We start from the raw sequence: 54580 nt of genomic DNA on the forward strand, positions 1-54580 counted from the left end.
CTGATGCGGATGGTGGCGCCTTCGCCGAGCCGCATGAAGTCGACGTGGATCGGGAAATCCTTGACCGGATCGAGGTGGTAGTCGCGCGGAATCACGCGGTGCTTGTTGCCTTCGAGGTCGATGTCGACCAGCGTGGTCAGGAACCGGCCGGCGAGGATGCGCGAGCGCAGTTCGCGATCGTCAACCGAGATGGTCAGCGGGGGCTGGTTGTTGCCGTAGATCACTCCGGGCACTCTCCCGGCGCGACGCTCAGCCCGGGCGGCCCCCTTGCCGCTCTTCGGACGTGCGGTCGCCTTCAATTCCTTGACGGTCGCCATAACGTTAAGTCCTTGTTTTTGCAAAAGTTAATGGGCCGCAACGCGGCCCATGGCATACGCCGCAGCAAGCCTCCAGGGGTGCGGGGGCTGCGGACGTGGCGGGCTTTTACCCGGAAGACGCGGAAATGACAAGGAGAATGGGCTGCCGGGCGGAACCGGATCGCCCGGATGGACCCTGCGGAGTTAGCCGCCCAGCTTGGCCTCCAGCGCCGCGATGCGCGCCTTCAGAGCCTCGTTCTCCTCTCGCGCCAGGCGCGCCATATCCTTGACCGCCTCGAACTCCTCGCGCTTGACCAGGTCCATGTCGCGCAGGAATTTTTCGGCCTGGGTGCGCATCACCGTGTCGAACTCGCGCTTGACGCCCTGCGCGGCACCGGCGGCGTCGTTCATCAGGCGGCCGATCTCGTCGAAAAACCGGTTGTTGGTTTGGGTCATGTCGGTCTCCTGGCGGCTTTCGATGAACTCTGCGCGACGCGCGGGAAGACAATGGCAATCCGTTTGGGCCGGTTCAAGGGCCGATCGGCGGTATCCTTGTCATGCCCCGGTTTCCTTGCAATCGTATTCAACGTCCCTGCATAAGAAGAATCACAAAAGGCGCTCGAGATGATCGACCAGCAGATCGCGATCCCCACCAAGGACGGTCACACCGCAACCTTCATCAGCCATCCCGAACGCGGCGGGCCGTTTCCGGTCATCCTGTTCTACATGGATGCGCCGGCGATCCGCGAGGAGCTGCGCGACATGGCGCGCCGGCTCGCGACGTCGGGCTATTACGTGATGCTGCCGAACCTCTATTACCGCTCCGGCGTGATGGAGCTCGGCGCGCTGCCGGCCGATCCGAACGCCCCGGAACGCAAGCGCATGTTCGCGCTGATGGGATCGCTCACGATCCCCATGATCATGGACGACACGCGCGCGTTGCTCACCTATGCCGAGGGCCAGGCGGCCGCGAACACCAAATTGATCGGCACTGTCGGCTACTGCATGAGCGGCCGCTACGCCGTCAATGCCGCCACGCATTTTCCCGATCGCGTCAAGGCCGCCGCCTCGGTCTACGGCACCCAGCTCGCAACCGACCAGGACGACAGCCCGCATCTCGCGGCAGCCAAGACCAAGGCCGAGCTCTACTTCGCCTGCGCCGAGACAGACATCTACGCACCGGCCGAGATCATCGAGAAGGTGAAGCAGGGCATGAGCGGCGCCAAAGCCGAAGTCGAGATCTATCCCGGCACCCATCACGGCTTCGCCTTCCCCAAGCGTCCGGTCTACGACCGCGACGCCGCCGAGCGGCATTGGGAGCGTCTGCTGGCGCTCTATCGCCGCAATCTCGTCTAGATATAGAAGACGCGATGCCCTTTCTGCTCATCGACTTTCCCGCCTTCAAGCCGATCGCGATCGAGATCGGTCCGTTCGCGATCCGCTGGTATGCGCTGGCCTATATCTGCGGCATCGTGTTCGGCTGGCTCTATGCGCGCTCGCTCCTGAAGAAGGAGCGGCTGTGGGGCGGTCCGGCGCCGATGTCGCTGCTGCAGATCGACGACTTCATCCTGTGGGTCACGCTCGGCATCATCCTCGGCGGCCGCACCGGCTATGTGCTGTTCTACAATCTGCCCTTCTTCATCGACCATCCCGCCGCGATCTTCAGGCTGTGGGAAGGCGGCATGTCCTTCCACGGCGGCTTCCTCGGCTGCGTCGTCGCGGTGATGTGGTTCGCCTATCGCAACCGCATTTCGATCCTGTCGCTCGGCGACATCACCACCGCCGTCGCCCCGGTCGGATTGCTGCTCGGCCGCATCGCCAATTTCATTAATGGCGAATTGTGGGGCCGCGCCACCGACCCGGAGCTGCCCTGGGCGATGATCTTCCCCAATGATCCCACCCAGCTGCCGCGCCATCCGAGCCAGCTCTACGAGGCCGGCATGGAGGGCATTTTGCTGTTCACTGTGCTCGCGATCATGATCCGATTTGGTGCCCTGAAACGGCCCGGCATGATCCTCGGCGCCTTCATCCTGATCTATGGTCTGAGCCGGATCGCCGGCGAGCATTTCCGCGAACCGGACGTCCAGCTCGGCTTCCTCTGGGGCGGATTAACCATGGGCATGCTGTTGTCGATCCCGATGCTTATTGTCGGCCTCATACTTATTGTATTGGCAGTGAGGCGCGGTGCGCCGAAGCCCGTAGGGGCTATTCGTTAATTCCTTTTGAGAAGATAGACCGTGACCGACCAGCCGTTACTCGACGAGATCAAGGCGCTGATCAAATCCTCAGGCCCCATGCCGGTCTGGCGGTACATGGAACTGTGCCTGATGCATCCGCGCTATGGCTATTACGTCTCGCGCGATCCGTTGGGACGAGAAGGCGACTTCACCACCGCGCCCGAGGTCAGCCAGATGTTCGGCGAGCTGTTGGGCCTGTGGACCGCGTCGGTGTGGAAGCAGATGGGCTCGCCGCAATTCCTGCGGCTGATCGAGCTCGGCCCCGGTCGCGGCACCATGATGGCCGATGCGCTACGTGCGCTCCGCGTGCTGCCGCCGCTCTACCAGGCACTCCACATCCACATGGTCGAGGTCAATCCGGTCCTGCGCGAGCGGCAGAATGCGACGCTGTCGGGCGTGCGCAACATCGCCTGGCACGACAGCATCTATGACGTGCCTGAGGGACCGAGCATCATCCTCGCCAACGAATATTTCGACGTGCTGCCGATCCACCAGATGGTCCGTCACGAGAACGGCTGGCACGAGCGCGTGATCGAGGTCGACGCCAACGGAAAACTTCAATTCGGCGCGGCGGCCGAGCCGACGCCGCGCTTCGAGGTGCTGCTGCCGCCTCTGGTACGCGCCGCGCCCGTCGGGGCCGTGTTCGAATGGCGGCCCGATGCGGAGATCATGAAGCTCGCCAGCCGCGTGCGCGACCAGGACGGCGCGGCGCTGATCATCGATTACGGCCACCTGCGCAGCGATGCCGGCGACACCTTCCAGGCGATCGCGCGCCACACCTTCACCGATCCCCTGAAGGCGCCGGGTCAGGCCGACGTCACGGCCCATGTCGACTTCCAGGCGCTCGCGCGCGGGGCGGAGGACGTGGGCGCCCGCGTGCACGGGCCGGTGACGCAGGGCGATTTCCTCAAGCGCGTCGGCATCGAGACCCGTGCAGCCGCCTTGATGCAGAAGGCGGCGCCCGACGTCGCCACCGACATTTCGATCGCGCTCAAGCGCCTGACCGAAACCGGGCGCAGCGGCATGGGCTCGATGTTCAAGGTGCTCGGCATTTCCGAGCCGCGGTTGACGGGCCTTGCGGGCCTCAGCGATCTCGAACGCGCCGGAGACGGTTCATGACGCTTGCCTCCTCGCTGCTGTCCGCGGTGCCCGGCCTGCGCCACGCCTTCTTCACCCGCGAGGGCGGCGTCTCGAGCGGTATCTATTCCGCGCTGAACGGCGGGCTCGGCTCCAATGACGATCAGGCCCTTGTCGCGGAGAACCGCCGCCGTATGGCCGAGCATGTCGGCGTCGCACCGGAACGCTTTCTCAGCCTGCACCAGATCCATTCGCCCGACGTGCTCGTGGCCGACGCTCCGTGGCCGAGCGGGCCGCGACCGAAGGGCGATGCGCTGGTGACGAACGTGCCCGGCATCGCGCTCGGCGTCTCTACCGCCGATTGCGGACCGGTGCTGTTCGTCGACCCCAATGCGGGCGTGATCGGCGGTGCGCATGCCGGCTGGAAGGGCGCGCTCACCGGCGTGCTGGAGCAAACCATTTCAGCGATGGAAAAACTCGGCGCCTCGCGGAGCCGCATCATCGCCGCGATCGGCCCGCTGATCCGTCAGGACAGTTATGAAGTCGGCAACGAGTTCGTGGCGCGCTTCATCGAGGCGGATGCGGACAACGCCATGTTCTTCATCCCGTCGGTGCGCGAAAGCCACGCGATGTTCGACCTCGCCGGCTTCATCCGCAAGCGTCTGGAAGCCGCGGGCATCCTGATGATCGACGATCTCGGTCTGGACACCTATGCCGACGAACGCTTCTTCAGCTACCGTCGCTCGGTGCATCGCAAGGAGCCGGATTACGGCCGCCACGTTCACGCGATCGCGCTCGAAGCGTGAACACAAGGGCAACCCGTGTCATTCCGGGGCGATGCCTGCGCGCGATGACAGTGGGCTGTGGCGCCCCCGCCCTAGACGTTAATGCGTTTTAACGATATCGCTGCCCTCCATAATGAGGGACGCGTCATTCATCTTGCGCCGCGCGGGTTCGCGCGTGCTGGCGGTCATGCTGCTGACGGCTGCGGCCGCGCTTGGCGGCTGTGCCGGTGGCGGTGGTGCCGCGAACTCCTATGCGATGGCGCCGAGCGCCGGCTCCGGGGCGACAGTCGCGTTCGAATCGATCGACGGGCCGCCGCCGCAAGTGTTCGACCGCATGGTCGGCGTGCTCGACACCGAATCCAAGCTGCGCAGCCTGTCCGTGGTCTCGCGCGAGGGGACGGCTGCCTACCGCGTGCGCAGCTACCTCTCCGCTCAGATCGTGCGCGGCAAGACCGTGATCGCCTGGGTCTGGGACGTCTACGACGCCAACCAGCAGCGGGCGTTGCGCCTTTCCGGCGAGGAACCGACGGCGGCCAAGGGCGGCCGCGACCCTTGGAGCGCTGCCGACGACCTCGTGCTGCGGAAGATCGCCCAGGCCGGATTCAGCGGACTTTCCAACATGATCAACGGTACGCCGGATGCGCCGGGCTCGGCTCCCGGCTTGCGCGGGCCGGCCGTGGCGAGCGTGATCCGGGAGGCTCCATCGGCCGAGATGCCGGCCTCGGCGCTGGGCTATGCCGAGCGATAACCCCCGCGAAACCACGGCCCCAACTTCCGGCCAAACCGTTGGCCGGACTCGGGATTTCGCAGGGAAAACGTAGCGTCCCGGGTTGCCATTGCAGCCCCCGGCCTGATATTTCCTCGCCCGTCGTAACCGTGCTTCCAGTGGGTATTGTTTGATGTTGAACATCGTGTCCAGCAAAGCGCGGGAGGAAGCGTCCATGTCGGCCAAGAACGGCTCCATCAAGCTCGTCGCCGGCAACTCCAATCCGGCTCTCGCACAGGCCATCGCGCAGGGTCTCGACCTGCCGCTGACCAAGGCGGTGGTACGGCGCTTCGCCGACATGGAGATCTTCGTCGAGATCCAGGAGAACGTGCGCGGCTCGGATGCCTTCGTCATCCAGTCGACCTCGTTCCCGGCGAACGACCATTTGATGGAATTGCTGATCATCACCGACGCACTGCGCCGCTCCTCGGCGCGCCGCATCACCGCGGTGCTACCCTATTTCGGCTACGCCCGGCAGGACCGCAAATCGGGTTCGCGCACGCCGATCTCGGCCAAACTCGTCGCCAATCTGATCACGCAGGCCGGCGTCGACCGCGTCATGACGCTCGACCTGCATGCCGGCCAGATCCAGGGCTTCTTCGACATCCCGACCGACAACCTCTACGCGGCGCCGCTGATGGTGCGCGACATCAAGGACAAGTTCGACCTCTCCAGGACGATGGTGATCTCGCCGGACGTGGGCGGCGTGGCCCGCGCACGCGGCCTCGCCAAGCGCATCAACACCCCGCTCGCGATCGTCGACAAGCGCCGCGAGAGGGCGGGTGAATCCGAGGTCATGAACGTGATCGGCGACGTCGCCGGCTACACCTGCATCCTGATCGACGACATCGTGGACTCCGGCGGCACGCTCGTGAACGCCGCCGATGCGCTGATCGCCAAGGGTGCCAAGGACGTCTACGCCTACATCACCCACGGCGTGCTCTCCGGCGGCGCGGCGGCCCGCATCACGAACTCCAGGCTGAAGGAGCTGGTGATCACCGACTCGATCCTGCCGACGGATGCGGTGAGCAAGGCGCCGAACATCCGCACGCTGCCGATCGCCAGCCTGATCTCCGACGCGATCGCCCGCACCGCCGCGGAAGAGTCGGTGTCGAGCCTGTTCGACTGATTTTCTTCTTCGCCTCTCCCCGCTTGCGGGGAGAGGCCGGAATTCGAGCGAAGCTTGAATTCCGGGTGAGGGGGACTCTCCGCGAGTCCAACTCTCACCGTCCCCGTGGAGACTCCCCCTCACCCCACCCTCTCCCCGCAAGCGGGGACAGGGAGTGCGAGCGTCTACGTCCCTTACGAGGCAGCCCCCGGGTTGTTGCCAACGACCGCCCATGACATCATCCGAATCCCGAGTCATCTCTGCCCTCTGGATGCCCGATGCCACGCCGGAAATTTGCCTGGGAGAAGCTGTCGGATGACGAGTTGCTCAAGCAACGCCTCTCCAGCCTGAGGGTTACGGTCGAAGGCACCTGGCTCGAGGACTGCGTCAGCACGCTCTACGAGGAGCTCGAGGAACGCGGCATCCGGCTGCGGCCGCACACATGGATGTCGAGCGAATGGTTCAGTCCAGGCGGCGTTCCCGGCATCGCCATTCCGTTCTATCTCGCTCATCCCCGCCTGATGAAGCTCGAGAAGAAGATGATGTTCGACGTCGAGGGCGGGACCTGGCGCGAATGCATGGCCATCCTCCGTCACGAAGCGGGCCACGCCATACAGCACGGCTACCAGTTGCAGCGCCGCCGGCGCTGGCAGCAGCTGTTCGGCCCGTCGTCGAAACATTATCCGCGCTACTACCGGCCCAATCCGGCCAGCCGGCGCTATGTCCAGCATCTGCGGCTGTGGTATGCGCAGAGCCATCCGGACGAGGATTTCGCCGAAACCTTTGCGGTGTGGCTGCGGCCGCGCTCGAACTGGCGGACTCGATACGCTGGCTGGCCGGCGCTGAAGAAGCTCGAATATGTCGACGAGCTGATGGGCGAGATCGCGGGCAAGCGACCGCCGATCGCGACGCGGGAACGTGTCGATCCGCTGGGTCGGCTCAGCCAGACGCTCGAAGAGCACTACAAGAAGAAGCAGGCGTTCTACGCCTTCACGCCCCCCAAGACCTACGACCGCGATCTCTCCCGGCTGTTTTCAGCCGATCCACGGCATCACCGCTCAAAGCCGGCTTCGACCCTGATCAGGCGCCACCGCTCCCAGATCAGGCAATTGGTCTCGCGATGGACCGGCGAGAATCAGCTTACGCTCGATGCCGTGCTCGACGAGATGATCTCTCGTTGTCGCGAGCTCGATCTGCGTGCCGTCGGCCCTGAACAGAAGCTCGTTCTCGACTTCATCGTCCTCGTGACCGCCAAGACGATGCACACGATGTTTGGCCCGTCTCGACGAAAATGGATCGCGCTATGAGACGTCTGCGCATTCTAGTGCTCATGCATCCGGACTTTGTGCCGCCGGACTCCAGCGACGGGCACACCGCGCAGGAAATCAACGCGTGGAAAACCGAATACGACGTGGTGAGTACCTTGCGCGCGGCCGGTCATGAGGTTCGCCCACTAGGCGCGCAGGAGGAAATCAAGCCGGTGCGCGAGGCGATCGAGGAGTTCAAGCCGCACGTGGTTTTCACGCTGCTGGAGGAATTCCACAACAACGTCGCCTTCGACCAGCACATCGCGAGCTATCTCGAGCTGATGAAGGTCCCTTACACCGGGTGCAATCCGCGCGGCCTGACCCTGGCCCGCGGCAAGGATCTGTCCAAGACGCTGGTGCATCACCGCCGGATCGCCGCGCCGGCCTTCGCCGTCTTCCCGATGCGCCGCAAGGTGAAACGCCCGACGCGCCTTGCGCTGCCGCTGATCGTCAAAAGCCTGAACATGGATGGCTCGTTCGGCATCTCGCAAGCCTCGATCGTCGATACCGACGAGAAGCTGGCCGAGCGGGTCGCCTTCATCCACGAGCGGGTCGAATCCGCCGCCATCGCCGAGCAGTTCATCGAGGGGCGAGAGCTTTACGTCGGCGTGCTCGGCAACAACCGCCTACGCGTTCTGCCGGTCTGGGAGTTGAAGTTCGGCAGCATGGGCGGCCGCAGCTCACGGCACATCGCCACGGAGAAAGCCAAGCACGACACCGACTATCAGGAGAAGGTCGGCATCGTCGACGGGCCTGCGAAGGATCTGGCGCCGGAAGTGACCGCCAGGATCCAGCGGGCCGCGAAACGCATCTACCGGGTGCTTGGCCTCGACGGCTACGCGCGCATCGATTTTCGTCTCACCGCCGACGGCACGCCGTATTTCATCGAAGCCAATCCCAATCCCGAGATCGCCAAGAGCCAGGAGTTCGCCACGGCCGCTCTACATGCCGGGCTCAAATATCCGGCTCTCCTGCAGCGCATCCTGGCGCTCGGGATCAGCCGCGCCAAAGCGGGCGTGTCATTGGGGTGATGACGGCGGCGATCGCCCCTCATCCTTCGAGACGCGCTTCGCGCCGCTCAGGATGAGGGATGGTCGTTGCGCTGGGTTAGACGATTCCCGCGGCGACCTGGCCGCGCAGGCGCTCGAGCCCGAGCAATGTCTCCGCACAGGCGGCCGCAACCTCGACGCCCTTGATCGCAAAATGCCTGCGGAAGAAATCGTAGTGCACCTCGGTCTCGTGGAATTGCTGCGGGGTCAGCACCGCGGAGAACACGGGCACCTCGGTACGCAGCTGCACGTCCATCAACGCCTTGATCACGGTGTCGGCGACGAACTCATGACGATAGATGCCGCCGTCGACGACGAGGCCGGCCGCGACGATCGCGGTGTAGCGCCGTGTCTTGGCGAGGATCTGCGCATGCAGCGGGATCTCGAACGAGCCTGGCACCTCGAACACGTCGACATGATTGAGGTGGCGCGCTTCGGCCTCCTTGACGAAGGCAATACGGGCCTCCTCGACCACGTCGCGGTGCCAGCAGGCCTGCACGAAGGCCACCCGCTGCGGTTTCGCAAAGCGCGGATGGTCGGGTACCGGATCCTGCGGAACCGGCGGTGGCGTCTGGGTTGGTTGGGAGGTTTCGGCTTTGGAAGTTTGGACTTGGGGGTCTTGCAACATCTGATTCATGGCTTTCCTCAGTTAAGGACCAGAATCAGGGCACACGGAACGACAAACAGCCGCATCCTGCGATGCGTCTGCCACCGACCGTTCTCTTTCATCCGGACTTTAACCGTCGGCTTCGGAGTTGCACCGAATCTGCTGACCCTTCCCCTCAGCCAAGCTTTGAGGAAGGCGCTCGCGGGCTTAGGCCTTACGGCCCTTACCGCCGGTGGGGACTTTCACCCCGCCCTGAGAACATCGGCCGTCCGGAATGGAGGGCCTGACCGAAATATGACGCCGGTTGGGGGCCGCGGCAAGCGGGTTCCGCATGGGAAAACCGCATGGTCCCATGCCGCTATGGCGGTCCAGGGGGCGCGCGGCGGAATTAGGGATTGGCGGGCCATCGGCGAATCCGATTCCGGTTTGTTCTTCTCCGTCCGGTTCGGCCTCACCCGCGTTAATAATTGTGGCCGAGATGAGCTGTGGACGAACGAGTCCTGACTTGTGGACGGACTCGGCAGCCAGTTGCGCAGATTCCGCAAATCACATCAGTTGATCCGCGACAAGCCCGCGCTGATCCGAACGGATCGCCTTAACGAATTTAAAGGGAGCGCGCGCCGGACCAACCGCGTGCGTATCAAAGACAACAAAAAGGCAAGAGGTCGAGACGGCATGTCCCTGCTCGAAGGCACTATCGATTCCAAAAACCATCCGCTCGCGGTGGTCGAGGATATCGCTGCCAGCAACAACTGGCCGTTCGAACGCTCCGGCGAAGACGAACTCACGATTGTCTCCAAGGGACAATGGACCGACTACCAGATCTCCTTCACCTGGATGGGCGAGATCGAGGCGCTGCATCTGGCCTGCGCGTTCGACATGAGGATTCCGGTTGCGCGGCGACCGGAGGTCCAGCGGCTCGTGGCCGCGGTCAACGAGCAATTGTGGGTCGGGCATTTCGACCTGTGGACGACCACCGGCATGATCATGCACCGGCAGGCCCTGGTGCTGCCGGGCGGGCTCATCGCCTCCACAGGCCAGTGCGAAGCCATGCTCGCCGGCGCCATCCACGCCTGCGAACGCTATTTCCCGGCGTTCCAGTTCGTGGTGTGGGCGGGCAAGTCGACGACGGAAGCCATGGACGCGGCGATGTTCGACACGGTGGGCGAGGCTTAAAGCCTCTCAGCAAGTGAGGGAGCCACACCTCCCTCCTCGCCGTCGTCCCGGCGAAGGCCGGGACCCATACCGCGAGGTCTCTCCGTGTCTCGCGATGCTTGTTGCCCTGCCATCCTTCCACTAGAACCAGCCGTGGTAATGGGTCCTGGCCCCCCGTGCGCAATTGCGCACTAGGCCAAGACGACGGCGGTGGCGACAGCGATGGCGAACAGCACTCTCAAAAACATCACCGGCACCATCCTGCTTGCCGGCGCAGGCAAGATGGGCGGCGCGATGCTGACCGGATGGCTTTCGGGCGGGCTCGATCCGCGCCGGGTCGCGGTGATTGATCCACACATCTCGGCCGAGATCACCGCACTTGCCGCCAAGGGCATTGCGCTCAATCCTGATGTGACGACGGCGGGCCGGATCGAGACGCTCGTGGTCGCGGTGAAGCCGCAGATGTTCCGCGAGGCCGGCGCCAAGCTGAAGCCATTCGTCTCCGACAAGACCGCGGTGGTGTCGATCATGGCGGGAACCACGATCGCCTCGCTCGAAGAGGTCTGCGGCGGCGCGGTGGTGCGCGCGATGCCGAACACGCCGGCCGCGATCGGTCGGGGCATCACGGTGGCTGTCGCCGCGAACAGCGTCAGCGCGCCGCAACGCGCGGTGGCCGACGCGCTGCTACGCGCCACCGGCTCGGTCGAATGGGTCGACGATGAGAGCCTGATGGACGCGGTGACCGCGGTGTCCGGCTCGGGCCCGGCCTATGTGTTTCTGCTGGCCGAAGAGCTCGCGCGCGCCGGTGTCGAGGCGGGATTGCCCGAGGCGCTCGCGACAAAACTCGCGCGCGAAACCGTCGCCGGCTCCGGTGAGCTGCTGCACCAGTCGGAGCTTGCCTCCGGCACGCTGCGCCAGAACGTCACCTCGCCCGGCGGCACCACGGCCGCCGCACTCGGCGTGCTGATGGGCGAGCCCGGCTTGCGCGATCTGATGATCCGCGCGATCGCGGCGGCGACGCAGCGGTCAAAGGAATTGGCGAAGTAGCTAGAGCGCGGGGCTACGTCGCCCCCAGCCGCTTGCTGAACATCGCGACATTGACGAGCCCGCGGGCGTGGCGGCCTTCGCCGAGTTTTCGCGATCCCTCGAAGGCCTCGACCTCGAAGCGGACGACGCGGCGCTCGACTGCGAAAACCTTCGCGGTAGTCCGCACCGTCGCCCCGACAAGGGCTGCTGCAAGATGGCGGATATCCACCTCGGTGCCGACGGTGACCCAGCCCGGCTGAAGGACGCTGCGGATCGCATCGCCCGACGTCATCTCCATTTCCAGAATCATCATCGGCGTCGCATAGACCATCGGCATGCCGGGCACGAAATGCCCGACCGTGCGCTCCACCGGCACCACCAGCGTGCGCTCGGCGCTCATGCCGACCTTGATGAAGTCACGTGCGTCCATGGGGCCTCCCCCGTCGTCCTGGACAAGCGCAGCGAAGCGAAGCGCCGATCCAGGACCCATTACCCCGACTGAACATTGTCATGCGCGGTCTAAACCACGACCTGCCGTAACAACTGCCGCTTGGGGTAATGGGTCCTGGCCCCCGTGCGCAATTGCGCACTAGGCCAGGACGACAGTTGCGTTTGCAGCTCCAGCGATGGCTACTTCTTCGCAGCCGCCGCGCGCTCTACGAACGTCTTGCCGCCCTTCATCTTGTGGCGGAGCGGGGCTTCATTGATCTGGATGACGACGGCGTCGGCATCGACGCCGAGATTTTTCACCAGTGCCTGGGTGATGTCGCGCATCATGCCGGCCTTCTGCTCGTCGGTGCGGCCTTCGGCCATGCTGACAGTGATCTCAGGCATTTTTCTCTCCCTTGGGCCGAACACCGGCCATTGACGGGCGCCATCAAACAGGAGGCGGATGCCCGGGACAAGCCCGGGCATGGCGACGTCAGCGAATAGCTAGCCCCAGCTCACGTCATGGCGCGCCAACACCTCGCGCACTTTGGCGACGAGGTCGGCCTCGCTGCACGAGAACTGCGCCGGGCGGCTCTCGCGCCACTCCTGGTTGGAAGCGATCGCGGCCGCCGCCTTCGCGCCCTCGATCAGATCCTTGATCTGCACCTCGCCACGCGCTTTTTCATCCGATCCCTGGATGATGACGCAAGGCGCATTGCGGCGGTCGGCATATTTGAGCTGGTTGCCCATGTTCTTGGGATTGCCGAGATAGAGTTCGGCGCGGATGCTGGCGGTTCGCAACGACGCGACCATCTTCTGATAGTCGGCGACGCGGTCGCGGTCGAACACGGTGACAACGACGGGGCCGAACCCGGGCTTCGTGTCGAGCTTGCCGAGCAGCGTCAGCGCAGCCTGAAGCCTGGACACGCCGATCGAGAATCCGGTCGCCGGCACCGGCTCACCACGGAAGCGCGAGACGAGGCCGTCATAACGGCCGCCACCTCCAACGGAGCCAAAGCGGACGGGACGGCCCTTCTCGTCCTTGGTGTCGAGCAGCAATTCGATCTCGTAGACGGGGCCGGTGTAATATTCGAGGCCGCGCACCACGGAGGGGTCGATCTTGATGCGGTCTGCGCCGTAACCCGACGCCGTCACCAGTTTGGCAATCTCTTCCAGCTCGCTCACGCCGGCCTGACCGACTTCGCTCTTGGTGAGATAGGTTTCCGCCGCGGCAATGGCCTCTTTCCAATCGTCGCGCGGCTTGGTGATGGCAAGAACGACGTCAGCCTCCGACGCGTTCAGGTTGGCGCCCTTCGTGAAGTCGCCCTTGCCTTCTTCGCCGCCATCCCATCTGCCGGGACCGAGCAGCTTGCGAACTTCCTCGGCGGGAAACTTGTCGAGCTTGTCGATTGCGCGTAGCACGGTCAGTCTGCGTGCAGCGTTCTCTTCGCCGCCGAGCCCGATTGCTTCCAGAACGCCGTCGAGCACCTTGCGATTGTTGACCTTCACGACATACGAGCCGCGCGCAATGCCCAGCGCCTCCATCGTGTCCGCCGCCATCATGCAGATCTCCGCGTCCGCCGCCGGGGTCGCTGAGCCGACCGTATCGGCGTCGAACTGCATGAACTGGCGGAAGCGACCGGGGCCGGGCTTCTCGTTGCGGAAGACGTAGCCGACGCGGTAGCTGCGGTAGGGCAACACGAGAGCGTCGGTCCCGTATCGCTCGCCGACGTAGCGGGCGAGCGGCGCGGTCAGGTCGTAGCGCAAGCTGATCCACTGCTCGTCGTCGTCCTGAAACGAGAACACGCCCTCGTTCGGACGATCCTGGTCGGGCAGGAACTTGCCGAGCGCGTCGGTGTATTCCATCGCCGGCGTTTCCACGGGCTCGAACCCGTAGAGCTCGTAGACGGAGCGGATCTTCTCCACCATCTCGCGCGTCGCCCGGATCGCGGCGGGATCGCGATCCTCGAGCCCGCGCGGCAGGCGTGCCTTCAATTTCTGGGGCTTTTTGGATTTTTCGGCCATGCGCGGCATTTACCAGCCGACGCGCGAAGCGGCAACCGGAGTGTGCCCTTCACCTCGCCCCGCTTGCGGGGAGAGGTCGGTCGCGAAGCGACCGGGTGAGGGGGACTCTCCGCGGACCTATGTCTCTCGAGTTCGCGGTGACAGCCCCTCACCCCACCTCTCCCCGCAAGAGCGGGGCGAGGGAGTGAGAGAGCGTACCGCGACGCCCTACGGCTGCTCCATCCGGGCCCGAAGCGCATCCGCATCCGCTTTCGGCAGCGACTTCAGCGTCGGCTTGATGGTTTCGCCGCCGACGATCTTGCCGTTGCGTATGAACATCCAGTCCGAGATGTCGGCTTCGCTGAACTTGACCTCGTCGCCTGCCCGCTTGCCGGGGAGATCGCGTGGCTCATTGGCGAAGAGGCCGGAATAGGCCCCATTCGGCAGCTTCTTCACCTCGGCGATCCAGATATGCTCACCGCCCTTGCGGGTCGAAAAGTGTACCTTCAGGGCGTGCCCTGTCTCTGACGGTTTCGGCGCCTCGTAGGAAGCCCAGAAGGTCGGCAGCGTGCCGCGGGCGCGCGCGATCGCGGTGTTCATCTCCGGATCGGTGGTGCGCACGTCGACGACGGGCGAACGGCCCTCAGCTGAGACATCCGGCTTGGGGCCGATGGTCAGGATGCCGAAGACGGTGGCGCCGGTGATTGCGGCGAGAACGACCCATTTCAGGGGCTGGGGAAGAGTGGATGTCATGTTCGCAATGTCCGGAAGACTCGATGTCCAGGTATTGGAGGTCTCGGACTTTGTCGCACGATCATCGTGTCGCGTTCATTGCGCCTCTCTCTCCGCGCGAGCGGAGAGAGAGGGCAAAAATCAAGACAGATTGCGGATCCAGTTGTGCGGATCGTTGGTGCGGCCGTACTGGATGTCGACGAGCTGCTTGCGCAGGCCCATGGCGACGGGGCCGGCGGCGCCGCCCGAGATCTCGAAATCGCCGCTCACCGAGCGCACGGTGCCGATCGGCGAGATCACGGCGGCGGTGCCGCAGGCAAACGCCTCCTTGAGCTTGCCGCTCGCCGCATCCTTGCGCCACTGGTCGAGCGAGTACGGCTCCTCGCGCACGGTCTTGCCGGCGTCTTTGGCCAGCGCGATGATGGAATCGCGGGTGATGCCGGGCAGGATGGTGCCGAGCGGCGGCGTCGAGAGCGACCCGTCGTCGAACACGAAGAACACGTTCATGCCGCCGAGCTCTTCGATATAGCGGCGCTCGATCGCATCGAGAAAGACGACCTGGTCGCAGCCGTGCTGGATCGCTTCGGCCTGCGCACGCAGGCTTGCGGCATAGTTGCCGCCGCATTTGACGGCACCTGTACCGCCGACCGCAGCCCGCGTGTAGTTCTCGGACACCCAGATCGACACCGGCGCGGGGCCGCCCTTGAAGTAGGAGCCGACCGGCGAGGCGATCACCGCGAAGATGTATTCGGACGACGGCTTGACGCCGAGGAAGGTCTCGCTCGCGATCATGAAGGGGCGCAGGTAAAGACTGCCCTCGCCGCCCGGCATCCAGGCGCGGTCGATGCGCACGATTTGCTCGACCGCCTCGATGAAGACGTCTTCAGGGAGCTGCGCCATCGCCATGCGGTCGGCCGAGTCCTTGAAGCGCCGTGCATTGGCATCTGGGCGGAACAGGTTCACGCCGCCATCGTCGCGCTTGTAGGCCTTGAGGCCTTCAAAAATTTCCTGGGCGTAGTGCAGGACGGCGCCGGCCGGATCGAGCTGGAAATTAGCGCGGGCCTCGACACGCGCCTCGTACCAGCCACCCTTGGCCTGGTTGTAGCGGACCACCGCCATGTGGTCGGTGAAGACCCGCCCGAAGCCGGGGTCCACCAGCTTGGCGACCCGATCCTTCTCGGAGGTCGGATTGGATGCGGGCTGGATGTCGAATTTCATGCTCATGTCCTTAGCCTCCCGCTGCCGGTGGCGGCGCCGTTGTGGCACCCGCCTGCTCTGATTCGGGCCCGGCTGGCTCGATTGGTTTCTGGCCGGACCGCCGCCAGCCTTGTTACGGCCGGTTTCCGTGGCCAGCATGTCACCGAGGACATGCTTTTGCGGAAGACGGAAGTCCAGTATGTTTTGCCGAAATGCCGTTCGACAATCGCACGGTAGATCTGCTCCGGCCGTCGCCGCCTGTCCGGCCCTCTGCGGCCGCCTTGCTTCGATGCCCACCCGACGCGAAACGATCTAAAATTTCGTGCGGGCCGATCGTTTTGTAACATTGAGACCAAGATACGTCAATATGCCTGACATAAATTTCGCGACTCCTTCTCAAGACGCTGCCGGGCCGCGGCCGGCCGCAGACGACGGAGGCAATTTGCGCTGGGATATCATCGAACTGCTGTTCTTCGCCTATCGCGATTTCGTCGGCGATCCCGACCAGGAGCTGGAGGCGTTCGGCTTCGGCCGGGCCCATCATCGCGTCATGCACTTTGTCTATCGTTATCCAGGTCTCAAGGTCGCCGACCTCCTCGACGTCCTGCGCATCACCAAGCAATCGCTCGGCCGGGTGCTCAAGCAGCTCCTGGACGAGGGCTATATCGTGCAGAAGACCGGCGACAATGATCGCCGCCAACGCCTGCTGTATGCGACACCAAAGGGCGAGGCGCTGGTGCAGAAGCTCGCCGGCCTCCAGACCACGCGCATCACCAAGGCGCTCGCCGAGATGGCGCCGCAGGATGCCGAGACCGTCAAGCGCTTCCTGCGCGCCATGATCGACCGCGACGATCCGGACAAGGTGCTCGAGACGATCTTTGCCACCGTCAATCAGGACAAGGAGTGACCGTGCCGCTCGCTGCCACGCTCGCACGCCCGCCGGCACGCCCCGCCGACGATGCCCCGCATCTCCTGCTGGTCGACGACGACCGCCGCATCCGCGACCTGCTCTCGCGCTTCCTTGCCGGCGAAGGCTATCGCGTCTCGACCGCGGCCAGCGCCAGCGACGCCCGTTCCAAGCTTTTGGGCCTGCACTTCGACCTCTTGATCCTGGACGTCATGATGCCCGGCGAGACCGGCTTCGATCTCGCCCGTTTCATCCGGACCTCATCCTCGGTGCCGATCGTGATGCTGACGGCGCGGCACGAAGCCGAGGCGCGCATCGAGGGCCTGCAGATCGGCGCCGACGATTACGTCGCAAAGCCGTTCGAGCCGCGCGAGCTTGCGCTGCGCATCAACAATATCCTCAAGCGCGCCGCGCCGCCGCCGCAGGCCGCTGCGGTGGAGAAGATCGCATTTGGCCCGTACATCTATCACCTCGAGCGCGGCGAATTGCGCCAGGGCGAAGACGTCATTCACCTCACCGACCGCGAGCGCGAGATGCTGCGGATTCTGTCGGAGACACCGGGCGAGACCGTGCCGCGCAGCGCGCTGACCGGCAATGGCAGCGTCAACGAGCGCGCCGTCGACGTGCAGATCAACCGCCTGCGGCGCAAGATCGAGACCGATCCCGCCAATCCGCTATTCCTCCAGGCCGTGCGCGGCATCGGCTACCGGCTGGTAGCCTCGCCATAAAGAGTGAAGCGCCACCGATGAGCACGATCGATACCGGCCTGACGCTTTTGAAGAGCGCCGCCGGCCGCGTCTCCGCCGCCAATGGCTGGATGGGCAACGCGTTCAAGGGCTGGATGCCGACCGGCCTTTATGCGCGTGCGCTGCTGATCATGATCGTGCCGATGGTGATCCTGCAATCGGTCGTCGCCTTCGTGTTCATGGAGCGGCACTGGAACACGGTGACACGGCGCCTGTCGGCCGCCGTGGTGCAGGACATCGCCGCGCTGATCGACGTCTACAAGGGCTATCCGCAAGACAAGGATCGCGACCAGATCCGCCGCATCGCGCAGCAGCGCCTCGGCCTCGTCGTCGATTTCCTCCCGGCCGGCGACATGCCGCCGCCGGGACCAAAGCCGTTCTTCTCGCTGCTCGACCAGACGCTCTCGGTGCAGCTCGGCCGCCAGATCGGGCGCTCCTTCTGGATCGACACGGTCGGCCGCTCCAACCTGGTCGAGATCCGGATCCAGCTCGACGACGCCGTGATGCGTGTGTTCGCGCAGCGCAGCGCCGCCTATGCCTCGAACTCGGAGATCTTCCTGTTCTGGATGGTCGGCACGTCCTCGATCCTGCTGATCGTCGCGGTGCTATTCCTGCGCAACCAGATCAAGCCGATCCTGCGGCTTGCCGACGCCGCCGAAAGTTTCGGCAAGGGCCGCGAGGCGCCGAACTTCAGGCCGCGCGGCGCGCGCGAGGTACGGCGCGCGTCGGTCGCCTTCCTCGAGATGAAGTCGCGCATCGAGCGAACGATGGAGCAGCGCACCGCGATGCTCGCCGGCGTCAGCCACGATCTGCGCACGATCCTGACGCGGTTCAAGCTCGAGCTGGCGCTGATCGGCGACAGTCCCGAAATGGAGGGCATGCGCAAGGACGTTGACGAAATGTCGATGATGCTCGAGGACTACCTCGCCTTTGCCCGCGGCGATTCCGGCGAGCAGTCGCAGCCGACCGACATGGCCCAGGCGCTCGAGGAGCTGCGCAGCGACGCCGAACGCCACGGCCACATTGCGACCGTCGCGTTCAACGGGCTGCCCGTGGTCACGGTGAAGCCGGCCTCGTTCAAGCGCTGCCTCGCCAACCTCGTCACCAATGCCGCCCGCTACGGCAAGAGCATCGCCATCACCGGCCAGCGCGATCACCGTTATTTGACCATTACGGTCGACGACGACGGGCCGGGCATTCCCGCCCATTTGCGCGAAGAGGTGTTCAAGCCGTTCCTGCGGCTGGACAACGCCCGCAACCAGGACGAAGGCGGCACGGGTCTTGGCCTCGCGATCGCCCGCGACATCGCCCGTTCGCACGGCGGCGACATCACGCTTGGCGACAGCCCGATGGGCGGATTAAGGGCGAGCGTGCGGATACCGGTGTAACCTGCTCTTCCCTTCTCCCCTTGTGGGAGAAGGTGGCGCGAAGCGCCGGATGAGGGGTCTGTCTCCGCGAATTCAAGCCGAAAAGAGTCGCGCGCGGAGACAGACCCCTCACCCGTCTCGCCGCTGCGCGGCGAGCCACCCTCTCCCACAAGGGGAGAAGGTAAGAGCCCTACTTCGGCAGCAGCGCCTTCAGCTTGTCCATGTCGCGCACGTTCATCTTGAAGCCGCCGGGCATCACGATGTCGCCGGGCTTCTGGTCCGGCTTGCAGGCCCCCAGCCATTTCGCTTCGAGCTGCATGGTGGTGTCGCGGCCTGCCGCGCCGGCAGCGCCGCCTTGCGCGTGCGACGACGTCTTCACCGTATAGGCCGAATTGAAATCGCCAGTGATCTCAGCATGCGAGGTCGTGCTGATGCCGGCCACATTGCATTCGGAATCGCTGACATAGCCGGTCGCGGTCTTCTTGATATCCTGCTTGGCGCAGATCTGCTTGGCCATCGGGGAGATGTTGTTGTTCATCTCCTTGTCGACGGTCTCGTCGGTGCAGTGCTGCATGGTCATCTCGGGCACCGGCGTGCCGGTCCTGACCATCTTCAATTCCCATAGGCCCGCCTTGCGCACCGGCAGGTCGTCAGCGCGGGCGCTGGCTGCCGACAAGACGAGGCAAAGGGCGGAGCCGAGCAAAGCGAGTTTGCGCGTCATGTCGGAAGCTCCCGGCTGCGAGATAGCGGCGTTGCGAAAGCGCCTCAGTAGAGCGTGCGGATCGGCTGGTCGGCGGCGCCATAGGGCACCCAGCGGCAGGAGAACGAGATGTAGCCGCCCTCATAGGCCTGCATCGCCAGGAATTTGGCGACCTTGCCGTAGCGCGCACAGTGATCGACCGCGACCTGCCGCGCATCGACCTGGGTTGCCATCGAATAGGCGATGATGCCGCCGGTGTCGTTGCCCTTGAACGGAGGCACCGGGAGGAGATCGGCGCGCGCCGACTGGCTCGCCATCATACCCAAGGCAAGTAGACCCGCGGCCGCAATGATTCGCATTCCCGTCACTCCGATTGGTTGGCGGCAGTTTACGGTGCCGGCGCGACGGAGGAAAGAACCGAAGACCCCTCTAACGCAGCATTGCGGTCAACTCGTCGGCAAGTGTTGCCGCGCTGCACTTGACCTCCCCCGGCCTTCGCGGCACCGTCCGACCCTCGCAGATCATGCTGTCTGGATTGCCCATGCGCGCCTCGACCTTCCTGAAATCGCTCCGCTTTGCCGCCGTGCTCGGCCTTCTCTTCGGAGCGCTGTCGCTCGGCGAGGCCAGGGCCGCCAATCCGCTGGAGCTGAATTTCTGGCTGAGCGGGCCGCGCTATGACGGCAACGTTTCCGAATGCGACAGGGCGCTGCCGACGATCGCCAGCCAGTTCTGGGAGAAAGAAAGCTCGTTCTGGAATTCCTCGTTGAAGATCACCGGCTTCGCCGCGGTTCACGAGACCGCGTTCCGGCCCTGGGCATCCGACAACATCCCGCGCCGCTATTGCACCGGCGAGGCCATGCTCACGGACGGCAAGATGCGCAAGGTGCACTTCTCCATCGTCGAGGACGGCGGCTTCGCCGGCTACGGCCAGGGCGTCGAATGGTGCGTGGTCGGGCTCGACCGCAACTGGGCCTACAACCCGGCCTGCCGCGCCGCCAAGCAATAATTGCTCTGATCCCGACCGGTCAGGCGGCCGAACGACGGTCGCCCGAATTTTGTTCTTGAAATGTTCCTATCGCCTGCTAGGCTCGTCTGCACAGTCTAGTTGAGGGGCGTCGCCATGTTTCATTCCAGATTGCATTCGTTCTCCCGCCTGATGATCTCGCTGACGCTTGCAGCCGGACTGGCTGTGCTGGCCGGTGGCGCAAAGGCCCAGGATAGGCGGCAGAACACGCCCGGCGAGTTCGATTTTTATGTGCTGTCGCTGTCGTGGTCGCCCTCCTTCTGCGAAGAGGCGGCGGAGCGCGGCGGCCGCTCGCAGACCCAGTGCAGCGGACGGCCCTACGCTTTCGTGGTGCATGGTCTGTGGCCGCAATATGAGAACGGTTTTCCGGAATATTGTCAGCGGCCGTCGCCGCGGCTGAACCGCAGCATCGTCTCCTCCATGCTCGATTTGATGCGGGCGCCGGGGCTGATCTTCAACGAATGGGACAAGCACGGCACCTGCTCGGGGCTCGCCGACCGCAACTATTTCGAGACGATCCGGAAGGCGCGCGCCGCGATCAAGATTCCGGCCGAATATCTCGATCTATCGCAAGCCAGGACCGTGGCGCCGGCGGAGGTGGAGGAAGCCTTCATCAAGGCCAATCCGGGCCTCAGCAATGCCGCCGTCTCTATCACCTGCAACCGGACGCGGCTGTCGGAAGTCCGTATCTGCCTCAGCAAGGACCTGCAATTCCGCGCCTGCGAGGAGATCGACCGCCGCGCCTGCCGCCGCGACCAAGTGACGATGCCGCCGATCCGGGGTGGCTAGCCCAGGCATCGTGCCTCTTTGCTCAAGCCGTCACGTGGCGTAGTGCTCTTGCATGAATTACCGCCACGCCTTCCATGCCGGCAGCTTCGCCGATGTCATCAAGCACATCGTGCTGACGCGCATCATCACCTATCTCCAGGATAAGCCGGGCGCGTTCCGCGTCATCGACACCCATGCCGGCGCCGGCCTCTACGATCTCGAAAGCGACGAGGCGCGTCGCGGCGGCGAGTGGCTGACGGGCATTGCGCGGCTGATGCAGGCGCGGCTGTCAAACGACGCCATGGCGCTGACCAAGCCCTATCTCGACATCGTCCGCGCCTTCAATCCGAAGGGTGAGCTCAAGGCCTATCCGGGCTCGCCGCTGATCACACGCGGCCTGCTGAGGCCGCAGGATCGCCTCTTGCTCTGCGAGATCGAGCCGAAGGCGCGCAAGGCGCTGATTGGCGTGCTGCGCCACGATGAACAGGCCCGCGTGGTCGATCTCGACGGCTGGATGGCGTTGCCGGCTTTCGTGCCGCCCAAGGAACGGCGCGGGCTGGTGCTGATCGACCCCCCGTTCGAGGCAAAGGACGAGTTCGAAAAGCTCGAAGAGGCCTTCTCGGCGGCTTTCGCGAAATGGCCGACCGGTATCTATGTAATCTGGTATCCCGCCAAGAGCCGGCGCGCCACCGACGCGCTGGTGCAATCAGTGGCGCGGCTCGCAGCCGCAGCAAAACCGCCAGGAAAATGTCTGCGACTCGAATTCAGCGTGGCGCCGCAGGCCGACGGCGCAGCCCTCACCTCCAGCGGGCTCTTGATCGTCAATCCTCCTTACACACTGCACGGCGAGCTCAAGACGATCCTACCCGAGCTGGAAATGCCGCTCGGCCAGGGGGGCGCTGCCAGATTCCGATTAGAGGTGCCGAGACCGTAACACTCCGGCATCTTGGGAAAAATATGCAGGAGCGGTGGTCAATCTGCAGAGAACCGTATTATGCTGTTGCGGTGACTGGCTTTACGTTCCGCTTCCGCGAATGGTTGCGGCGGAGTGAAGGCCTAAGAAAGATCCAGTCGGACCGAATGGTCTGCCCAAGGATGGCCAGCTCCCGGGCTTCGTAAGGCCCGGTCATGTCGTGACGTGCGTCTGCGTCACGACGGAGGAGCAATGAGGGGGAGTTTCCCGATGGCCATGACGGGAACGGTCAAGTTTTTCAACGGTGAGCGCGGCTACGGATTCATCAAACCGGACGACGGGGGCCGCGACGTCTTCGTGCATATTACTGCTGTGGAGCGGGCCGGACTGAAGGACCTTGCCGAAGGACAGCGTATTACTTTCGAAGTCGAACCGGACAAGAAGGGCAAGGGGCCGAAGGCGGTCGATTTGGTCATCCTTCCCTAGCGAGTCCGACGCGAAACACCGGCGCAAAAAAAATCCCGGCCGCAAGCGGCCGGGAGGTTGTAGTCCGGTATTTTCTTCTTTGGGTATCAGAAGTGATAGTTCACGCCTGCGCGCACAACGCTGGCGCTATAGCCGTTTGACACGCCTGTAATCGCGAACTGACTCGTCGACAGATCGATGTAGAGATATTCGAGCTTGGCGCTCCAGTTCGGCGCGAATCCAACTTCCGCGCCGGCACCGATGGTCCAGCCGGCGCTGGTGTGCGACTCCGTCCAGCCGAACGTCTGCGCGCGCAGCTCGCCGAAGGCGAGGCCCGCCGTGCCGTAGAACAGCACGTTGCTGAAGGCATAGCCGGCGCGGCCGCGCAGGGTGCCGAACCACGGGTTGGAGAACTTCCACGGCGCGAAGGTGTCGTCGGCACCGGCGGCCTGGATGTCGCCCTCGACGCCGAACACCCATGGGCCGGTCTGGAAATTGTAGCCGGCCTGAACGCCGCCGACGAAGCCTGACGGCTTTGCGGGATTGTTGTTCACCGAACCCCATTCATAGCCGAGATTGGCACCGAGATACGGGCCGGCCCAGCTATAGGCATTGAGCGGCTGATTGACCGTATAGGGCGCACGCTGCCCGTAATTGAGATCGGCGGCCTCTGCCGAAGCCGTCCAGCCGACTGCAGCCAACGCGGCTGCGCCCACAACGAGCCCCTTCATCACACACTCCAACGCAACTGCCGCCACCGGTGCGATGCCTGCGCCGCCGCGCGAGGCAAAACCGCATGGTTACGGAACCACCACTATTTCGCGTAAGATTTATCGAGAGTTTTAAGTTAAAGGCCTGTTAAGTCGGGTTACCGGGCTGTTAACAGGCTTAAGCAAGCGTTACCGGGAACTGCGCCGCCATCCTGTGCGTGCCGCACGGCCGGAACTTCAAATCGGCACCCGCAGCGCCTAAATTCGCACCATGGTTCACGATTCCACCGACAATCCGGACGACGCACGCGCGCGCAAACCCGTGCGCGGCAACGCGCCCGACGTCCCGCCCCGGGAGACGGAAGCGGCGCCGCCCGACCTCGATCCCGCCACAGCAAACGGGGACGACGAGGACGACGCACGGCTGCCGGACATCCTGGAAGAGAGCGGCACGGTCGGCGAAGAGCCGCTGGCGACCGGCCACGAGGCGATCGAACGCGCGGTCCGCCTCGCCCCGACCTCGCCGGGCGTCTACCGCATGCTCAATGGGAATGCCGATGTGCTCTATGTCGGCAAGGCCAAGAACGTCAAAAAGCGCCTGTCGAACTATGCGCGCCAGAGCGCGCCGCAGCCGGCGCGCATCCTGCGCATGATCGCCGCCACCGTGACCGTGGAAATCATCTCGACCCACACCGAGACCGAAGCGCTGCTGCTGGAGGCCAACCTCATCAAGCAGCTTCGGCCGCGCTTCAACGTGCAGCTGCGCGACGACAAGTCGTTTCCCTATATCCTGATCACGGGCGACCATTGGGCGCCGCAGATCTTGAAGCATCGCGGCGCGCAGACGCGGCCCGGTCGCTATTTCGGTCCGTTCGCCTCGGCCGGCGCCGTCAACCGCACCATCACCGCACTTCAGCGCGCGTTCCTGATCCGCTCCTGCACGGATTCCTTCTTCGAGAGCCGCTCGCGGCCCTGCCTGCTTTATCAGATCCGCCGTTGCGCCGGCCCCTGCACCCGCGAGATCGACTTCCCCGGCTACACGACCCTGGTGCGCGAGGCGAGCGACTTCCTGTCCGGCAGGAGCCATGCGGTGAAACAGGAGCTTGCCGCCGAGATGGAGAAGGCCTCCGGCGAACTCGAATTCGAGAGCGCCGCGCTCTACCGCGACCGCCTCGCTGCGTTGTCCGCGATCCAGTCGCAGCAGGGCATCAATCCGCGCACGGTGGAAGAAGCCGACGTGTTCGCCATCCACCAGGAGGGCGGCTTCTCATGTGTCGAGGTGTTCTTCTTCCGCACCGGGCAGAACTGGGGCAACCGCGCCTATTTCCCGCGCGCGGAGAAGACGTATACGCCGGAAGAGGTGCTCGGCTCCTTCCTGGCCCAGTTCTATGACGACAAGCCGCCGCCGAGGAACATCCTGCTCTCGCACGAGATCGAAGAGAGTGAGCTGCTCGGCAACGCGCTGTCGATCAAGGCCGGCCGCAAGGTCGAAGTGTCCACGCCGAAGCGCGGCGAGAAAAAGGAGCTCGTCACCCACGCGCTCACCAACGCGCGCGAGGCCCTGGGCCGCAAGCTCGCGGACACCGCGACGCAGAGCCGTCTGCTGGACGCCATGGCCACGACCCTGAACCTGACGCATGCGCCGAAGCGGATCGAAGTGTACGACAACAGCCACATCCAGGGCACCAACGCAGTCGGCGCCATGATCGTCGCCGGCCCAGACGGTTTTGTGAAGAACCAGTACCGCAAGTTCAACATCAAGTCGGAAGGGATCACGCCGGGCGACGACTTCGCCATGATGCGCGAAGTGCTGGAGCGCCGCTTCAAGCGCCTGATCAACCCGCCCGAAGAGGGCGCGGCCAAAACCAAGGACGACGACTTCCCGCAATGGCCCGATCTCGTGATCATCGACGGCGGCCGCGGCCAGCTCAACGCGGTCCGGGAAATCTTTGCAAATCTCGGCCTGACCCAGGTGGCGCTGATGTCGGTGGCCAAGGGGCCGGACCGGGATGCCGGCCGCGAGACCCTGTTCATGCCGGAGCGCGAGGCGATCAAGCTGGAGCCGCGCGACCCCGTGCTCTATTTCATCCAGCGCCTGCGGGATGAGGCGCACCGCTTCGTCATCGGTTCGCACCGCAAGCTGCGCAAGAAGGACATCCGCGAGGCCGGCTTGCAGGAGATTCCGGGCATCGGCCCGTCACGCAAACGTGCCTTGCTGCATCATTTCGGAACCCTGAAGGAGATCGAACGGGCCTCGATCACCGATCTCGGCAAGGTTCCGGGGGTGAGCGCCGAGAGCGCGCGCAGGATTTTCGAGTATTTCCACCCTCAGCCGGGATGAAATAAAAGGGGGCCGCGGTCATATGGTCGTCGCATCCCGCACCCCATTTGGGAGCGGAACGGTTGACCTTCAGGCTGCAGCGGTATTGGTAGGACGAATGAACATCGCCACGACACGAGGGACCACCAGCCGCGCGATGTCCCTCCCGAACATCCTGACCTATGGCCGGATCGCCGCGATCCCGGTCGTGGTCGGGTGCATCTACGCACAGTCGATCATGGACGGTCCGCTGTGGCTGCGCTGGGTTGCGGTCGCCATTTTCATCGCAGCTGCGGTCACTGATTACCTCGACGGCTATTACGCGCGAATCTGGAATCAGCAATCGGCGTTCGGCCGCATGCTCGATCCGATCGCCGACAAGCTTCTGGTCGCCTCGTGCCTGCTGATGCTGGCCGCCGACGGTATCATTCACGGCTGGTCGCTGTGGGCCGCCATCGTGATCCTGTGCCGCGAGATCCTGGTCTCGGGCCTGCGCGAATATCTTGCCGCGCTGCGCGTCAGCGTGCCCGTGACCAAGCTTGCGAAGTGGAAGACGACGGTTCAGCTCATCGCCATCGGCTTCCTGCTGGCCGGTCCCGCCGGCGATGAGGTGGTGCCCATGGTCTCGATGACCGGGCTGGCGCTGCTCTGGGCCTCGGCGATCCTCACCATGTACACCGGCTACGACTATTTCGGCGCCGGCATCCATCACCTCATCAAGGAGGATGAGGGATGAAGGTGAAGTACTTCGCCTGGGTGCGCGAGCGCGTCGGCAAGGCCGAGGAGACCATCGAGCCGCCCGCGACCGTGCGCACCGTGGAGGAGCTGATCGCCTGGCTGTCCGGCCAAAGCGAAGCCTACGCCTATGCGTTCGAGAAGCCGAAGGTGATCCGCGCTGCGATCGACCATGCCCACGTCAAGTCCGACGCCGCGATCGCGGGCGCGCGCGAGATCGCGTTCTTCCCGCCGATGACCGGCGGCTAGACCATGCCCGCCACCACCTGTCCCGTCACCATTCGTATCCAGCAAGACGATTTCGACCTCGCGCGCGAGATCGCGGTGCTGACCGGGAACCGCACCGACATCGGTGCGGTCGTGAGCTTTTCCGGCATTTGCCGCGGCGACGAGGACAGCGCGAAGATCGCCGCGCTCTCGCTCGAGCATTATCCTGGGATGGCGGAGGAAGAGATCAGGCGCCATGCCGACGAGGCCACCTCGCGCTGGCCGCTCAATGGCGTCACGGTGATCCATCGCGTCGGCCGTTTCATGCCCGGCCAGAACATCGTGCTGGTGCTGACCGCCTCGCAGCACCGCCAGGCAGCGTTCCAGGCAGCCGAGTTCCTGATGGATTATCTGAAGACCAACGCGCCGTTCTGGAAGAAGGAAGAGAGCGCCACCGGCACCGGGTGGGTCGAGGCCCAGGCCCGCGACGATGAAGCCGCCGCACGCTGGACCCGATCCTGATGGCAACGACATCCAAAAAGACCGTGCGCGGCCGCGCCGCGCCAAAGCTCGCGAAAGTGGGCCGCGGCGAGCTTCTCACGCTGATCGATTTCGTCCGCTATGCGGTGAGCCGCTTCAATGAGGCCAAGCTCGCCTTTGCCCATGGCACACCCGATCCGGTCGCGGAAGCGGCCTTCCTGGTCTGTGAAGCCCTGCATCTGCATCCCGAGCAGTTCGAGATTTTTGCCAACGCGCGCGTCACGGCCGTCGAGGGCAGGACCATCATCGATCTCATCCACCAGCGCGTCACCACGCGCAAACCGGCCGCTTATCTCGTCAACAAGATCTACATGCGCGGCCTGCCGTTCTATGTCGACGAGCGCGTCATCGTTCCCCGCTCGTTCATCGGCGAGCTCCTGGAGTCGCATTTCGGCGGCGACGGCGAAGCCGGCTCGCTGATCGACGACCCCGGCGCGGTCGAACGCGTGCTCGATCTCTGCACGGGGTCGGGATGCCTCGCGATCCTCGCGGCGCATCATTTTCCGAATGCCACGATCGACGCCGTCGATATCTCCAAGGGCGCGATCGACGTCGCCAGACGGAATGTCGGCGAATACGGGCTCGATGACCGGATCAGCCTGCATCGCGGCGACCTGTTCGCCCCGCTCGGTGACGCCAAATACGACCTGATCATCACCAACCCGCCTTATGTCGACGCCGAAGGCATGGCGGCGCTGCCGCCGGAGTGCCGGGCCGAGCCGATGCTCGCCTTTGACGGCGGCGCCGACGGTCTCGAAGTGGTGCGCCGGATCCTGCGCGACGCGCCCGGCCATTTGACGCCGGATGGCGGGCTGATCTGCGAGATCGGCCGCGGCCGCGAACTCGTCGACGAGGCCTTTCCCGAACTGCCGCTGCTCTGGCTCGACACCGAGGACTCCGAGGGCGAAGTGTTCTGGATCGCGGCAGCCGATCTCGGCTGATCGATCACGGCGGGCAGACCTCGTCGGAACAAGTCAAATACCGCCACGTTCATCCCCCGACGAATTTTTCTCGCACTCGGAGGATCACCGCATGCTTGCGCCATCGGGCGAATTGCTGCGCGCCGGCGTCGCGCTCAAGCTCAACCATCTCAAGCGCGCCGCCCAATCTTATGCCCGTGACCGGAGCAATCAAGCCACGGGGCGCATGACGTCTTACGCGACCGCGGCCGGACTGCTCGCCGTTGCGGGCTTGTTCGTCGTCGCAGCCTTCTTTGTCGGCCTGATCGCCCTGTACCGCTGGGTTGCAATCCATTACGGGCAATTCTGGGGATTCGGCGCTGCCGGCGGTGTCCTCCTGGTCCTGGCCGCCGCCTGCGCCGGCGTGGCCATGGCTCAGATGAAGCGCAAGACCAAGCCGATCTTGCCGCTCGCCAGCCGCCTACGGGTGGCTATCGCCACCCCGCGCATCCCGCGCGGAACGGTGAAGCAGGCGGTGAAGGAGGTCGCGACCACAATTCCCCTGGCGCCGCTCGCGCCGGGCGAACGAGGACATGAAACAGGACATGAACCAGGATATGGCGGCAGCACGTGGCCGGCTCGGTCCAACCGGCCCGTGCAACTCGGGCTGATGCTCGCGGCCGTTGGGCTGGTCGGGCTGACGGCCGCGCGCCGGCGGCGTCACGGCCACGGAGCGGATACCTGAAAATGCCTCTGCGGCGCGCCGAGCAATTCGACAGCTGGCTGTTAGTGGCAGCCACGACCGTGTTCGTGCTCACCGCGGAACGGTATTTCCAAGATTCTGGCCTGATCCGGCCGGGACCTCCGCAAGACCACCGCAACGGCGAGGCGAATTCGCCGGAAACGAGCCCGACGGGTGCAGCCTTGCAGCCTGGCCGCGGCCGCCGCGCGAAAAGCCCGTTCGCAATCCCGTGGGCAGGCTGGAAGGACATCCTCTGGCGCACCTATCAGCGCATCGACGAGGATCGCCTGCTCGCGACCGCCGGCGGCGTCGTCTTTTTCGGACTGCTCGCGATCTTTCCCGCCATCACGGCTCTGGTTTCATTCTATGGCCTGTTCGCCGATCCCTCGACGATCAGTTCCAACCTGCAATCGCTCGCGATGATGCTGCCCGAGGGCGCGTTCCAGATCGTCGAGGACCAGGTGGCGCGCGTCGTGTCGAACGGCGGCGCGACCCTTGGTTTCACTTTCCTGTTTGGACTCGTGCTCGCGATCTGGAGCGCCAATGCTGGCGTCAAAGCCATCTTCGACGCCCTCAACGTCGCCTATGAGGAGCGTGAAAAGCGCAGCTTCATCCGGCTGAACACCGTCTCGCTCGCCTTCACGGTCGGCGGCATCGTTGCCCTGCTGCTGATGGTGGGCGCCGTCGTCGCCTTCCCGCTCGCGCTCAACCACCTCGGCATGGCGCCCGAAAGCAAGCTGATTGTGGCGCTGGCGCGATGGCCGGTGCTGTTCGTCATTCTCCTTGCGGCGCTCGCCGTCCTCTACCGCTTCGCGCCCAGCCGCGACGCCCCGCGCTGGCAATGGCTAAGCCCCGGCGCGGTAACGGCCGCGATCCTCTGGATCGCCGGCTCGGCGCTGCTGTCCTGGTATCTCTCCGAATTCGCCAATTACAACGCGACCTATGGTTCGCTCGGCGCTGCGATCGGCTTGATGATGTGGATGTGGATGTCCGCCATCGTCATCATGTTCGGAGCCGAGCTGAATTCCGAGATCGAACGGCAGACCCTGCGTGACACGACCACCGGGGCGCCCAGGCCGCTTGGCACCCGCGAGGCCGTCTCGGCCGACACGGTCGGCGCTGCGGCACCATCCTGACTCCGCGACTGGGCTGCTATCCCCTCGAATCAACAATGATGTTAAGGTCATGCCGCTTGGGGGAGCATGCGGCGTGACGGGTTCGAAACGCCACCCGTGTTTTCCCGGTCAGGCAGTCAGCTCTTGAGGCGTAACGCGCGGCATGATTCGGATTTCGACGATCTTCATCGCCATCTGCATGGTTCTGGTCGCCGCCTCGCTCGGGCTCGTGCTCTACGCGGTCGCCGGCATCAGCGGAACTGAATCCGCGATCGTGGCGCTGACGGCGCTGACCTTCCTGATCCTCTACAATGCAGTGTCGATGCGGTTGCGCGACCGCAGCGACGTCGGCGGCCAGATCGCCGATCTTTCGCGCGGCACCGCCGACCTCGCCCGCCAGGTCGCCGAGTTCGGCCGCCGGCTTGCCACGATCGAAGCACGCATCGCCTCTTCCAATTCGGCCAACTCCGACCGCATCCAGTCGGTGGTCGGCGAGATCAACGAGCTCGGCGGATTGGTCAGGCAGCTCGCCACCACCGTGTCGGCCCATGAGGATCTGATGGCCGGCAGCGCGCCGGTGCCGGGCCCCACGCCGGTCGCAAGGCAGGAGCCGGAGGCGCCGCTCGACCTGATGGCCACGCTTGAGGAGGAGCGGCCGGCTCCCCCTCCCCCGGCGCCCGCGCCGCCGCCGTTGCGGCCGGCACCACCGGCGATCCAGACCCAGACCGCCAATCCGGTTCAGACCGCCAACGGCCGCAACCAGACCCAATTGCTGGCGACGCTCCGCAACGCGATCGACGAGAACCGCATCGACATCTTTCTCCAGCCGATGGTGTCGCTACCGCAGCGCAAGGTTCGCTTCTACGAGGCGGTGACGCGCCTGCGCGACGAGCGTGACCAGCTGGTCGCGGCGGAGGAGTTCATCAGCATCGCGGAGGCCTCCGGGCTGATCGGGCGCATCGACAACATGGTGATGCTGCGCTGCGTGCAGGTGCTGCGACGCTTGATGGTACGCAACAAGGAGGTCGGCGTGTTCTGCAACGTCGCGGCTTCCACGCTCGGCAATTCCACGACCTTCGCGCAATACCTCGATTTCCTCGAAGCCAACCGGGCGCTGGCGCCCTCGCTGGTGCTGGAATTCAAGCAATCGACCTTCCGCAATCTCGGTCCGGCCGAGACCGAGAATCTCGCCGCGCTCGCCCAGCGCGGCTTCCGTTTCTCGATCGACCATGTCACCGATTTGCGCATCGAACCGCGCGAGCTCGCCGATCGCGGCGTGCGCTTCATCAAGGTGCCGGCTTCGCTCCTGCTCGACCCCAGGCAGGCTTCGGCCTCGGACATCCACCCTTCCGACCTTTCCGACCTGCTCGGCCGCTTCGGCATCGATCTGATCGCCGAGCGGATCGAGGGCGAGCGCGCCGTGATCGACCTGCTCGACTATGACGTGCGGTTCGGCCAGGGATTCCTGTTCGCGCCGCCCCGGCCATTGCGGCCGGAGGGGTCATCTGCTACCGCCGCGCCGAACCAGGCACAGGACATTCAGGGATCCAATGGCTCCGGCACACCCAGCTCAGGCGCGACGTCGGCTGCGTCTGCGCCACAGCGCGTCACCGGCAACGCCGCGCTCGCGCGCCGCATCTGATCGGCCCCACGCATCATGACCACGCTGCATTTCGCCGAAAGCCTGCGTGAACTCGTGGCGGGCGTGGACGTCGTGCTCAGCGACATCTGGGGCGTGGTCCATAACGGCCTCGAATCCTTCCCCGAAGCCTGCGAGGCGCTGCACACCTATCGCAGCCGCGGCGGTACGGTGATCCTGATCACCAACGCGCCGCGCCCGGCCGACTCCGTGCAGCGGCAATTGCGCAAGCTCGGCGTCGCCGACGAGACCTATGATGCGATCGTGTCTTCAGGCGACCTGACGCGGCTCTATGTCGCCGACCATCCCGGCCGCAAGATGTTCTGGCTCGGCCCCGAGCGCGACAACTCGATCTATCGCGGCCTCGATGCGGTGACCGCGCCGTTGGAGGAGGCGGATTACATCGTCTGCACCGGTCTCTATGACGACGAGACCGAGACGGCGGAAGACTATCGCGGCATGATGCTGAAGGCGCGCGAGCGCAAGCTGACGCTGGTTTGTGCCAATCCCGACATCGTGGTGGAACGCGGCGACCGGCTGATCTATTGCGCCGGCGCGATCGCGGAGCTCTATCGCGAGCTCGGCGGCGAGGTGATCTTCTACGGCAAGCCGCACCGGCCGATTTACGAGCGCGCGATGGCGCTCGCCGGCGAACGCCAGGGCCACCAGATCGACCGCAAAAAGGTGCTGGCGATCGGCGATTCCGTCCGGACCGACCTCACCGGCGCGCGCGAGTTCGGCATCGATTGCCTGTTCGTGACCCGCGGCATCCATGCCGAGGAGTTCGAGGGGCTCGACCAGCTCGACCCGGCTTCGGTGCTGGAATTGTTCGGCCATCCGCCGAAGGCACTGATGCGCGAACTGAAGTGGTAGCGAGTTGATCGTCATTCCCGCTTGATATCGGGCATCGATTCCAGAACGACGAACCCGACGCAGAAAGCCCGGGACAATCGCCCGGGCCTTCCGAATTCAACCGATGACTTCGATCACGCCTTACGCGCTCGCCATGTCCGGGAAGACCGCCTCGATCTTGGTCTTCAGCGTCGCCGCGTTGAACGGCTTGACGATGTAGTTGTTCACGCCGGCCTTCTTGGCCGCGATCACGTTCTCGGTCTTTGATTCGGCCGTGATCATGATGAAGGGCGTGGTGGCGAGGTTCGGATCTGCGCGCACTTCGCGCAGCAGGTCGTAACCCGTCATCGGCTCCATGTTCCAGTCGGAAATCACGAGGCCGTACTTCTTGCCGCGCATCTTGTTCAGCGCTGCCGAACCGTCGCTTGCATCATCGATATTCTCGAAGCCAAGCTGCTTCAGGAGGTTCCTGATGATACGGATCATGGTGCTGTAGTCGTCAACCACCAGAACCGACATCGACAAATCAACCGCCATCTCGACTCCCCCAACGCAAACCCAGGAAATATTACGATCGGACCTGCCGGGCCGGAGCCCCGCGGTTCCACGCTCCAAGGACTAGCACCAAGGCGTTAAACAGCGCGTTAACTGGGAGCGCCCCCGGTGGACTGAAATCGCCTTCGATGCGGCCGCCCCCTCCCGCTTGACTTCATCCGGCCCGTCGCGCCACGGTCCCGGCCGGTCCCGCCGGTTCGAGAATTCCCCTGATGGCTCCGCATTTTACCGTTATCCGCGACACCACGCCGGACTCCGCCATTGCAAGGGGGGCCGTGGTCGCCATGGGCAATTTCGACGGCGTTCATCTCGGTCATCGCGCCGTGATCGCCGCAGCCCTGGAAATGGGCAGGATCCATGGCCGCCCCGCGCTGGCATTGACCTTCGAGCCGCATCCGCGCCGGTTTTTCAGCCCCAACACCCCGCAATTCCGCCTGACGGACGAGCGTGCCAAGCTGCGGCTTCTGGCCGGCACCGGACTTGACGGCGCCGTGGTCATGACTTTCGACAAGTCCCGCGCCGGGACCAGCGCGCAAGACTTCATTCACCATGACCTGATCGGGCGCCTGGGCATCGGCGGGATCGCCGTCGGCTACGACTTCCATTTCGGCAAGGGTCGGGTCGGCTCGCCGAGCCTCCTCGTCAACGAGGCGCCCCGGCTCGGCATCGAGGTCGACGTGCAGCCGCATGTCGATATCGACGAGCGGCCGGTCTCGTCCAGCGCGATCCGGATCGCGCTCGCCGAAGGCCAACTCGACGAGGCCACGGCCATGCTCGGCGCGCCCTGGTTCATCACCGGCGAGGTCATCCACGGCGAGAAGCGCGGCCGCGACCTCGGTTATCCCACCGCCAACATCCGTCTCGATGCCAATTGCGGCCTCAAGCACGGCATCTATGCGGTGCGGGTCGGCCGCGGCGCGGAGCGGCTGGACGGGGTGGCAAGCTTCGGCCGCCGCCCGACGTTTGATAATGGTGCGCCGCTGCTGGAAATCTTCCTGTTCGACTTCAAGGGCGATCTTTACGGACAGACGCTCGACTGCGCCTTTATCGGCTTCATCCGCGAGGAGCTGAAATTCGACGGCCTGGATGCCCTGATCCGCCAGATGGACGATGATTCCGCCCGCGCCCGCGCCATGCTCGCCGCCGCCCCGGACGCGTTTCCGAGGCTTGGCGTCATCGATTGAGGTCGGAAATCGGCGCGCCGAACCTTTTGCGCTTCCCCCGCCCCCCTGCTATGGAGAGCCCATGTTTGCGCGGCGCATCATAGGGATTAGCGGCCCGGCTTCCGCCTGAGCTTTCGGCTCGGCGCAAGACCGGGATGTTGTCGTTTCACCCGCGATTCCGCATCGCCATCCGTTCCCGCGCCCTTCCGAGCCCGTCAGCCTCATGTCCGACAAGCCACAAAAGTCCCAAAAATCCGAAGCCAAAGACTATTCGAAAACCCTGTTCCTGCCGCAGACCGAATTCCCGATGCGCGCCGGCCTGCCGCAGCGCGAGCCGGAGCTGCTGAAATACTGGAACGACATCGGCCTGTACGACAGACTGCGCCAGGAAGCCCAGGGCCGCGCCAAATTCGTGCTGCATGACGGCCCGCCCTATGCCAATGGCAACATCCATATCGGGCACGCGCTGAACAAGATCCTCAAGGACGTCGTGACCAAGAGCCAGCAGATGCTCGGCTTCGACTCCAACTATGTGCCCGGCTGGGACTGCCACGGCCTGCCGATCGAATGGAAGATCGAGGAAGAGAACTACCGCTCCAAGGGCAAGCAGAAGCCCGACTTCCGCGACTCCGCCGCGATGGTGGCGTTCCGGAAAGAGTGCCGCGCCTATGCGACACACTGGATCAACGTGCAGCGCGAGGAATTCAAGCGCCTCGGCATCATCGGCGACTGGGATCATCCCTATCAGACGATGAGCTATCCCGCGGAGGCGCAGATCGCCCGCGAGCTGATGAAGTTCGCCGCCAACGGCACGCTGTATCGCGGCTCCAAGCCGGTGATGTGGAGCGTGGTCGAGAAGACCGCGCTCGCCGAGGCCGAGGTCGAGTACGAGGACTACACCTCCGACATGGTGTGGGTGAAGTTTCCCGTCACGTCCCCGGCACATGGTGTGCTCGCCAACGCTTCGGTCGTGATCTGGACCACCACGCCTTGGACACTGCCCGGCAACCGCGCGATCTCGTTTTCACCGAAGATCGCCTACGGCCTCTACAAGGTGACGGATGCTGCCGCGGACAATTGGGCGAAGACCGGCGATCTCCTGATCCTGGCCGATGCGCTTGCCGCAGAGGTGTTCAAGCAGGCGCGCGTCACGGCCTATGAGAAGCTGCGCGACATTCCCGGCGATACGCTGGACGCCGTGGAGTGCGCCCATCCCTTGCGCGGCCTCGATGGCGGGTACGAGTTCATCGTGCCGCTGCTCGCCGGCGAGCATGTCACCGACGATACCGGCACCGGGTTCGTGCACACCGCGCCGAGCCACGGCCGCGAGGACTTCGACGTCTGGATGGCCAATACCCGCGAGCTCGATGAGCGCGGCATCTCGACCGCGATCCCCTACACTGTCGACGAGAACGGCGCCTATACCGCGCAGGCCCCCGGCTTCGCCGGCAAGCGCGTGCTTAACGACAAGGGCGAGAAGGGCGATGCCAATGAGGCCGTGATCAAGGCGTTGGTCGAGGCCGGCAAGCTGCTCGCGCGCGGCCGCCTCAAGCACCAATACCCGCATTCATGGCGCTCAAAGAAGCCGGTGATCTTCCGCAATACGCCGCAATGGTTCATCGCGATGGACAAGGACGTCAGCGAGAATGGCCATGCCAAGAAGGGTGATACGCTGCGGGCCCGCGCGCTGCATGCGATCTCGGTCACGCAATGGGTGCCGCCGTCGGGTGAGAACCGCATCAACGGCATGATTGCCAATCGCCCCGACTGGGTGATCTCGCGCCAGCGCGCCTGGGGCGTTCCGATCGCCGTGTTCGTGCGCGAGAAGAGCGACGGCTCGGCCGAGATCCTGCAGGACGAGATCGTCAATCAGCGCATCAGCGAAGCCTTCATGGAGGAAGGCGCTGACGCCTGGTACATGGAAGGCGCCCGCGAGCGCTTCCTTGGATCGCGCGCGAAGGAAGACTGGAAGAAGATCGACGACATCTGCGACGTCTGGTTCGATTCCGGCTCCACGCACGCCTTCGTGCTCGAGGATCGCCAGAACTTCCCGCAGCTCGGCAACATCGTCCGCAAGGTCGATGGCGGCGACGACACCGTGATGTACCTGGAAGGCAGCGACCAGCATCGCGGCTGGTTTCACTCCTCGCTGCTGGAGAGCGCGGGCACGCGGGCCCGCGCGCCCTACGACATCGTGCTCACCCACGGCTTCACGCTCGACGAGAACGGCCGCAAGATGTCGAAGTCGATCGGAAACACCGTCGAGCCACAGAAGGTGATCAAGGATTCGGGCGCGGATATCCTGCGCCTGTGGGTCTGCGCAACCGACTATGCCGACGACCAGCGCATCGGCCCGGAGATCCTGAAGAACACCATCGAGACCTATCGCAAGCTGCGCAACACCGTGCGCTGGATGCTGGGAACGCTGGATCACTACAAGCCGGCTGACGCAGTCGCACCCGCCGAGATGCCCGAACTCGAACGGCTGGTGCTGCACGAGCTCGCGGTCCGTGCTGCCGTCGTTCGCAAGGCCTATCAGGAGTTCGACTACAAGACCGTGGTCGCAACCTTGTCCGCCTTCCTGAACAGCGAGCTCTCGGCGTTCTATTTCGACATCCGCAAGGACACGCTGTATTGCGATCCGCCGTCCTCGCCGACGCGCAAGGCGGCGCTGACCACGATCGACCTGTTGTGCAGCTCGATCCTGAAATGGCTGGCGCCGATCCTCAGCTTCACCGCAGAGGAAGCCTGGCGCATGTACAGGCCCGACGCCGAGCCCTCGGTGCACCTGACGCAGTTTCCCGACGACCTCGAAAGCCTGCGCGATGACAAGCTCGCCGCGAAGTGGGAAGCGATCCGCAACGTCCGCCGCGTCGTCACCGGTGCGCTGGAGCTCGAACGCGCCGCCAAGAACATCGGCTCGTCGCTGGAGGCATCACCGGTCATCTATGTCGCCGACCGCGACATGCTTGCGACGCTGTTCGACGCCGACCTCGCCGAGATCTGCATCACCTCGAACTACGAGGTGCGCGAGGGCGAGGCGCCGGCTTCCGCATTCCGTCTCGATGCCGTTCCAGGTGTTGCAGTCGTGGTGGAGAAGGCGGTCGGCACCAAATGCGCCCGCTCCTGGAAGATTTCGCCGGCGGTGGGTGAAGACCCCGAATACCCCGACGTCACCCCGCGCGATGCCCAGGCGCTGCGCGAATGGAAGGCGCTGGGGGTCAGCATCTAGGTCTCACCGTCGTCCAGGCGAAAGCCAGGACCCATTACCACCGCCGCCAATTGCGCCGAAGGCTGATGACCACAAGTCTTTCAAACAACGACCGCCTCAGCGTATGGGTCCTAGCTTTCGCCAGGACGACGACGGGGCGTGTTGTGGCCGACTGCCCATGACCCCGCTCCGCGCCGGCATCCTCGCGGCCCTGGTCACGCTCGTGGCCGACCAGGCCTCAAAGCTCTGGCTGCTGAACGTGTTCGACCTCGCCCGTCGCGGCGCGGTCGAGGTGACCCCGTTCTTCGACCTGGTGCTGGCCTGGAACATCGGCATCAGCTTCGGCTGGCTCCAGAACGACGGTCAGGCGGCGCAAATGGCGCTGATGGCGGTCAAGGTCCTGGCGGTGGTTGCGCTCGCGATCTGGATGGCGCGCTCGCACACCCTGCTGGCAACCATCGCGCTCGGCCTGATCATTGGCGGCGCCATCGGCAATGGGATCGATCGCCTGGCCTATGGCGCGGTGGTCGATTTCGCCCTGTTTCACATCAATATCGGCGGAAATACCTATAATTGGTACGTGTTCAACCTCGCGGACGTGGCCATCGTTGCTGGCGTGGCGGCGCTATTGTATAATTCCTTCCTGGGGGTACCCGCCGCAAAAGCGCCCTGATCCCGGCCGATACGGACCGGCAGGCGGAACCTTGTTTTTGCGAGGGATTATGCCGCGCGAGAGCGGCAAACTGCCACAATTTGGAACAGGTACAGTGATGCGCAGCTCGAAGACCAGCGGTTCGATGGTTGAAGACCCCCGGCAGGGGTTCTGGCGGGCGTTGAAATTGTCCGCTGTCGCGCTCGGCATCGGTCTCGTCATGTCGGCTGGCGCCGCCCGCGCCGGTGACGACGGCGAGGACGACGACGACATGACCTTCGAAGAGAAGCTCATCGACAATCTGATGTCGGGCATCGGCGCCAAGAGCATGGAGAAGAAGGGTATCGAGTACCGCGAGCGGTCGCCGCTGGTGGTGCCGCCCAAGCTTGACCTGCCGCCACCCGCCGGCGTTGAAGCCAAGAACGCACCAAACTGGCCGAAGGACCCTGACGAGAGACGCCGCAAGGAGGCGATCGCGCAGCGGAAGAAGGCCGTCAAGGCCACGGAAAGCTGGCAGGCCGGCCGGGCGTTGTCGCCCGCCGAGATGGAGGTCGGCAGGACAGCCGCACCCGAGCGCACGAGCAATGATCCTATTCAGCCGGGCACCAATGGCAATCCGTCGCTCAGCCCGGCCCAGCTCGGTTTCACCGGCGGCCTGTGGGGCATGATGTCGAACAACAAAGGCGAGGCGGCCAAGCAATTCACGACCGAGCCGCCGCGGCAGTCGCTGGTCGAGCCGCCGCCGGGCTACCAGACGCCGTCGCCGAGCTACGCCTATGGCGCCGGAGAGGACAAGACGAGGCGGACCTATTTCGACATCATGTCCGGCAAGGACAAGGAACAATAGCGCTCCTGTCCCTTTGCGACATCCCGACAGACGCGGTCCTGCGCCGGCGACTCGTGCACGCTGGACGCGGTCTTTGATTGCTGATCAGTAACTTGCGCCCGAGTCGAGTTCTCTGCTTCGTGACGCGAAGCGTTTGCCGCACGGTGTACCATGCCGTGCCTCCGAGCCGGACATCCGGGCTCGGCCTTTCATAAGGATCATGATGTCCTCTTACCGATCGGCTGCCCGCCTCCTTGCCGCGCTGCTTTCGACGAGTGTCCTGACGGCCGGCGCGTCCCTTGCTCAGACCACGGTGACATCGGCTCCGCCCGCCAGCTTCACGCTTGGCAATGGCATGCAGGTCGTGGTGATTCCCGATCATCGCACCCCCGTCGTCACGGAAATGATCTGGTACAAGGTGGGCTCGGCGGACGAGACGCCGGGCAAGTCCGGGCTCGCGCACTTCCTCGAGCACCTGATGTTCAAGGGCACATCGAAGCATCCGGTCGGCGAATTCTCCCAGACCGTGCTCCGCGTCGGCGGCAACGAGAACGCCTCGACCTCGGTGGACTACACCAACTATTACCAGCGGGTACCGAAAGAGCAGCTGCCGAAGATGATGGAGTTCGAGGCCGACCGCATGACCGGCCTGATCCTCAAGGACGAGAACGTGTTGCCCGAGCGCGACGTCGTGCTCGAAGAATACAACATGCGCGTTGCCAACAATCCGGACGCGCGGCTGAACGAGCAGATCATGGCCGCGCTCTATCTCAACCATCCCTACGGCCGGCCGGTGATCGGCTGGCACCAGGAGATCGAGAAGCTCGACCGCGAGGATGCGCTCGCCTTCTACCGCCGCTTCTACGCGCCGAACAACGCGATCCTGGTGATCGCCGGCGACGTCGAGCCCGCCGACATCCGCCCGCTGGTCGAGCGCAATTTCGGCTCCATCCCGGCTCAACCCGCGATCCCGGCGCGCCGCGTCCGCCCTCAGGAGCCGGAGCCCGCGGCGCCGCGCACCGTGACCCTGGCCGATCCGCGCGTCGAGCAACCCGGCTTGCGGCGCTATTACCTGGTCCCCTCGGCGACCACGGCTGCGGCGGGCGAAAGCGCTGCCCTCGACGTGCTGGCGCAGCTGATGGGCAGCGGCAGCAATTCCTATCTCTACCGTGCGCTCGTGGTCGACAAGCCGCTCGCGGTCTCCGCCAGCGCCAGCTATTCGAGCATCTCGCTCGACCCGACCCAGTTCGCGATCTCGGCTTCGCCCAAATCCGGCGTCAGCTTCGCCGAGGTCGAGCAGGTGGTCGACGGCGTCATTGCCGACATCGCGCAGAATCCGATCCGCGCCGAGGATCTCGAGCGGGTCAAGACCCAGCTCATCGCCGAGGCGATCTACGCCCAGGACAACCAAGCGGTGCTGGCGCGCTGGTATGGCGGCGCACTGACAACAGGCCTGTCGATCGAGGACATCCGGAGCTGGCCAGATCGCATCCGCGCGGTCACCGCCGAGCAGGTCCGCACCGTCGCGCAGAAATGGCTCGAGAAGAAGCGCTCGGTGACGGGCTATCTGATCAAGGACACCGGCGCCGCCAAGCGCGAGGAGAAGCGTTCGTGACCTATCCCTTCCTTCGACGTGTCTCATTCTCCCTCGTCACCGGCGCGGCACTCGCGCTTGCGACCGTCTCGCCGTCGCAGGCGGCCGCAAAGATCCAGCATTTGACTTCGCCGGGCGGCATCGAGGCCTGGTTCGTACAGGATGCGACTGTGCCGCTGATCGCGATGGAATATTCCTTTGCCGGCGGCTCGGCACAGGATCCCAAGGACAAGTCGGGCGTCGCCAATCTGGTCGGCGATCTCCTCGACGAAGGCTCCGGCGATCTCGATTCCAAGACCTTCCATGAGCGGCTCGACCGCCGCGCCATCGAGCTCTCCTTCTCCGCTACCCGCGACACGTTCCGCGGCAGCCTGCGCATGCTGCGCGACAACAAGGACGAGGCCTTCGACCTGCTGCGAAGCGCGTTGACCTCGCCGCATTTCGAAACCGCCGATATCGAACGCATTCGCTCGCAGGTGATCTCGGGCCTGCGCCGTGAGACCACCAACCCGACCTCGCTGGCGAGCCGCAAATTCCTGGAGGTCGCTTTCGGCGATCATCCCTACGGCCGACAGTCCAACGGCAACCTCGACAGCGTTCCGACCATCACGGTCGCCGACATGAAGGATTATGTCGGCCGCGTGCTCGCCAAGGACACGCTGAAGATCGCGGTGGTTGGCGATGTGGATCCCGATACGCTCGGCAAGCTGCTCGACCACACTTTTGGTGGCCTGCCCGCCAAGGCCAATCTCGTGCCGGTCTCCGACGTCGAGGCCGCCAAGCCGCCGCAACGCGCGTTCGTGACGCTCGACGTGCCCCAGACCGTGATCACCTTCGGCGGCCCCGGAGTGAAGCGCAGCGATCCGAACTTCATGGCGGCCTATGTCGTCAACCACATCCTCGGCGGCGGCGGGCTGTCCTCGCGGCTTTATCGCGAGGTGCGTGAGAAGCGCGGGCTGGCCTATTCGGTGTTCGAATCGCTGCTCTGGATGGAGCATTCGGCGGTCTTCATCGGCAATACCGGCACCCGCGCCGACCGCGCCGGCGACACCATCGACGCCATCGACAAGGAAGTGCGCCGGATCGCCGAGGAAGGCCCGACGCAGAAGGAGCTCGACGAGGCCAAGTCCTACCTCAAGGGCTCGCAGATGCTGGCGCTCGACACCTCCTCGAAGCTCGCGCAGGCGCTGCTGCAATATCAACAGGACAAGCTGCCGATCGACTATATCGAGAAGCGCAACGCCGTCGTCGATGCGGTCACCATGGACGACGCCAAGGCGGCCGCAAAGCGCCTCTGGGGCCAGGGCCTGCTGACCGTCGTCGTCGGCCGCGCTCCGCAGGCCGCGGCGCAACCGGCAGCCGCACCGGTGACGAAGTCGAACTGACGTCTTCCATACGCTTCCTGAAATGGCCGGGCTCGCCCGGCCATTTGTATTTCGGGCGCCATTGCCGAACTTGGGCGGCCGGGATATGTCCGGGCATCACGAATGGTGCCACCATGCTGCGGATATCCCGCGATCTCGTCATCGACGAGGACGACATCGAGATCGGCTTTGTCCGCGCCTCCGGCCCGGGCGGGCAGAACGTCAACAAGGTCGCGACCTCGGCGCAATTGCGCTTCGACACCCGCAAACTGACGCTGCCGGAGGATGCCGCGCTGCGCCTCGCCCGGCTCGCAGGGCAGCGCATGACCAAGGACGGCGTGATCGTGATCCAAGCCCAGCGCTTCCGCACCCAGGAGCGTAACCGCCAGGACGCCATCGACCGCCTTACGGAAATGCTCGGCGAAGCCATGGTCCGGCCGAAGCCGCGGCGCGCGACAAAGCCGACCTTTGGCTCCAAGCAGCGCCGGCTCGAGGGCAAGAAGCGCCGCAGCGACATCAAGTCGAAGCGCGGGCGCGGTTTCGACGACTAGCAGACACAGCAAAAGAACTCCGGCCGCAGGGCGACCGGAGTTCTGCCGTTTCACTCCATTGGCTAGTAGCGCTTGGGCTAGTAGCGCTTGCCCGTAGCTGCACCGCCCGTCGCGGACTCGTCGGCGGTCCCTTTGTGTGCAGCACTGCCCGTGGTGCCAACCGTGCCCCTGGTGCCCTTCGTCGGCTTCATGCCCGTCGTCTCGCCCGCCGCGCCCGGTTGGGCGCTCATCTCTTCGTCGCCGCTGCCCATTGTGCTGCCTTGCATGGGTTTGCTTTGCACGGTGCCGCTAGGCCTCGCGCCCGACGACGTACCTTGCGCGAGAACCGGTGTGACAATGAGAGCCGAGACGGCGCATGCGATTGCGGAGGTTTTCACCAACTTCATCCATTTCTCCTGGATTTTCGCGATGATCGGTTCGTCGGCTTGATGCGCCGTCCGCCAGAGTCAAACCAGTCCATCGCGTTACGAGATCGAACGGCGCGACCGCGATGCAATCTGGCTCGTGTGGTGATCGTTTAGGGAATTGACGGCGGTTTCGCGAAATTGTCCTCCGCATATGCGGCAGCGCGGAACAACGCACCCCGCGCGCATCTCCGCACGCAGCGAAACAGCCCGCTACTACCACCGCATGTTTTGCCACGCCTAGAATTTGCGCACGCTGAATTGACGTGGATGGGCGGACTTTTGACGATGCGCGCGATCGTGCTGGGATTGTGCACCGCGATGGTGCTGGTGGTGCGGGTGGCCGAGGCGCAGATGCCCTTGCCGGCTGCAAAGCCGCCGGATGGCGCGACACTGTTCAAGCAGCAATGCGCGGTGTGCCACACCACGAACCTGTCGGAACCGGTGCGGCAGGGTCCGCCGCTGGTTAGAATCGTCGGACGGCCCGCCGGCAAGGTCGAAGGCTTTCACTATTCAGAGCCCCTCGCACAAGCAGCCTTCGCCTGGGACGAGACGAAGCTCGACGCCTGGCTGACCAATCCGCAAGCCGTGATTCCCGGCGTGGTCATGGTCTACCGGCAGGCGAAGCCGGAGACGCGCGCCGCCATCATCGCCTTTCTTAAGGAGCAGAACTGAATGGCGAAGCCGGTCCATTCCATGATCCGCGCACTCGACGAGGCGCGCTCGCTCGACTTCTACAAGCGGGCCTTTGGCCTGGAAGTCGCCGACCGTCTGAAGTTCGCAGACTTTGCCCTGATCTATCTGCGTCATCCCTCCTCGCCCTTCGAGTTGGAGCTGACGGTCAATTTCGATCGCAAGGAGCCGTATGCGCTCGGCGACGGTTACGGACATCTCGCCGTGGTGGTGGTGGATCTCGATGCCGAACACGCCCGTTTCGAGCGCGAGAAGCTCGCACCGGGCCCGCTGCGCGACTTCAAGCACGACGGCAAAACGCTGGCGCGCTTCTTCTTCGTGAGTGATCCCGACGGCTACAAGATCGAGGTGATCCAGCGCGGCGGACGTTTCAACTAACCAAATCAAAAATCAAGATCAACGGAGGAATGCCATGAGGGAAGTCGACCGTCGAAGCAAGCACAGCCGCCGCGTCTTTCTCAAGGGCGCCGCGACCGCCGTCCCGGTCGTGGCAGTCGCGACCAGCGTCGCCGTCAGCATCGAGGGCGCATGGGCCGACGAGACAAGCGCGCTTTCGCCCGCGACGATGAAGACGCTGCTGAAGGTCGCGCGCGATATCTATCCGCACGACGTCCTCGGCGACAGCTACTACATCACCGCGATCAAGCCGTGGGACGGCAAGGCGGCGAAGGACGCGTCCGTCAAGTCGCTGATCAGCGACGGCATCACCAGGCTCGATCAGAACGCGCGTGATCGCCACAAGGCGCCCTATGCCGAAGTGCCCTGGGAAGCCGACCGCGTGGTGCTTTTGAAGGAGATCGAGCAGAGCGACTTCTTCCAGAAGGTGCGCGGCGACCTCGTCGTCTCTCTCTACAACCAGAAAGAGGTCTGGCCGCGGTTCGGCTACGAGGGCTCCTCCGCCGAACACGGCGGCTACATCAACCGCGGCTTCGCCGACATCGACTGGCTGCCGAAGGCTTAAGGCTCACCCAACGGTTCAGGAGAACGCATATGGCAAAATTCGATCTGAACGACTCCAGCGTTGTGGTGATCGTCGGCTCCGGTGCCGGCGGCGGCACGCTGGGCAACGAGCTCGCACAGAAGGGCGTCAAGGTCGTCATTCTCGAAGCAGGTCCCCGCATCGAGAATCAGGACTTCGTCAATGACGAGTGGGAGAGTTTCTCGCAGCTCGCCTGGACCGATGCGCGCACCACATCGGGATCATGGCGCGTCGCAAAAGACTTCTCGGGTCTTCCCGCCTGGATCGTCAAGGCGGTCGGCGGCTCGACCACACACTGGGCCGGCGCGTCGCTGCGGTTCGACGAGCACGAGTTCAAGGTGAAGAGCACCTACGGCAACATTCCCGGCGCCAACTTGCTGGACTGGCCGGTCACGCTCGCGGAGATGGAGCCGTGGTACGCCAAGGCCGAGAACAAGATGGGCGTGACCCGCACCAACGGCATTCCCGGACTTCCCGGCAACAATAACTTCAGAGTGATGGAGGCCGGCGCAAAGAAGCTCGGCTACAAGACGGTGCACACCGGCAACATGGCGATCAACAGCCAGCCGCGCGACGGACGCGGCGCCTGTCAGCAGATCGGCTTCTGCTTCCAGGGCTGCAAATCCGGCGCGAAATGGTCGACACTCTACACCGAGATACCCAAGGGCGAGGCGACCGGCAATCTCGAGGTTCGCCCCGCCAGCATGGCGGTCAAGATCGAGCATGACGCAGGCGGCAAGGTCACCGGCGTGGTGTACGCCGACGAGACTGGCGCGATGCAGCGCCAGAAGGCCCGCATCGTTGCTGTGGCCGGCAATTCGATCGAAAGCCCGCGGCTGCTGTTGAACAGCGCATCCACGATGTTCCCCGACGGCCTCGGCAACTCAAGCGGTCAGGTCGGCCGCAATTACATGCGCCACATGACCGGCAGCGTCTATGCCGTGTTCGAGAAGTCGGTGCACATGTATCGCGGCACCACCATGGCCGGCATCATCCGCGACGAGGCCGCCAACAATCCGAAGCGCGGCTTCGTCGGCGGCTACGAGATGGAGACGCTGTCGCTCGGACTGCCCTTCATGGCGGCGTTCCTCAACCCCGGCGCCTGGGGACGCCCGTTCACCGCCGCACTCGACGGCTATCCCAGGATGGCCGGGATGTGGCTGGTCGGCGAGGACATGGCGCAGGAGACCAACCGCATCACGCTCGATCCTGTCGTGAAGGACAAGTTCGGCCAGCCGGTCGCGAGCGTACACTTCGACGATCATCCCAACGATCTCGCGATGCGTGCGCACGCCTACAAGCAGGGTGCGGCGGTCTACGACGCCGTCGGCGCCACCGTGAGCTATCCGACACCGCCCTATCCGAGCACGCACAATCTCGGCACCAACCGGATGAGCGAGAAGCCGCGAGACGGCGTGGTCAACAAGTTCGGCCAGAGCCACGACGTCAAGAACCTGTTCGTCTCCGACGGCAGCCAGTTCACCAGCGGTGCTGCCTGCAATCCGACGCTGACCATCGTTTCGCTGGCGATCCGGCAGGCGGATTACATTGCCGGCGCGATGCAGAAGAAAGAGATCTGACGCCCGACGTCCATCGGCTCGGAATGGAGCACAGCGTTCCCTCCCCGTCATTGCGAGCGACGCGAAGCAATCCAGAAGCCCACCGCGGTGACGGTCTGGATTGCTTCGTCGCAAGAGCTCCTCGCAATGACGGTGGGCTATTCAGCCGCATCAAGAATGGGTGCGACGGCGACCTTGAAATCCCGTACCGGCTCCAAGCTCCGGGAGCGATAGATCAGGCAGGAGCAGCGCAGCAACGAGGCAAAATTGTTGACCTCGCCGTGATGGTCGAGCACCTCGTTGTAGAGCGTTGTCAGGAACTTGCCGACGCTCATGTTCTCCTTGGCCGCGATCTCCTCCAGCGTGTCCCAGAACGCCATTTCCAGACGAATCGAGGTGCAATGCCCACCGATCCGTAAGGAGCGGGTCTGGGATTCGTAGTCGCGTTGGGGCTGATGCGCGAAGAGATGGCACATGGCGTCCTCCCGTCCTGTTGCCGTTTTTCGCGATGCTACACCGCAGCCCGGTACCCCACAATCGGGACGGCAGCCGGAGATCGATCCATCCCGGTTGCGCGATTCTCTCGAACGTCCAATCCCATCAATGCGATAGACAGCCCTTTTCCCCAGCCCGCCACGTTCCTGTTGCCCAACACATGCTTTTGACGCAACACGGCCTAGAATAGCGTTCTCCGCGAATCCAGATCGAAGCCCAAGATCGAAGCCGAAAATCGAGTTTCATGCCCGTCCGCCAATTACCCGAACAGGTCGTCAACCGCATCGCCGCCGGCGAGGTGGTCGAGCGTCCCGCGAGCGTGGTCAAGGAACTGGTCGAGAACGCCATCGATGCCGGCGCGAGCCGGATCGACGTCTTTACCGATGGCGGCGGGCGCCGGCGGATCGGCATCACCGACGACGGCGGCGGCATGACCGCCAGGGACCTGTCACTGGCGGTCGAGCGTCACGCCACCTCCAAGCTCGACGACGAGGACTTGCTGCAGATCCGAACGCTCGGATTCCGCGGCGAGGCGCTGCCCTCGATCGGTTCTGTGGCGCGGCTTGCCATCACCACGCGGCACGCCGGCGAGCCGCACGCCTGGGCGCTCAATGTCGAGGGCGGCGATAAATCCGAGATCATGCCCGCGGCGCTGGCCCACGGCACGCGGGTCGAGGTCAATGACCTCTTCTACGCGACGCCGGCGCGGCTGAAGTTCTTGAAGACCGACCGGACCGAGGCGGAAGCCATCCGTGAGGTGGTGCGGCGCCTCGCGATGGCGCGGCCGGAAATCGCCTTCACGCTCGCGGGCGAAGAGCGCGCGCCGGTGACCTGGGCTGCGGCGCTGCCCGGCGTCGCCGGTCGCCTGACGCGTCTCGGCGACATCCTGGGGGCAGAGTTCCGCAACCATGCCATCGAGGTCCATGCCGAGCGCGAGGGCGTGGTGGTCGCCGGCTATGCCGCAGCACCTGCGCTGACCAAGGCCAACGCGCTCGGGCAATATCTCTTCGTCAACGGCCGCCCGGTACGCGACAAGCTGATCTTAGGGGCGGTGCGCGGGGCCTATGCCGACTATCTGCCGCGCGACCGTCATCCGGTGCTGGCGCTGTTCGTCACGCTCGATCCGCGCGAGGTCGACGCCAACGTGCATCCGGCCAAGACCGAGGTGCGGTTTCGCAACGCCGGCCTCGTCCGTGCGCTGATCGTGCACGGATTGAAGGAAGGGCTTGCACGGGAGGGCCGGCGTACGGCGGCCAACAGCGGCGAGAGCGCGCTGTCCTCGTTCCGGCCCGCCTTCACGCCGCCGCGCCCAGCGAGCTGGGACTGGCGCGCCTCGCCCTCGGCCCCGGTCGCGCCGATGCCGTCATTCGACGGTGCGGCCGCGCCCGCCTTCGCCGAGCGCGCGCAGGCAGCGTTCGACGTCGGTGCGCCCAGTGCGGACGTGCGGATCGAGAGCCAGCCCGTCGGCGACCTGGTCGACCGTCCGCTCGGCGCGGCACGCACCCAGATCCACGAGACCTATATCGTCTCGCAGACCCGCGACGGCCTGATCATCGTCGACCAGCACGCCGCGCATGAACGCATCGTCTATGAACGGCTGAAGGCCTCGCTGGCTACTAATGGCGTGCAGCGGCAGATCCTGCTGATCCCTGAGATCGTCGAGATGGATGAGGCCACGGTGGAGCGCCTGCTCGAGCGCAGCGAGGAGCTGGGGTCGTTTGGCCTTGCGATCGAATCCTTCGGCCCCGGCGCGGTCGCGGTTCGCGAGACGCCGTCGCTGCTCGGCAAGGCCGACGCGGGCGGGCTCTTGCGCGATCTTTCCGAGCACATGGCCGAGTGGGACGAGGCGCTGCCTCTGGAGCGCCGCCTGATGCACGTCGCCGCCACCATGGCCTGCCACGGCTCGGTGCGCGCCGGCCGCAGGCTCAGGCCCGAGGAGATGAACGCCCTGCTCCGCGAGATGGAGGGCACCCCAAACTCCGGCCAGTGCAATCACGGCCGCCCGACCTATGTCGAGCTGAAGCTGTCGGATGTCGAGAAGCTGTTCGGGCGAAGGTAATGTTCGAATTTACGGCCGCTTCAAAAACACGAACTCCGTGTCGTCATAAGCGCGCCGCTCCAATTCCTCGAAGCCCTCCGGCGTGACGAATTGCGCAGCCTTTGCCTCTTCCACGACGAGCAGCGCGCTCGGCGTGAGCCAGCCGCCGTCGCGCAAGCTCGCAAGCGCCTTCTCCGCAAACCCCTTGCCATAGGGCGGATCGAGAAACACCAACGAGAACGGCTCGACCGGATGCGCAGGCCCGAGATCGGTCGCATCGCGGCGATAGACTTTTGTCACGCCGCCGAGGCCCAGCGTCTCGACATTGTTCCGCAGCAGGGCGCGCGCTTCCGCGCCGTTGTCGACGAACAGCACGAATTTAGCGCCGCGTGACGACGCCTCGATGCCCAGCGCACCGGTGCCGGCAAAGAGATCGAGCACGCGCGCATCCGCAATCGGATCGTCATAGGCGTGCACGAGGATGTTGAACACGGACTCGCGCAGGCGGTCCGCCGTGGGGCGGATGTCGCGCGAGGACGGTGAGGCCAGATTGCGCCCCTTCAAGCGACCGCCGACGACGCGCAACGTCAGTCCTCCTTCGGCGCCAGATCGCGCTTGCCGTGATAGCCGCGCTTGGGACGGCGCGGCGGGCCGTAGCCGCTCGCCTCAGCCTCGTTACGCTCGCGCGCTTCCTCGCTGCCGGTGCGTTGCACCAGCACGCGGCGGCCCTTGCGGTCGTTGATCACGCCGCGCTTGGTCGCCGGCTTCTTTTCGCGCGGCGCGTCGTCTCCCTCATGCGAGGCAGATTTCTGCGGCACGTCGAACTGCGCGCCCGATTTCTCGATGATCTTTTCGCCGAGCTGGTCGCGCAGCACGCGGGACTTGATCTCCTCGACCTGGCCTTCCGGGACCTCGCCGAGCTGGAACGGGCCGTAGGAGACCCGGATCAACCGGTTCACCTCAAGTCCGAGATGGGCACAGACGTTGCGCACTTCGCGGTTCTTGCCCTCGCGGATCGCGAACACCAGCCAGACATTGGCGCCCTGGTCACGCTCCAGCGTGGCGTCGATCGGACCGTATTTGATGCCCTCGATCTCGACGCCGTTCTTCAGCTCGTCGAGCTGCGCCTGCGTGACGTCGCCATGGGCGCGGACACGGTAGCGGCGCAGCCAGCCGGTGTCCGGCAGCTCGAGCGTGCGCGCGAGCCCGCCATCATTGGTGAGCAGCAGCAGGCCCTCGGTGTTGAAGTCGAGCCGGCCGATCGAGATCAGCCGCGGCAGACCTTCGGGCAAATTGTCGAACACGGTCGGACGTCCCTCGGGATCGTCATGCGTCGTCATCAGGCCGCGCGGCTTGTGATAGAGGAACAGCCGCGTGCGCTCGCGCTCCGGCAACGGCTTGCCGTCGATGGTGACGACATCGTTCGAGGTGATGTCGAGCGCAGGCGAGTTGATCACCCGGCCGTTGACGCTGACGCGGCCTTGCGTGACCATCTCCTCGGCATCGCGGCGCGAGGCGAGGCCCGCACGCGACAGCACCTTGGCGATACGCTCACCGGCTTTCTTCGGCTTGACCTCTTCCTCGCGGCGCGGCCGCCGCTCGGAATCACGATCGCGCTCGCGATAGGCGCCGCGGCCGCCGAAGGCCGGACGCTTCTCGAAGATCCTGCTCTCGTCTTCGTTTTCGCGGCGTGGACGATCGCCGGAACGCGCTTCGCTGCGGGGATGCTCATGCCAATCGGAGCGACCCTCGGAGCGCTCGCGCGGACGATCGAATTTGGGGCGCTCACCGCCGCGATCGAACCTCGGACGATCATCGCGTGGACGATCGAACTTGGGACGATCGAATTTGGGCCGCTCGCGGAACGGACGGTCACCCGATGGACGATCGTCGCGCGAACGCGAAAAGCGCGGACGGTCGTCGCCGCCGCCTTGCCGATCGTCGCGCTTCTGCCAGGGCTTGTCCTGACCGCGGTCGCTGCCGCCGAAATCCTTGCGCGGACCCTTGCTGAAGTCCTTGCGCGGCGGCCGGTCGCCGCGCGGAGCCGCATCGCGCTTCTGCCAGGGTTTTGAATCGCTGCGCTCGCTGCGATTGCGGTCCGGTGCGCCGCGCGAAAACTTCCGCTCGCCGTCGAACTTGCGTTCCGGACGGTCGCCACGCGGCGCGTAAGGTCGCTTGTCACCAAACTTCGCGTCACCGGTTCGGCCGGCCGGACGGGAATCGTCGCGATCCCTGCGCGGCGGACGGTCATCACGCCCATAGGACGGGCGATCACCGCGCGGCTTGAACGGCCGCTTGTCGCCATCGCGCGAGGGGCGATCGGAAAAGGGGCGGTCGCCACGGGGCTTAAACGGGCGCTTCTCGCCGTCGCGCGACGGACGATCCGAAAACGGACGGTCTTCACGCGGCTTGAAGGGCCGATCGCCACGCGGCTTGAAGCTGCGCTCGCCACGATCCTCACCGCGCGGCCGGTCTTCACGCGGCCGATCTTCGCGATTGAACTTCGGGCGGTCGCCGAAATCGCGGCGCGGGGCATCGCCCTCCTCGCGGCGGCGGAAGGGACGGCTGTCGCGGTCGCCGCGGGGCGGGCGGGAATCGCCTTTGTCCCCGGGAGGGCCGCGCTTGGCGAACTTCTTGTCGGGTCCGCGTGGCTTGCCGGAGCGGCCCTTGGCCGGGCCGCCCTTGGCCGGGCCGCGATCACGCCGGCCGCGGGAATCGTTGTCTTTGTCGCTGTCGCGAGGCATGAATAATCTCACTCAGGGGGTGGCCAGAAAGCATTGTGCGCGCTCGTTTCGAGCCGCATGCTCAGGCAAATTCGGTAAGCACTTCTGCTGAAGGCGCAGCTACTAGCAGGTTTCTCGCGATGATACGAGGCTTGAAAGCCCCCTCTTTCATGGATTTGGCGCTCAAAACGGCCGAAAACGCCGGAAAGGCGGGCGAAGTTCCGATCGGATGCGTCGTGGTCCGCAATTACGAGGTGATCGCCACCGCGGCGAACCGGACGCTGACCGATTACGACCCCTCGGCGCACGCCGAGATCGTTGCGCTGCGCGAGGCGGCCAAGAAGATCGGCAGCGAGCGCCTGGTCGACTGCGACCTCTACGTGACGCTGGAGCCCTGCACCATGTGTGCGGGCGCGATCTCGTTCGCAAGGGTGAGGCGCCTGTATTACGGCGCCGCCGACCCCAAGGGCGGCGCGGTTGAATCAGGCGTGCGGTTCTTCACCTCGCCGACCTGTCATCACGTCCCGGATGTCTATTCCGGGGTCGGCGAAAGCGAAGCGGCGCGGCTGCTCAAGGACTTCTTTCGCGAGCGGCGCTAGGATGCGGCAAAGAACTCACGCAGCGCCTTTGCGGTGACGTCGGGGTTCTCCTCGGTGAGGAAGTGGCCGGAATCCACCGGCATGCCATCCACGTTGGTCGCCCATTGCTTCCAGATGTCGAGCGGGGTGGCGGCGGCTTGCGCCACGCCGGCATTGCCCCACAGCGCCAGCATGGGAATCGTGATCTTCTTGCCGGCCTCGAAATCGGCCTTGTCGAGATCGTAATCGAAATAGGCGCCGGCGCGGTAATCCTCGCACATCGCGTGGACGCGGGCGGGGTCGCGGAACGGGGCGATGTAGTGTTCGAGCGCGCGCTCGTCGATGGCGTCCAGCGTCTTCGATCGGGTCTGGCTCGCCATCTTGAAGCGCAGGAAGAACTCGCCGTTGCTCGCGACCAGCGTCTCCGGCAACGGGGCCGGCTGCGCCAGAAAAGTCCAGTGATAGATCTTCAGCGCGTAGGCGCGGTTCATCCGCTCCCAGTAATTATAGGTCGGCAGGATATCGAGCACGGCAAGCTTCGACAGCCGGCCGGGATGATCGAGCGCCAGCCGATACGAGACGCGGCCGCCGCGGTCGTGGCCGGCGAGCGCGAAGTGCACGTGGCCGAGCCGCTCCATCGCCTCGATCATGGCCTTGGCCATCGCGCGCTTGCTGTAGGGGATGTGCAGCGCGTCGCTCTCGGGCATGTCGGACCAGCCATAGCCGGGCAGATCGGCGATGATCAGCGTGAACCGGTCGGCCAGCTGCGGCGCGACGCGGTGCCACATCACGTTGGTCTCGGAGAAGCCGTGCAGCAGCAACAGCGGCGGTCCCTTGCCGCCCACGCGGGCGAAGATGCGGCCGAAGGAGGTGTTGATCCATTCGGAGGCGAAGCCGGGATAGAGGTCGGCGAGATCGGACATCTTCTGCATCCTTATCTGTCAGCGTGGGATCTGTTCGGTCTTGAGAATGCCTCAAAACAAAAACTCGAAAAACAACCCCATGCACAGTAGCTAAGTCCAACAGCCGCCTACACAATTTCGGAGTGCGGACGGCGGGGCCGCGCATTGCGCGCGCCTGCGAAAAAAGCCTGTCAGCCCTTGGACTTCTCGGCGTCCACCGCCTGCCAGCCGATGTCGCGGCGGCAAAAACCTTCCGGCCAGTTGATGCGATCGACGGCCTGATAGGCGCGCGCTTGCGCTTCCGTCACGGTCTTGCCGAGCGCGCAGACATTGAGCACGCGGCCGCCATTGGCGAGGATGGCGCCGTCCTGCTCGACCGTGCCGGCGTGGAAGATCTCGGCGGTCTCGACCTCTGAGGCGTCATCGAGCCCCTCGATCCGCGTGAATTTCTGATAGTCGCCGGGATATCCCTTCGCCGCCATCACCACCGTGAGCGCGGCCTCCGGATGCCAGCGCAGGTCAAAGTTCTTCAGCTGCCCGTCGCAGGCGGCGAGGAAGGCCGGCACGATGTCCGACATCATCCTGAGCATCAGCACCTGGCACTCGGGATCGCCGAAGCGCACGTTGAACTCGAACAGTTTTGGCCCTTGCGTCGTCAGCATGATCCCGGCGTAGAGGATGCCGCGAAACGGCGTGCCGCGCTGCTTCATGCCTGATACCGTCGGCAGGATGATCTTGGCCATGATCGCGTCATGGATCGCCGGCGTCACCAGCGGCGTCGGCGAATAGGCGCCCATGCCGCCGGTGTTCGGACCGACGTCATGGTCGAACACGCGCTTGTGGTCCTGCGCGGATGCCAGCGGAATGGCGGTCTCGCCGTCGCACAGCGCGAAGAAGCTGATCTCGCGGCCCGGCAAAAACTCCTCGATCACGACCTCGGCGCCGGCCTCGCCAAAGCCGCCCTCGAACATCATGGCGATGGCGTCCTCCGCCTCGCGCACCGACTTGGCGACGACGACGCCCTTGCCGGCGGCAAGACCGTCGGCCTTGACCACGATCGGCGCGCCCTGGCTCTGGACGTAGGCACGCGCGTCGGCGGCGTTGGTGAATCGCTTGTAGGCGCCGGTCGGAATGCCGAATTCGGTGCACAGCACCTTGGTAAAGCCCTTCGAGCTTTCGAGCTGGGCGGGGATCCTGTCCGGCCCGAACGCCTTGATGCCGGCGGCGGTGAGGTCATCGACGATACCGGCCGCCAGCGGCGTCTCCGGGCCGACCACCACGAGCTCGACCGCATTCGTCTTGCAGAAGTCGATCACGGCGGCATGGTCGGCGACGTCGAGCGCCACGCATTCCGCCTCGCGCGCGATCCCGGCATTGCCCGGCGCGCACCAGAATTTGGTCACCAGGGGAGAGGCTGCGATCTTCCACGCCAGGGCATGTTCGCGGCCGCCGGAACCGAGGAGGAGAATGTGCATCGAGGGCTCGAAAAAAGGGGCTTGTTGGGGCGGAGGTCGCACGAATCGGCCCTCGCCTCAAGGGCAAACGCCCCGCACTCCCCGTCATTCCGGGGACACCCCCTGAGCCGAGTCGGTCGGGGGGCGTGAGCCTCCTTCTTTGCCGTGTACGCCAACGCTGGATGGAAGGCGCTTCCGGTTCAAATACGAACTAAAGCTGGTCCAGCGAAGGTTGCCGACCCACGGCCTGCAAATCTGGAAGATGCTTGTCCTCGATAAAACCGGCTTCGAGGGCGGCGGCCTTGTTCAAAATGGCCGTCTGTACCTGCCTTCCCCAACTGCTGCCCTTTGCTGTCTCCGGCATCGCAAACCGAATTTGGATTTGAACTGCCTCTCCAGATTTAGCCCCAACAGC

The 54580-nt window shown here is 64.8% G+C and carries 58 protein-coding genes and 1 riboswitch (2 of these 59 only partly in view); of the genes, 39 read left to right on the forward strand and 19 right to left on the reverse strand.

Annotated features, from left to right (window positions below; translation table 11 throughout):
• Both AC0L3U_RS04930 and AC0L3U_RS04935 read right to left on the reverse strand, forming a co-directional pair.
• Positions 1-317, reverse strand: partial view of a 50S ribosomal protein L25/general stress protein Ctc gene (locus AC0L3U_RS04930; RefSeq protein WP_027565369.1) — the 5' portion only. The gene continues 403 nt to the left of window position 1, outside the view; 317 of the gene's 720 nt are visible here — the first part of the coding sequence; the start codon lies at positions 315-317; the stop codon falls past the left edge of the window.
• Positions 318-500: 183 nt separating this feature from the next.
• Positions 501-752: an accessory factor UbiK family protein gene (locus tag AC0L3U_RS04935; RefSeq protein ID WP_007596812.1), complete on the reverse strand. Its 252-nt coding sequence runs from the start codon at positions 750-752 to the stop codon at positions 501-503.
• Positions 753-920: 168 nt separating this feature from the next.
• On the opposite strand from AC0L3U_RS04935, the gene AC0L3U_RS04940 reads away from it, so the two are divergent.
• The 8 genes from AC0L3U_RS04940 (at position 921) to AC0L3U_RS04975 (ending at position 8607) form a co-directional block, all read left to right on the forward strand.
• Positions 921-1652 carry a dienelactone hydrolase family protein gene (locus AC0L3U_RS04940; protein ID WP_027520357.1) on the forward strand — a complete coding sequence of 244 codons (732 nt, stop codon included), beginning with the start codon at positions 921-923 and terminating at the stop codon, positions 1650-1652.
• 14 nt (positions 1653-1666) lie between these two features.
• A complete protein-coding gene (gene lgt / locus AC0L3U_RS04945) occupies positions 1667-2512 on the forward strand; it encodes a prolipoprotein diacylglyceryl transferase (protein WP_473360903.1) in 846 nt (281 codons plus the stop codon).
• Between the two features lie 21 nt (positions 2513-2533).
• Positions 2534-3652, forward strand: coding sequence for a class I SAM-dependent methyltransferase (locus AC0L3U_RS04950; RefSeq protein ID WP_473360904.1), 1119 nt, complete (start codon positions 2534-2536; stop codon positions 3650-3652).
• Positions 3649-4416, forward strand: coding sequence for a peptidoglycan editing factor PgeF (gene pgeF / locus AC0L3U_RS04955; RefSeq protein ID WP_473360905.1), 768 nt, complete (start codon positions 3649-3651; stop codon positions 4414-4416). Before AC0L3U_RS04950 ends, pgeF begins: the two co-directional genes overlap by 4 nt.
• A 112-nt stretch (positions 4417-4528) precedes the next feature.
• Complete coding sequence (locus AC0L3U_RS04960) at positions 4529-5143, forward strand: hypothetical protein (RefSeq protein WP_473360906.1); 615 nt, start codon at positions 4529-4531, stop codon at positions 5141-5143.
• Between the two features lie 193 nt (positions 5144-5336).
• Complete coding sequence (locus AC0L3U_RS04965; protein ID WP_007614838.1) at positions 5337-6290, forward strand: ribose-phosphate pyrophosphokinase; 954 nt, start codon at positions 5337-5339, stop codon at positions 6288-6290.
• A 257-nt stretch (positions 6291-6547) separates the two neighbouring features.
• Positions 6548-7576, forward strand: coding sequence for a putative zinc-binding metallopeptidase (locus tag AC0L3U_RS04970; RefSeq protein ID WP_473360907.1), 1029 nt, complete (start codon positions 6548-6550; stop codon positions 7574-7576).
• Positions 7573-8607, forward strand: a complete 1035-nt coding sequence (locus AC0L3U_RS04975; RefSeq protein ID WP_007614841.1) for a D-alanine--D-alanine ligase family protein — start codon at positions 7573-7575, stop codon at positions 8605-8607. Before AC0L3U_RS04970 ends, AC0L3U_RS04975 begins: the two co-directional genes overlap by 4 nt.
• Before the next feature lie 76 nt (positions 8608-8683).
• On the opposite strand, the gene AC0L3U_RS04980 is transcribed toward AC0L3U_RS04975, so the two are convergent.
• Entirely contained in the window at positions 8684-9262 is a 579-nt protein-coding gene (locus AC0L3U_RS04980) for a 6,7-dimethyl-8-ribityllumazine synthase (protein ID WP_473262590.1), read from the reverse strand.
• A 76-nt stretch (positions 9263-9338) separates the two neighbouring features.
• Positions 9339-9496, reverse strand: a riboswitch (FMN riboswitch).
• 411 nt (positions 9497-9907) lie between these two features.
• Here AC0L3U_RS04980 and AC0L3U_RS04985 point away from each other — a divergent pair.
• Both AC0L3U_RS04985 and proC read left to right on the forward strand, forming a co-directional pair.
• Positions 9908-10408, forward strand: coding sequence for a type III secretion system chaperone family protein (locus AC0L3U_RS04985; protein WP_473361103.1), 501 nt, complete (start codon positions 9908-9910; stop codon positions 10406-10408).
• 201 nt (positions 10409-10609) lie between these two features.
• Positions 10610-11434: a pyrroline-5-carboxylate reductase gene (proC, locus tag AC0L3U_RS04990; RefSeq protein ID WP_473360908.1), complete on the forward strand. Its 825-nt coding sequence runs from the start codon at positions 10610-10612 to the stop codon at positions 11432-11434.
• Between the two features lie 13 nt (positions 11435-11447).
• On the opposite strand, the gene AC0L3U_RS04995 is transcribed toward proC, so the two are convergent.
• The 5 genes from AC0L3U_RS04995 to AC0L3U_RS05015 all read right to left on the reverse strand — a co-directional run bounded on the left by AC0L3U_RS04995 (position 11448) and on the right by AC0L3U_RS05015 (position 15802).
• On the reverse strand, positions 11448-11843 hold the full coding sequence (locus AC0L3U_RS04995; RefSeq protein ID WP_473360909.1) for a thioesterase family protein: 396 nt from the start codon (positions 11841-11843) through the stop codon (positions 11448-11450).
• Between the two features lie 200 nt (positions 11844-12043).
• A complete protein-coding gene (locus tag AC0L3U_RS05000; RefSeq protein ID WP_256378942.1) occupies positions 12044-12328 on the reverse strand; it encodes a tautomerase family protein in 285 nt (94 codons plus the stop codon).
• 18 nt (positions 12329-12346) lie between these two features.
• Positions 12347-13867: a histidine--tRNA ligase gene (gene hisS / locus AC0L3U_RS05005; protein ID WP_473360910.1), complete on the reverse strand. Its 1521-nt coding sequence runs from the start codon at positions 13865-13867 to the stop codon at positions 12347-12349.
• Positions 13868-14074: 207 nt separating this feature from the next.
• A complete protein-coding gene (locus AC0L3U_RS05010; protein WP_473360911.1) occupies positions 14075-14599 on the reverse strand; it encodes a YegJ family protein in 525 nt (174 codons plus the stop codon).
• A gap of 120 nt (positions 14600-14719) precedes the next feature.
• Positions 14720-15802: a branched-chain amino acid aminotransferase gene (locus AC0L3U_RS05015; protein ID WP_473347091.1), complete on the reverse strand. Its 1083-nt coding sequence runs from the start codon at positions 15800-15802 to the stop codon at positions 14720-14722.
• Between the two features lie 340 nt (positions 15803-16142).
• Between AC0L3U_RS05015 and AC0L3U_RS05020 the strand changes: the two genes are divergently transcribed.
• The 3 genes from AC0L3U_RS05020 to AC0L3U_RS05030 are packed head-to-tail and all read left to right on the forward strand — an operon-like array spanning position 16143 to position 18816.
• Entirely contained in the window at positions 16143-16682 is a 540-nt protein-coding gene (locus AC0L3U_RS05020; protein WP_456767748.1) for a MarR family winged helix-turn-helix transcriptional regulator, read from the forward strand.
• Positions 16679-17410 carry a response regulator gene (locus AC0L3U_RS05025; protein WP_035993624.1) on the forward strand — a complete coding sequence of 244 codons (732 nt, stop codon included), beginning with the start codon at positions 16679-16681 and terminating at the stop codon, positions 17408-17410. The genes AC0L3U_RS05020 and AC0L3U_RS05025 overlap by 4 nt, the downstream gene beginning before the upstream one ends.
• A gap of 17 nt (positions 17411-17427) precedes the next feature.
• Complete coding sequence (locus tag AC0L3U_RS05030) at positions 17428-18816, forward strand: ATP-binding protein (RefSeq protein WP_473360912.1); 1389 nt, start codon at positions 17428-17430, stop codon at positions 18814-18816.
• A 169-nt stretch (positions 18817-18985) separates the two neighbouring features.
• Here the strand turns inward: AC0L3U_RS05030 and AC0L3U_RS05035 are convergent, their stop codons facing one another.
• Complete coding sequence (locus AC0L3U_RS05035) at positions 18986-19516, reverse strand: DUF3617 domain-containing protein (protein WP_247284451.1); 531 nt, start codon at positions 19514-19516, stop codon at positions 18986-18988.
• 44 nt (positions 19517-19560) lie between these two features.
• Positions 19561-19854: a hypothetical protein gene (locus tag AC0L3U_RS05040; RefSeq protein ID WP_007596852.1), complete on the reverse strand. Its 294-nt coding sequence runs from the start codon at positions 19852-19854 to the stop codon at positions 19561-19563.
• Between the two features lie 182 nt (positions 19855-20036).
• On the opposite strand from AC0L3U_RS05040, the gene AC0L3U_RS05045 reads away from it, so the two are divergent.
• From AC0L3U_RS05045 to AC0L3U_RS05060, 4 genes are all read left to right on the forward strand, one after another.
• On the forward strand, positions 20037-20501 hold the full coding sequence (locus AC0L3U_RS05045; RefSeq protein ID WP_027565385.1) for a hypothetical protein: 465 nt from the start codon (positions 20037-20039) through the stop codon (positions 20499-20501).
• 114 nt (positions 20502-20615) lie between these two features.
• On the forward strand, positions 20616-21308 hold the full coding sequence (locus tag AC0L3U_RS05050; RefSeq protein WP_473360913.1) for a ribonuclease T2 family protein: 693 nt from the start codon (positions 20616-20618) through the stop codon (positions 21306-21308).
• Between the two features lie 52 nt (positions 21309-21360).
• Positions 21361-22221 carry a 23S rRNA (adenine(2030)-N(6))-methyltransferase RlmJ gene (locus AC0L3U_RS05055; RefSeq protein ID WP_473360914.1) on the forward strand — a complete coding sequence of 287 codons (861 nt, stop codon included), beginning with the start codon at positions 21361-21363 and terminating at the stop codon, positions 22219-22221.
• Positions 22222-22470: 249 nt separating this feature from the next.
• Complete coding sequence (locus AC0L3U_RS05060; protein WP_007614865.1) at positions 22471-22686, forward strand: cold-shock protein; 216 nt, start codon at positions 22471-22473, stop codon at positions 22684-22686.
• An 86-nt stretch (positions 22687-22772) separates the two neighbouring features.
• Here the strand turns inward: AC0L3U_RS05060 and AC0L3U_RS05065 are convergent, their stop codons facing one another.
• Positions 22773-23396, reverse strand: coding sequence for an outer membrane protein (locus AC0L3U_RS05065; protein ID WP_456767743.1), 624 nt, complete (start codon positions 23394-23396; stop codon positions 22773-22775).
• Positions 23397-23646: 250 nt separating this feature from the next.
• Here AC0L3U_RS05065 and uvrC point away from each other — a divergent pair, with 250 nt between their 5' ends.
• The 9 genes from uvrC (at position 23647) to AC0L3U_RS05110 (ending at position 32445) form a co-directional block, all read left to right on the forward strand.
• Positions 23647-25716 carry an excinuclease ABC subunit UvrC gene (uvrC, locus tag AC0L3U_RS05070; protein ID WP_473360915.1) on the forward strand — a complete coding sequence of 690 codons (2070 nt, stop codon included), beginning with the start codon at positions 23647-23649 and terminating at the stop codon, positions 25714-25716.
• Between the two features lie 97 nt (positions 25717-25813).
• On the forward strand, positions 25814-26431 hold the full coding sequence (gene pgsA, locus AC0L3U_RS05075) for a CDP-diacylglycerol--glycerol-3-phosphate 3-phosphatidyltransferase (RefSeq protein ID WP_027565390.1): 618 nt from the start codon (positions 25814-25816) through the stop codon (positions 26429-26431).
• Positions 26428-26679, forward strand: coding sequence for a molybdopterin converting factor subunit 1 (moaD, locus tag AC0L3U_RS05080; protein ID WP_007596861.1), 252 nt, complete (start codon positions 26428-26430; stop codon positions 26677-26679). The genes pgsA and moaD overlap by 4 nt, the downstream gene beginning before the upstream one ends.
• A gap of 3 nt (positions 26680-26682) precedes the next feature.
• Positions 26683-27159, forward strand: a complete 477-nt coding sequence (locus tag AC0L3U_RS05085) for a molybdenum cofactor biosynthesis protein MoaE (protein WP_473360916.1) — start codon at positions 26683-26685, stop codon at positions 27157-27159.
• Positions 27159-28118: a 50S ribosomal protein L3 N(5)-glutamine methyltransferase gene (gene prmB / locus AC0L3U_RS05090; RefSeq protein WP_473360917.1), complete on the forward strand. Its 960-nt coding sequence runs from the start codon at positions 27159-27161 to the stop codon at positions 28116-28118. The genes AC0L3U_RS05085 and prmB overlap by 1 nt, the downstream gene beginning before the upstream one ends.
• A 91-nt stretch (positions 28119-28209) precedes the next feature.
• The gene (locus tag AC0L3U_RS05095) at positions 28210-28821 is read left to right on the forward strand and encodes a phage holin family protein (protein WP_473360918.1); all 612 of its coding nucleotides are present in this window, start codon (positions 28210-28212) and stop codon (positions 28819-28821) included.
• A gap of 2 nt (positions 28822-28823) precedes the next feature.
• The gene (locus tag AC0L3U_RS05100; RefSeq protein ID WP_473360919.1) at positions 28824-29954 is read left to right on the forward strand and encodes a YihY/virulence factor BrkB family protein; all 1131 of its coding nucleotides are present in this window, start codon (positions 28824-28826) and stop codon (positions 29952-29954) included.
• A 142-nt stretch (positions 29955-30096) separates the two neighbouring features.
• Positions 30097-31575 (forward strand): EAL domain-containing protein, encoded by a 1479-nt coding sequence (locus tag AC0L3U_RS05105; RefSeq protein ID WP_473360920.1) that lies wholly within the window; start codon positions 30097-30099, stop codon positions 31573-31575.
• Between the two features lie 15 nt (positions 31576-31590).
• The gene (locus tag AC0L3U_RS05110) at positions 31591-32445 is read left to right on the forward strand and encodes a TIGR01459 family HAD-type hydrolase (RefSeq protein ID WP_018453486.1); all 855 of its coding nucleotides are present in this window, start codon (positions 31591-31593) and stop codon (positions 32443-32445) included.
• Between the two features lie 120 nt (positions 32446-32565).
• Here AC0L3U_RS05110 and AC0L3U_RS05115 read toward each other — a convergent pair whose 3' ends face one another.
• On the reverse strand, positions 32566-32961 hold the full coding sequence (locus tag AC0L3U_RS05115; RefSeq protein ID WP_007596883.1) for a response regulator: 396 nt from the start codon (positions 32959-32961) through the stop codon (positions 32566-32568).
• A gap of 230 nt (positions 32962-33191) precedes the next feature.
• On the opposite strand from AC0L3U_RS05115, the gene AC0L3U_RS05120 reads away from it, so the two are divergent.
• From AC0L3U_RS05120 to arfB, 7 genes are all read left to right on the forward strand, one after another.
• A complete protein-coding gene (locus tag AC0L3U_RS05120) occupies positions 33192-34163 on the forward strand; it encodes a bifunctional riboflavin kinase/FAD synthetase (RefSeq protein ID WP_473360921.1) in 972 nt (323 codons plus the stop codon).
• A gap of 202 nt (positions 34164-34365) precedes the next feature.
• Positions 34366-37374, forward strand: coding sequence for an isoleucine--tRNA ligase (gene ileS, locus AC0L3U_RS05125; RefSeq protein ID WP_473360922.1), 3009 nt, complete (start codon positions 34366-34368; stop codon positions 37372-37374).
• 157 nt (positions 37375-37531) lie between these two features.
• Positions 37532-38026, forward strand: coding sequence for a signal peptidase II (lspA, locus tag AC0L3U_RS05130; RefSeq protein ID WP_473360923.1), 495 nt, complete (start codon positions 37532-37534; stop codon positions 38024-38026).
• A 97-nt stretch (positions 38027-38123) separates the two neighbouring features.
• Entirely contained in the window at positions 38124-38852 is a 729-nt protein-coding gene (locus AC0L3U_RS05135; RefSeq protein ID WP_456767733.1) for a hypothetical protein, read from the forward strand.
• Between the two features lie 199 nt (positions 38853-39051).
• A complete protein-coding gene (locus AC0L3U_RS05140; RefSeq protein WP_473360924.1) occupies positions 39052-40446 on the forward strand; it encodes a M16 family metallopeptidase in 1395 nt (464 codons plus the stop codon).
• The gene (locus tag AC0L3U_RS05145; protein ID WP_473360925.1) at positions 40443-41810 is read left to right on the forward strand and encodes a M16 family metallopeptidase; all 1368 of its coding nucleotides are present in this window, start codon (positions 40443-40445) and stop codon (positions 41808-41810) included. The genes AC0L3U_RS05140 and AC0L3U_RS05145 overlap by 4 nt, the downstream gene beginning before the upstream one ends.
• Positions 41811-41923: 113 nt before the next feature.
• Positions 41924-42340 carry an alternative ribosome rescue aminoacyl-tRNA hydrolase ArfB gene (arfB, locus tag AC0L3U_RS05150; protein WP_473360926.1) on the forward strand — a complete coding sequence of 139 codons (417 nt, stop codon included), beginning with the start codon at positions 41924-41926 and terminating at the stop codon, positions 42338-42340.
• Between the two features lie 77 nt (positions 42341-42417).
• Here the strand turns inward: arfB and AC0L3U_RS05155 are convergent, their stop codons facing one another.
• Complete coding sequence (locus tag AC0L3U_RS05155) at positions 42418-42726, reverse strand: hypothetical protein (protein ID WP_473360927.1); 309 nt, start codon at positions 42724-42726, stop codon at positions 42418-42420.
• A gap of 306 nt (positions 42727-43032) precedes the next feature.
• On the opposite strand from AC0L3U_RS05155, the gene AC0L3U_RS05160 reads away from it, so the two are divergent.
• From AC0L3U_RS05160 to AC0L3U_RS05175, 4 genes are read left to right on the forward strand one after another with little or no spacing between them, the layout of a single operon-like run.
• Positions 43033-43419 carry a c-type cytochrome gene (locus AC0L3U_RS05160; RefSeq protein WP_473361104.1) on the forward strand — a complete coding sequence of 129 codons (387 nt, stop codon included), beginning with the start codon at positions 43033-43035 and terminating at the stop codon, positions 43417-43419.
• Complete coding sequence (locus AC0L3U_RS05165; RefSeq protein ID WP_473360928.1) at positions 43420-43815, forward strand: VOC family protein; 396 nt, start codon at positions 43420-43422, stop codon at positions 43813-43815.
• Positions 43816-43849: 34 nt separating this feature from the next.
• On the forward strand, positions 43850-44398 hold the full coding sequence (locus AC0L3U_RS05170) for a gluconate 2-dehydrogenase subunit 3 family protein (protein WP_473360929.1): 549 nt from the start codon (positions 43850-43852) through the stop codon (positions 44396-44398).
• Between the two features lie 29 nt (positions 44399-44427).
• Positions 44428-45996: a GMC family oxidoreductase gene (locus AC0L3U_RS05175; protein WP_473360930.1), complete on the forward strand. Its 1569-nt coding sequence runs from the start codon at positions 44428-44430 to the stop codon at positions 45994-45996.
• 137 nt (positions 45997-46133) lie between these two features.
• Here AC0L3U_RS05175 and AC0L3U_RS05180 read toward each other — a convergent pair whose 3' ends face one another.
• Positions 46134-46451, reverse strand: a complete 318-nt coding sequence (locus tag AC0L3U_RS05180) for a ribbon-helix-helix domain-containing protein (protein WP_473360931.1) — start codon at positions 46449-46451, stop codon at positions 46134-46136.
• Between the two features lie 263 nt (positions 46452-46714).
• Between AC0L3U_RS05180 and mutL the strand changes: the two genes are divergently transcribed.
• Complete coding sequence (gene mutL / locus AC0L3U_RS05185; RefSeq protein WP_473360932.1) at positions 46715-48529, forward strand: DNA mismatch repair endonuclease MutL; 1815 nt, start codon at positions 46715-46717, stop codon at positions 48527-48529.
• 9 nt (positions 48530-48538) lie between these two features.
• On the opposite strand, the gene rsmD is transcribed toward mutL, so the two are convergent.
• Both rsmD and AC0L3U_RS05195 read right to left on the reverse strand, forming a co-directional pair.
• Complete coding sequence (gene rsmD / locus AC0L3U_RS05190) at positions 48539-49093, reverse strand: 16S rRNA (guanine(966)-N(2))-methyltransferase RsmD (RefSeq protein WP_473360933.1); 555 nt, start codon at positions 49091-49093, stop codon at positions 48539-48541.
• A 2-nt stretch (positions 49094-49095) separates the two neighbouring features.
• Positions 49096-51252: a pseudouridine synthase gene (locus tag AC0L3U_RS05195; RefSeq protein ID WP_473360934.1), complete on the reverse strand. Its 2157-nt coding sequence runs from the start codon at positions 51250-51252 to the stop codon at positions 49096-49098.
• A gap of 119 nt (positions 51253-51371) precedes the next feature.
• On the opposite strand from AC0L3U_RS05195, the gene AC0L3U_RS05200 reads away from it, so the two are divergent.
• A complete protein-coding gene (locus tag AC0L3U_RS05200) occupies positions 51372-51830 on the forward strand; it encodes a nucleoside deaminase (RefSeq protein ID WP_473360935.1) in 459 nt (152 codons plus the stop codon).
• Here the strand turns inward: AC0L3U_RS05200 and AC0L3U_RS05205 are convergent.
• The 3 genes from AC0L3U_RS05205 to AC0L3U_RS05215 form a co-directional block, all read right to left on the reverse strand.
• Complete coding sequence (locus AC0L3U_RS05205; RefSeq protein WP_473360936.1) at positions 51827-52732, reverse strand: alpha/beta fold hydrolase; 906 nt, start codon at positions 52730-52732, stop codon at positions 51827-51829. The two genes, AC0L3U_RS05200 and AC0L3U_RS05205, sit on opposite strands and share 4 nt — an antisense overlap.
• Positions 52733-52902: 170 nt before the next feature.
• Complete coding sequence (purD, locus tag AC0L3U_RS05210; RefSeq protein WP_473360937.1) at positions 52903-54186, reverse strand: phosphoribosylamine--glycine ligase; 1284 nt, start codon at positions 54184-54186, stop codon at positions 52903-52905.
• Positions 54187-54376: 190 nt separating this feature from the next.
• Positions 54377-54580: the 3' portion of a hypothetical protein gene (locus AC0L3U_RS05215; RefSeq protein ID WP_473360938.1), read on the reverse strand. Its footprint extends 159 nt past the window's final position; only the last 204 of its 363 coding nucleotides appear in the window; its start codon lies beyond the right edge, outside the window; the stop codon is at positions 54377-54379.

The organism is Bradyrhizobium sp. Kon69, assembly GCF_055807515.1.

Bases quoted from the DNA above. Each gene is read 5' to 3' on its own strand.
- AC0L3U_RS04935 (WP_007596812.1), bottom strand. From the start codon at position 752: ATGACCCAAACCAACAACCGGTTTTTCGACGAGATCGGCCGCCTGATG.
- AC0L3U_RS04940 (WP_027520357.1), top strand. From the start codon at position 921: ATGATCGACCAGCAGATCGCGATCCCCACCAAGGACGGTCACACCGCA.
- lgt (WP_473360903.1), top strand. From the start codon at position 1,667: ATGCCCTTTCTGCTCATCGACTTTCCCGCCTTCAAGCCGATCGCGATC.
- pgeF (WP_473360905.1), top strand. From the start codon at position 3,649: ATGACGCTTGCCTCCTCGCTGCTGTCCGCGGTGCCCGGCCTGCGCCAC.
- AC0L3U_RS04960 (WP_473360906.1), top strand. From the start codon at position 4,529: ATGAGGGACGCGTCATTCATCTTGCGCCGCGCGGGTTCGCGCGTGCTG.
- AC0L3U_RS04965 (WP_007614838.1), top strand. From the start codon at position 5,337: ATGTCGGCCAAGAACGGCTCCATCAAGCTCGTCGCCGGCAACTCCAAT.
- AC0L3U_RS04970 (WP_473360907.1), top strand. From the start codon at position 6,548: ATGCCACGCCGGAAATTTGCCTGGGAGAAGCTGTCGGATGACGAGTTG.
- AC0L3U_RS04975 (WP_007614841.1), top strand. From the start codon at position 7,573: ATGAGACGTCTGCGCATTCTAGTGCTCATGCATCCGGACTTTGTGCCG.
- AC0L3U_RS04980 (WP_473262590.1), bottom strand. From the start codon at position 9,262: ATGAATCAGATGTTGCAAGACCCCCAAGTCCAAACTTCCAAAGCCGAA.
- AC0L3U_RS04985 (WP_473361103.1), top strand. From the start codon at position 9,908: ATGTCCCTGCTCGAAGGCACTATCGATTCCAAAAACCATCCGCTCGCG.
- proC (WP_473360908.1), top strand. From the start codon at position 10,610: ATGGCGAACAGCACTCTCAAAAACATCACCGGCACCATCCTGCTTGCC.
- AC0L3U_RS04995 (WP_473360909.1), bottom strand. From the start codon at position 11,843: ATGGACGCACGTGACTTCATCAAGGTCGGCATGAGCGCCGAGCGCACG.
- AC0L3U_RS05000 (WP_256378942.1), bottom strand. From the start codon at position 12,328: ATGCCCGGGCTTGTCCCGGGCATCCGCCTCCTGTTTGATGGCGCCCGT.
- hisS (WP_473360910.1), bottom strand. From the start codon at position 13,867: ATGGCCGAAAAATCCAAAAAGCCCCAGAAATTGAAGGCACGCCTGCCG.
- AC0L3U_RS05010 (WP_473360911.1), bottom strand. From the start codon at position 14,599: ATGACATCCACTCTTCCCCAGCCCCTGAAATGGGTCGTTCTCGCCGCA.
- AC0L3U_RS05015 (WP_473347091.1), bottom strand. From the start codon at position 15,802: ATGAGCATGAAATTCGACATCCAGCCCGCATCCAATCCGACCTCCGAG.
- AC0L3U_RS05020 (WP_456767748.1), top strand. From the start codon at position 16,143: ATGCCTGACATAAATTTCGCGACTCCTTCTCAAGACGCTGCCGGGCCG.
- AC0L3U_RS05030 (WP_473360912.1), top strand. From the start codon at position 17,428: ATGAGCACGATCGATACCGGCCTGACGCTTTTGAAGAGCGCCGCCGGC.
- AC0L3U_RS05035 (WP_247284451.1), bottom strand. From the start codon at position 19,516: ATGACGCGCAAACTCGCTTTGCTCGGCTCCGCCCTTTGCCTCGTCTTG.
- AC0L3U_RS05040 (WP_007596852.1), bottom strand. From the start codon at position 19,854: ATGCGAATCATTGCGGCCGCGGGTCTACTTGCCTTGGGTATGATGGCG.
- AC0L3U_RS05045 (WP_027565385.1), top strand. From the start codon at position 20,037: ATGCGCGCCTCGACCTTCCTGAAATCGCTCCGCTTTGCCGCCGTGCTC.
- AC0L3U_RS05050 (WP_473360913.1), top strand. From the start codon at position 20,616: ATGTTTCATTCCAGATTGCATTCGTTCTCCCGCCTGATGATCTCGCTG.
- AC0L3U_RS05055 (WP_473360914.1), top strand. From the start codon at position 21,361: ATGAATTACCGCCACGCCTTCCATGCCGGCAGCTTCGCCGATGTCATC.
- AC0L3U_RS05060 (WP_007614865.1), top strand. From the start codon at position 22,471: ATGGCCATGACGGGAACGGTCAAGTTTTTCAACGGTGAGCGCGGCTAC.
- AC0L3U_RS05065 (WP_456767743.1), bottom strand. From the start codon at position 23,396: ATGAAGGGGCTCGTTGTGGGCGCAGCCGCGTTGGCTGCAGTCGGCTGG.
- uvrC (WP_473360915.1), top strand. From the start codon at position 23,647: ATGGTTCACGATTCCACCGACAATCCGGACGACGCACGCGCGCGCAAA.
- pgsA (WP_027565390.1), top strand. From the start codon at position 25,814: ATGAACATCGCCACGACACGAGGGACCACCAGCCGCGCGATGTCCCTC.
- moaD (WP_007596861.1), top strand. From the start codon at position 26,428: ATGAAGGTGAAGTACTTCGCCTGGGTGCGCGAGCGCGTCGGCAAGGCC.
- AC0L3U_RS05085 (WP_473360916.1), top strand. From the start codon at position 26,683: ATGCCCGCCACCACCTGTCCCGTCACCATTCGTATCCAGCAAGACGAT.
- prmB (WP_473360917.1), top strand. From the start codon at position 27,159: ATGGCAACGACATCCAAAAAGACCGTGCGCGGCCGCGCCGCGCCAAAG.
- AC0L3U_RS05095 (WP_473360918.1), top strand. From the start codon at position 28,210: ATGCTTGCGCCATCGGGCGAATTGCTGCGCGCCGGCGTCGCGCTCAAG.
- AC0L3U_RS05100 (WP_473360919.1), top strand. From the start codon at position 28,824: ATGCCTCTGCGGCGCGCCGAGCAATTCGACAGCTGGCTGTTAGTGGCA.
- AC0L3U_RS05105 (WP_473360920.1), top strand. From the start codon at position 30,097: ATGATTCGGATTTCGACGATCTTCATCGCCATCTGCATGGTTCTGGTC.
- AC0L3U_RS05110 (WP_018453486.1), top strand. From the start codon at position 31,591: ATGACCACGCTGCATTTCGCCGAAAGCCTGCGTGAACTCGTGGCGGGC.
- AC0L3U_RS05115 (WP_007596883.1), bottom strand. From the start codon at position 32,961: ATGGCGGTTGATTTGTCGATGTCGGTTCTGGTGGTTGACGACTACAGC.
- AC0L3U_RS05120 (WP_473360921.1), top strand. From the start codon at position 33,192: ATGGCTCCGCATTTTACCGTTATCCGCGACACCACGCCGGACTCCGCC.
- ileS (WP_473360922.1), top strand. From the start codon at position 34,366: ATGTCCGACAAGCCACAAAAGTCCCAAAAATCCGAAGCCAAAGACTAT.
- lspA (WP_473360923.1), top strand. From the start codon at position 37,532: ATGACCCCGCTCCGCGCCGGCATCCTCGCGGCCCTGGTCACGCTCGTG.
- AC0L3U_RS05135 (WP_456767733.1), top strand. From the start codon at position 38,124: ATGCGCAGCTCGAAGACCAGCGGTTCGATGGTTGAAGACCCCCGGCAG.
- AC0L3U_RS05140 (WP_473360924.1), top strand. From the start codon at position 39,052: ATGATGTCCTCTTACCGATCGGCTGCCCGCCTCCTTGCCGCGCTGCTT.
- arfB (WP_473360926.1), top strand. From the start codon at position 41,924: ATGCTGCGGATATCCCGCGATCTCGTCATCGACGAGGACGACATCGAG.
- AC0L3U_RS05155 (WP_473360927.1), bottom strand. From the start codon at position 42,726: ATGAAGTTGGTGAAAACCTCCGCAATCGCATGCGCCGTCTCGGCTCTC.
- AC0L3U_RS05160 (WP_473361104.1), top strand. From the start codon at position 43,033: ATGCGCGCGATCGTGCTGGGATTGTGCACCGCGATGGTGCTGGTGGTG.
- AC0L3U_RS05165 (WP_473360928.1), top strand. From the start codon at position 43,420: ATGGCGAAGCCGGTCCATTCCATGATCCGCGCACTCGACGAGGCGCGC.
- AC0L3U_RS05170 (WP_473360929.1), top strand. From the start codon at position 43,850: ATGAGGGAAGTCGACCGTCGAAGCAAGCACAGCCGCCGCGTCTTTCTC.
- AC0L3U_RS05175 (WP_473360930.1), top strand. From the start codon at position 44,428: ATGGCAAAATTCGATCTGAACGACTCCAGCGTTGTGGTGATCGTCGGC.
- AC0L3U_RS05180 (WP_473360931.1), bottom strand. From the start codon at position 46,451: ATGTGCCATCTCTTCGCGCATCAGCCCCAACGCGACTACGAATCCCAG.
- mutL (WP_473360932.1), top strand. From the start codon at position 46,715: ATGCCCGTCCGCCAATTACCCGAACAGGTCGTCAACCGCATCGCCGCC.
- AC0L3U_RS05195 (WP_473360934.1), bottom strand. From the start codon at position 51,252: ATGCCTCGCGACAGCGACAAAGACAACGATTCCCGCGGCCGGCGTGAT.
- AC0L3U_RS05200 (WP_473360935.1), top strand. From the start codon at position 51,372: ATGATACGAGGCTTGAAAGCCCCCTCTTTCATGGATTTGGCGCTCAAA.
- AC0L3U_RS05205 (WP_473360936.1), bottom strand. From the start codon at position 52,732: ATGTCCGATCTCGCCGACCTCTATCCCGGCTTCGCCTCCGAATGGATC.
- purD (WP_473360937.1), bottom strand. From the start codon at position 54,186: ATGCACATTCTCCTCCTCGGTTCCGGCGGCCGCGAACATGCCCTGGCG.